This is a genomic window from Streptomyces sp. NPDC111516 (assembly GCF_055635345.1).
In genome coordinates this window covers 171,652-227,655 of the sequence record NZ_JBVKBV010000010.1, presented here as the reverse complement: position 1 = coordinate 227,655, position 56,004 = coordinate 171,652, and the positions used below count along the sequence as shown (strand labels likewise).

Annotated in this window: 46 protein-coding genes, 1 tRNA gene and 5 pseudogenes (1 of these 52 only partly in view); 25 read left to right on the top strand and 27 right to left on the bottom strand. The window is 70.1% G+C overall.

Annotation, left to right across the window (positions count from 1 at the left end; all coding sequences use genetic code 11):
- Positions 1-55: 55 nt before the first annotated feature.
- The 3 genes and pseudogenes from ACZ7L9_RS21105 to ACZ7L9_RS21095 all read right to left on the bottom strand — a co-directional run bounded on the left by ACZ7L9_RS21105 (position 56) and on the right by ACZ7L9_RS21095 (position 3,743).
- Positions 56-2,428, bottom strand: a complete 2,373-nt coding sequence (locus ACZ7L9_RS21105) for a hypothetical protein (RefSeq protein WP_471416886.1) — start codon at positions 2,426-2,428, stop codon at positions 56-58.
- 106 nt (positions 2,429-2,534) lie between these two features.
- Positions 2,535-2,660: pseudogene (locus ACZ7L9_RS21100) on the bottom strand (DUF6009 family protein); the annotation flags it as partial.
- A gap of 201 nt (positions 2,661-2,861) precedes the next feature.
- The gene (locus tag ACZ7L9_RS21095) at positions 2,862-3,743 is read right to left on the bottom strand and encodes a phosphatase PAP2 family protein (protein WP_471416884.1); all 882 of its coding nucleotides are present in this window, start codon (positions 3,741-3,743) and stop codon (positions 2,862-2,864) included.
- Positions 3,744-3,905: 162 nt separating this feature from the next.
- On the opposite strand from ACZ7L9_RS21095, the gene ACZ7L9_RS21090 reads away from it, so the two are divergent.
- The 4 genes from ACZ7L9_RS21090 (at position 3,906) to ACZ7L9_RS21075 (ending at position 7,619) form a co-directional block, all read left to right on the top strand.
- A complete protein-coding gene (locus ACZ7L9_RS21090; RefSeq protein ID WP_471416882.1) occupies positions 3,906-4,529 on the top strand; it encodes a TetR/AcrR family transcriptional regulator in 624 nt (207 codons plus the stop codon).
- A gap of 288 nt (positions 4,530-4,817) precedes the next feature.
- Complete coding sequence (locus ACZ7L9_RS21085; RefSeq protein WP_471416880.1) at positions 4,818-5,831, top strand: SPFH domain-containing protein; 1,014 nt, start codon at positions 4,818-4,820, stop codon at positions 5,829-5,831.
- Positions 5,828-6,730: a hypothetical protein gene (locus ACZ7L9_RS21080; protein WP_471416878.1), complete on the top strand. Its 903-nt coding sequence runs from the start codon at positions 5,828-5,830 to the stop codon at positions 6,728-6,730. The genes ACZ7L9_RS21085 and ACZ7L9_RS21080 overlap by 4 nt, the downstream gene beginning before the upstream one ends.
- A gap of 196 nt (positions 6,731-6,926) precedes the next feature.
- Positions 6,927-7,619, top strand: coding sequence for a formylglycine-generating enzyme family protein (locus ACZ7L9_RS21075; RefSeq protein WP_471416876.1), 693 nt, complete (start codon positions 6,927-6,929; stop codon positions 7,617-7,619).
- A gap of 227 nt (positions 7,620-7,846) precedes the next feature.
- Here the strand turns inward: ACZ7L9_RS21075 and ACZ7L9_RS21070 are convergent, their stop codons facing one another.
- Positions 7,847-9,076 (bottom strand): cytochrome P450 family protein, encoded by a 1,230-nt coding sequence (locus ACZ7L9_RS21070; protein WP_471416963.1) that lies wholly within the window; start codon positions 9,074-9,076, stop codon positions 7,847-7,849.
- A gap of 948 nt (positions 9,077-10,024) precedes the next feature.
- Between ACZ7L9_RS21070 and ACZ7L9_RS21065 the strand changes: the two genes are divergently transcribed.
- Both ACZ7L9_RS21065 and ACZ7L9_RS21060 read left to right on the top strand, forming a co-directional pair.
- The gene (locus ACZ7L9_RS21065; RefSeq protein ID WP_471416961.1) at positions 10,025-11,887 is read left to right on the top strand and encodes a CocE/NonD family hydrolase; all 1,863 of its coding nucleotides are present in this window, start codon (positions 10,025-10,027) and stop codon (positions 11,885-11,887) included.
- 122 nt (positions 11,888-12,009) lie between these two features.
- Positions 12,010-12,365, top strand: a pseudogene (locus tag ACZ7L9_RS21060) (tyrosine-type recombinase/integrase); the annotation flags it as partial.
- A gap of 98 nt (positions 12,366-12,463) precedes the next feature.
- Here the strand turns inward: ACZ7L9_RS21060 and ACZ7L9_RS21055 are convergent.
- Positions 12,464-12,537 (bottom strand) — tRNA-Pro (locus tag ACZ7L9_RS21055).
- Between the two features lie 50 nt (positions 12,538-12,587).
- Complete coding sequence (locus tag ACZ7L9_RS21050) at positions 12,588-15,221, bottom strand: ATP-binding protein (protein WP_471416874.1); 2,634 nt, start codon at positions 15,219-15,221, stop codon at positions 12,588-12,590.
- A gap of 108 nt (positions 15,222-15,329) precedes the next feature.
- On the opposite strand from ACZ7L9_RS21050, the gene ACZ7L9_RS21045 reads away from it, so the two are divergent.
- Entirely contained in the window at positions 15,330-15,857 is a 528-nt protein-coding gene (locus ACZ7L9_RS21045; RefSeq protein WP_471416872.1) for a DUF309 domain-containing protein, read from the top strand.
- A gap of 68 nt (positions 15,858-15,925) precedes the next feature.
- Positions 15,926-16,681 (top strand): precorrin-6A synthase (deacetylating), encoded by a 756-nt coding sequence (gene cobF / locus ACZ7L9_RS21040; RefSeq protein WP_471416870.1) that lies wholly within the window; start codon positions 15,926-15,928, stop codon positions 16,679-16,681.
- On the opposite strand, the gene ACZ7L9_RS21035 is transcribed toward cobF, so the two are convergent.
- Positions 16,650-17,444, bottom strand: a complete 795-nt coding sequence (locus tag ACZ7L9_RS21035; RefSeq protein ID WP_471416867.1) for a cobalt-precorrin-6A reductase — start codon at positions 17,442-17,444, stop codon at positions 16,650-16,652. The two genes, cobF and ACZ7L9_RS21035, sit on opposite strands and share 32 nt — an antisense overlap.
- Before the next feature lie 92 nt (positions 17,445-17,536).
- Here ACZ7L9_RS21035 and ACZ7L9_RS21030 point away from each other — a divergent pair, with 92 nt between their 5' ends.
- Entirely contained in the window at positions 17,537-17,971 is a 435-nt protein-coding gene (locus ACZ7L9_RS21030) for a hypothetical protein (protein WP_471416865.1), read from the top strand.
- Between the two features lie 7 nt (positions 17,972-17,978).
- Here ACZ7L9_RS21030 and ACZ7L9_RS21025 read toward each other — a convergent pair whose 3' ends face one another.
- Genes ACZ7L9_RS21025 through ACZ7L9_RS21015 form a run of 3 tightly spaced genes read right to left on the bottom strand, consistent with a single transcriptional unit; the run spans position 17,979 to position 22,127 of the window.
- Positions 17,979-19,232 (bottom strand): FAD-dependent oxidoreductase, encoded by a 1,254-nt coding sequence (locus ACZ7L9_RS21025; RefSeq protein ID WP_471416864.1) that lies wholly within the window; start codon positions 19,230-19,232, stop codon positions 17,979-17,981.
- Entirely contained in the window at positions 19,229-20,674 is a 1,446-nt protein-coding gene (locus ACZ7L9_RS21020; RefSeq protein ID WP_471416959.1) for an FAD-dependent oxidoreductase, read from the bottom strand. Before ACZ7L9_RS21020 ends, ACZ7L9_RS21025 begins: the two co-directional genes overlap by 4 nt.
- Positions 20,675-20,693: 19 nt before the next feature.
- On the bottom strand, positions 20,694-22,127 hold the full coding sequence (locus ACZ7L9_RS21015; RefSeq protein ID WP_471416862.1) for an FGGY family carbohydrate kinase: 1,434 nt from the start codon (positions 22,125-22,127) through the stop codon (positions 20,694-20,696).
- A 442-nt stretch (positions 22,128-22,569) separates the two neighbouring features.
- Between ACZ7L9_RS21015 and ACZ7L9_RS21010 the strand changes: the two genes are divergently transcribed.
- From ACZ7L9_RS21010 to ACZ7L9_RS20990, 5 genes and pseudogenes are all read left to right on the top strand, one after another.
- Positions 22,570-23,577, top strand: coding sequence for a hypothetical protein (locus tag ACZ7L9_RS21010; RefSeq protein ID WP_471416859.1), 1,008 nt, complete (start codon positions 22,570-22,572; stop codon positions 23,575-23,577).
- Between the two features lie 126 nt (positions 23,578-23,703).
- Entirely contained in the window at positions 23,704-25,233 is a 1,530-nt protein-coding gene (locus tag ACZ7L9_RS21005; RefSeq protein WP_471416858.1) for an amino acid permease, read from the top strand.
- Between the two features lie 290 nt (positions 25,234-25,523).
- Positions 25,524-25,729 (top strand): annotated as a pseudogene (locus ACZ7L9_RS21000) (sugar ABC transporter substrate-binding protein); the annotation flags it as partial.
- Positions 25,730-25,736: 7 nt separating this feature from the next.
- Positions 25,737-26,012 (top strand): annotated as a pseudogene (locus ACZ7L9_RS20995) (hydroxyacid dehydrogenase); the annotation flags it as partial.
- Entirely contained in the window at positions 26,009-27,913 is a 1,905-nt protein-coding gene (locus ACZ7L9_RS20990) for a DUF2264 domain-containing protein (protein ID WP_471416856.1), read from the top strand. The pseudogene ACZ7L9_RS20995 and the gene ACZ7L9_RS20990, both read left to right, overlap by 4 nt.
- A gap of 42 nt (positions 27,914-27,955) precedes the next feature.
- Here the strand turns inward: ACZ7L9_RS20990 and ACZ7L9_RS20985 are convergent, their stop codons facing one another.
- The 5 genes from ACZ7L9_RS20985 to ACZ7L9_RS20965 all read right to left on the bottom strand — a co-directional run bounded on the left by ACZ7L9_RS20985 (position 27,956) and on the right by ACZ7L9_RS20965 (position 33,099).
- Positions 27,956-28,588: a LutC/YkgG family protein gene (locus ACZ7L9_RS20985; RefSeq protein ID WP_471416854.1), complete on the bottom strand. Its 633-nt coding sequence runs from the start codon at positions 28,586-28,588 to the stop codon at positions 27,956-27,958.
- Positions 28,585-30,123 carry a lactate utilization protein B gene (locus ACZ7L9_RS20980; RefSeq protein WP_471416852.1) on the bottom strand — a complete coding sequence of 513 codons (1,539 nt, stop codon included), beginning with the start codon at positions 30,121-30,123 and terminating at the stop codon, positions 28,585-28,587. Before ACZ7L9_RS20980 ends, ACZ7L9_RS20985 begins: the two co-directional genes overlap by 4 nt.
- Positions 30,120-30,887, bottom strand: coding sequence for a (Fe-S)-binding protein (locus ACZ7L9_RS20975; RefSeq protein WP_471416850.1), 768 nt, complete (start codon positions 30,885-30,887; stop codon positions 30,120-30,122). Before ACZ7L9_RS20975 ends, ACZ7L9_RS20980 begins: the two co-directional genes overlap by 4 nt.
- Positions 30,888-31,034: 147 nt before the next feature.
- Positions 31,035-31,769 (bottom strand): FadR/GntR family transcriptional regulator, encoded by a 735-nt coding sequence (locus ACZ7L9_RS20970; protein WP_471416848.1) that lies wholly within the window; start codon positions 31,767-31,769, stop codon positions 31,035-31,037.
- A 121-nt stretch (positions 31,770-31,890) separates the two neighbouring features.
- Positions 31,891-33,099, bottom strand: coding sequence for an MFS transporter (locus tag ACZ7L9_RS20965; protein WP_471416846.1), 1,209 nt, complete (start codon positions 33,097-33,099; stop codon positions 31,891-31,893).
- A 73-nt stretch (positions 33,100-33,172) separates the two neighbouring features.
- Here ACZ7L9_RS20965 and ACZ7L9_RS20960 point away from each other — a divergent pair, with 73 nt between their 5' ends.
- Positions 33,173-33,970 carry an AraC family transcriptional regulator gene (locus tag ACZ7L9_RS20960; protein ID WP_471416844.1) on the top strand — a complete coding sequence of 266 codons (798 nt, stop codon included), beginning with the start codon at positions 33,173-33,175 and terminating at the stop codon, positions 33,968-33,970.
- A 123-nt stretch (positions 33,971-34,093) separates the two neighbouring features.
- Here the strand turns inward: ACZ7L9_RS20960 and ACZ7L9_RS20955 are convergent, their stop codons facing one another.
- Together ACZ7L9_RS20955 and ACZ7L9_RS20950 are read right to left on the bottom strand one after the other, a co-directional pair.
- Entirely contained in the window at positions 34,094-34,873 is a 780-nt protein-coding gene (locus tag ACZ7L9_RS20955; RefSeq protein WP_471416842.1) for a crotonase/enoyl-CoA hydratase family protein, read from the bottom strand.
- A complete protein-coding gene (locus ACZ7L9_RS20950) occupies positions 34,870-35,073 on the bottom strand; it encodes a hypothetical protein (RefSeq protein WP_471416840.1) in 204 nt (67 codons plus the stop codon). The genes ACZ7L9_RS20955 and ACZ7L9_RS20950 overlap by 4 nt, the downstream gene beginning before the upstream one ends.
- 56 nt (positions 35,074-35,129) lie before the next feature.
- Here ACZ7L9_RS20950 and ACZ7L9_RS20945 point away from each other — a divergent pair, with 56 nt between their 5' ends.
- Positions 35,130-36,002, top strand: coding sequence for a DUF2510 domain-containing protein (locus ACZ7L9_RS20945; RefSeq protein ID WP_471416956.1), 873 nt, complete (start codon positions 35,130-35,132; stop codon positions 36,000-36,002).
- Positions 36,003-36,125: 123 nt separating this feature from the next.
- Positions 36,126-36,452: a hypothetical protein gene (locus tag ACZ7L9_RS20940; protein WP_471416838.1), complete on the top strand. Its 327-nt coding sequence runs from the start codon at positions 36,126-36,128 to the stop codon at positions 36,450-36,452.
- Between the two features lie 245 nt (positions 36,453-36,697).
- On the opposite strand, the gene ACZ7L9_RS20935 is transcribed toward ACZ7L9_RS20940, so the two are convergent.
- The 4 genes from ACZ7L9_RS20935 to ACZ7L9_RS20920 all read right to left on the bottom strand — a co-directional run bounded on the left by ACZ7L9_RS20935 (position 36,698) and on the right by ACZ7L9_RS20920 (position 40,749).
- Positions 36,698-37,330 (bottom strand): methyltransferase domain-containing protein, encoded by a 633-nt coding sequence (locus ACZ7L9_RS20935; RefSeq protein ID WP_471416836.1) that lies wholly within the window; start codon positions 37,328-37,330, stop codon positions 36,698-36,700.
- Between the two features lie 134 nt (positions 37,331-37,464).
- Positions 37,465-38,649, bottom strand: coding sequence for an amidohydrolase (locus tag ACZ7L9_RS20930; RefSeq protein WP_471416834.1), 1,185 nt, complete (start codon positions 38,647-38,649; stop codon positions 37,465-37,467).
- A 15-nt stretch (positions 38,650-38,664) separates the two neighbouring features.
- Entirely contained in the window at positions 38,665-40,101 is a 1,437-nt protein-coding gene (locus ACZ7L9_RS20925) for an MFS transporter (protein WP_471416833.1), read from the bottom strand.
- A gap of 102 nt (positions 40,102-40,203) precedes the next feature.
- Positions 40,204-40,749 (bottom strand): TetR/AcrR family transcriptional regulator, encoded by a 546-nt coding sequence (locus ACZ7L9_RS20920; protein ID WP_471416831.1) that lies wholly within the window; start codon positions 40,747-40,749, stop codon positions 40,204-40,206.
- 714 nt (positions 40,750-41,463) lie between these two features.
- Here ACZ7L9_RS20920 and fusA point away from each other — a divergent pair.
- Positions 41,464-43,563, top strand: a complete 2,100-nt coding sequence (gene fusA / locus ACZ7L9_RS20915; protein WP_471416829.1) for an elongation factor G — start codon at positions 41,464-41,466, stop codon at positions 43,561-43,563.
- A gap of 169 nt (positions 43,564-43,732) precedes the next feature.
- Here the strand turns inward: fusA and ACZ7L9_RS20910 are convergent, their stop codons facing one another.
- Positions 43,733-45,187: a glyceraldehyde-3-phosphate dehydrogenase gene (locus tag ACZ7L9_RS20910; protein WP_471416827.1), complete on the bottom strand. Its 1,455-nt coding sequence runs from the start codon at positions 45,185-45,187 to the stop codon at positions 43,733-43,735.
- A 184-nt stretch (positions 45,188-45,371) separates the two neighbouring features.
- Positions 45,372-46,283 (bottom strand): SDR family oxidoreductase, encoded by a 912-nt coding sequence (locus tag ACZ7L9_RS20905; RefSeq protein ID WP_471416826.1) that lies wholly within the window; start codon positions 46,281-46,283, stop codon positions 45,372-45,374.
- Positions 46,284-46,462: 179 nt separating this feature from the next.
- On the opposite strand from ACZ7L9_RS20905, the gene ACZ7L9_RS20900 reads away from it, so the two are divergent.
- Genes ACZ7L9_RS20900 through ACZ7L9_RS20885 form a run of 4 tightly spaced genes read left to right on the top strand, consistent with a single transcriptional unit; the run spans position 46,463 to position 49,918 of the window.
- Positions 46,463-47,218: an enoyl-CoA hydratase family protein gene (locus tag ACZ7L9_RS20900; protein ID WP_471416823.1), complete on the top strand. Its 756-nt coding sequence runs from the start codon at positions 46,463-46,465 to the stop codon at positions 47,216-47,218.
- Positions 47,219-47,232: 14 nt separating this feature from the next.
- Positions 47,233-48,081 carry a CoA transferase subunit A gene (locus ACZ7L9_RS20895; RefSeq protein ID WP_471416954.1) on the top strand — a complete coding sequence of 283 codons (849 nt, stop codon included), beginning with the start codon at positions 47,233-47,235 and terminating at the stop codon, positions 48,079-48,081.
- Positions 48,078-48,851 (top strand): CoA-transferase subunit beta, encoded by a 774-nt coding sequence (locus ACZ7L9_RS20890; protein ID WP_471416821.1) that lies wholly within the window; start codon positions 48,078-48,080, stop codon positions 48,849-48,851. Before ACZ7L9_RS20895 ends, ACZ7L9_RS20890 begins: the two co-directional genes overlap by 4 nt.
- Positions 48,848-49,918 carry an NAD(P)H-dependent flavin oxidoreductase gene (locus tag ACZ7L9_RS20885; protein WP_471416819.1) on the top strand — a complete coding sequence of 357 codons (1,071 nt, stop codon included), beginning with the start codon at positions 48,848-48,850 and terminating at the stop codon, positions 49,916-49,918. Before ACZ7L9_RS20890 ends, ACZ7L9_RS20885 begins: the two co-directional genes overlap by 4 nt.
- 108 nt (positions 49,919-50,026) lie before the next feature.
- On the opposite strand, the gene ACZ7L9_RS20880 is transcribed toward ACZ7L9_RS20885, so the two are convergent.
- The 4 genes and pseudogenes from ACZ7L9_RS20880 to ACZ7L9_RS20865 form a co-directional block, all read right to left on the bottom strand.
- Positions 50,027-51,184: an acetyl-CoA C-acetyltransferase gene (locus tag ACZ7L9_RS20880; protein WP_471416817.1), complete on the bottom strand. Its 1,158-nt coding sequence runs from the start codon at positions 51,182-51,184 to the stop codon at positions 50,027-50,029.
- Positions 51,185-51,222: 38 nt separating this feature from the next.
- A pseudogene (locus ACZ7L9_RS20875) lies at positions 51,223-51,846 on the bottom strand (TetR/AcrR family transcriptional regulator); the annotation flags it as partial.
- A 14-nt stretch (positions 51,847-51,860) separates the two neighbouring features.
- A complete protein-coding gene (locus tag ACZ7L9_RS20870; protein WP_471416815.1) occupies positions 51,861-52,646 on the bottom strand; it encodes an SDR family oxidoreductase in 786 nt (261 codons plus the stop codon).
- Positions 52,643-53,809, bottom strand: a complete 1,167-nt coding sequence (locus ACZ7L9_RS20865; protein WP_471416812.1) for an acyl-CoA dehydrogenase family protein — start codon at positions 53,807-53,809, stop codon at positions 52,643-52,645. Before ACZ7L9_RS20865 ends, ACZ7L9_RS20870 begins: the two co-directional genes overlap by 4 nt.
- 48 nt (positions 53,810-53,857) lie before the next feature.
- On the opposite strand from ACZ7L9_RS20865, the gene ACZ7L9_RS20860 reads away from it, so the two are divergent.
- The 3 genes in view from ACZ7L9_RS20860 to ACZ7L9_RS20850 are tightly spaced (each overlapping or abutting the next) and all read left to right on the top strand, a layout consistent with a single transcriptional unit that may run on beyond the window.
- Positions 53,858-54,706 carry an enoyl-CoA hydratase gene (locus ACZ7L9_RS20860; RefSeq protein ID WP_471416810.1) on the top strand — a complete coding sequence of 283 codons (849 nt, stop codon included), beginning with the start codon at positions 53,858-53,860 and terminating at the stop codon, positions 54,704-54,706.
- On the top strand, positions 54,706-55,926 hold the full coding sequence (locus ACZ7L9_RS20855) for an acyl-CoA dehydrogenase family protein (protein ID WP_471416808.1): 1,221 nt from the start codon (positions 54,706-54,708) through the stop codon (positions 55,924-55,926). The genes ACZ7L9_RS20860 and ACZ7L9_RS20855 overlap by 1 nt, the downstream gene beginning before the upstream one ends.
- Positions 55,926-56,004: the start of an acyl-CoA dehydrogenase family protein gene (locus ACZ7L9_RS20850; protein WP_471416806.1), read on the top strand. The gene runs 917 nt beyond the window's last position; 79 of the gene's 996 nt are visible here — the first part of the coding sequence; the start codon lies at positions 55,926-55,928; the stop codon falls past the right edge of the window. The genes ACZ7L9_RS20855 and ACZ7L9_RS20850 overlap by 1 nt, the downstream gene beginning before the upstream one ends.

Here is a 56,004-nt window from a genome sequence, read left to right as displayed (position 1 = left end):
CACCACGCCGTGGACAGTTGGGACTGGTGGGCAAGGACACGTGCTCCACTCCGGATCAGGGTTGCCGTGTGACCTTGCCATCGCTTGTGACGCTCACAGTAACCTCTCCGTCGGCCGGAACTTCGACTCGTGGCCAGCCGAGGAACGCCGTATATCCAAGGGGGCGGGCCGCTTGGCGGGCCGTTTCCGCCAGCACCGACACCTGTGCCGCATAGGGCGTTTCGTTCGTCAGGCGGAGCACGGTGGTTCGGCCGTTCCCGTGGAGACGTTCAACCCCGACATGATCAAAGGTGAAGAGGACGTCTTCCCCAGGCCGGACGTAGATTCCGGGAAGTTCGAGTGCCATCAAGATTCCGCTGGTCTCGGTCCAGGAGTTTCTCGTCCTGATGAAATTTCCGATTGCCCCCTTGCCCTCGGCGTCGCTGGGTTGGATCCGTTCCATGCTCGAACCGATCAAGTTGTCGCTTGTAATGTGCCCCGGCATGTTGACGGCCTCGGCATGAGCATGCTGGATATCCCTGATGAGCTCTGCGTACTTTTTTTGCCCGGTTGCTCGATACAGCTTGAACAGGTGGTCGGCGGAGGAGGTGCAGACGCCTGGCGCAGCATGCTTGTTCTGACTACTTGCCCAAACGGCGCCGGCCATCCTTCCGCCCAGTCGCGCAATATCGCTGCCTGCCGGGAACTGCGGATCGTACGCAAGCGTCCAGGACGAGCACAGTGCGGCTTGAACCTTCGCGCGGTCCAGCCAGGCACTCTTGCCGGTGTACTGGTAAAGCGCCATGAATGTCTCCAGGAGACCAAACGCCGTTTCGGAATCTGCATCCTGTGAGATATCCCCGCATGCGCCGCTGGTGAATCCGCGGGACTTGACGTCGCGCTCGTAATAAAATTCGGCGCTTTCCTCGGCCACGGTCAACCAGTCTGGACGACGGAAGTACTCTGCCGCCAGGGCGAGGCCGGCCGGAGCGATGGCTCCTGCGGTCGAGTTGTAGACGGCAATCTCGCCCGTTTCGGGAACGATGTATTGACCGAATTCACCACACTCCCGCCAGGTACGGGTGAAGGCCGCGGCCAGATCGCTAGCGGCAAATTCCCAGTTCTCCTTGACGGTTTCGCCGTACCCTTGCGCCTTCAAGATCATCAAATGTTTGATAAGCCAGAAGAGGACGTCCCCGTTCTTACGCACCATGGCCTGTACTGCCGGAAAATCGGGGTGGGATTTCTCCGAGCTGATTTTGCCATCTGAGCTGATGTAGCCGAAGAAGTATCCACTTCGCCCTTGCATACGAGAACAGATGAAGTCGAGCTCCTCGGCGACCCTACTGCGTTCTGTCTCGTCATTCAGGGCCAACATGGGGTAGGTGTTGATCATGCCGCTGACCCAGCCCAGCTGGAAGTCCTTCGAGTTTTCCGGGAGGTAGTACTTGCCGGCCTTGGTTTCGGTGAAGTTTCCGCGGCAGATGTCGGTACCAAGCTCCGCCAACTTGCTCATTGGAAGCAGGTTGCGGGGCGCCGTGGTCCCCGTCAGCGACTTCCGTACGTTCATGAATTCTTGCAGGAGTGATGAAATTCCGTCAGCATCGAAAGTGAAAACCTGGAAGCGAATCGACACCGCGTCGCCAGCAGACCAGTTCGGCGCACGGTCCCCGCTCGGTCGAAAGTCGCCGAAACCGGCTGCCAGCCGGCGCATGACAGGTGCCGAAATGCTAAAGTTGCAGCTTTCCCTGCTCGCGCTCTCCTCGACGGAGAGTCCACTATTGCCCAGTCGTGTGCCTTGCTCGGTGAGGACGATCCACCCTTTCTTGAACCTGGGCGAGAAGAAGCTCATCGACGGAGCCGCAGTTCCGCAGGTTTCCAGCTCGATCCGTGAGGACTCCGAGGCATCCAAGGCGAGTCGCGGGTTATTCGATATCGCCAGCGATGACCGCGGGTTGTAGTACATGTCGGCCGGATAGTCCGGATTGTATCCATTTCCGATGACGCGGTAACGATTTCCATTGTAGACTATTCCGGGAATCATCACGTAGTTCGCGGTCTCCCAGTTCTTGAATGGGAAATCGATCGAGATTGCGGTTTGCCCCGCTTCTCCCTGCTCCAAAGTGCACGTCAAGGTGACGTCCCATCCCTGACGGCCGGGTATGCGCCGCGTTTCCCACGCCAGCTGCCACCGCTGCTGCCCGTCGATCAACGTGTCGCCGTCGAACTCCTGGGTCTGGCGCAGCGTGGCGCCCTCATACTTCCGAACCAAAACCTGTAGAGAGCCGTGGAGTTCTCGCATAGATTCGAACAATCCGGCAGTCTGGCCACCCGCGCCCTGGCCCTCCGGGGGGATCGGCTGAGCTCGCGAGGGCGTCGGCTCGAGAGCGATCTTCGTGCCGACTCCGGAGGCCGCCAGTACGGAAAGAATGTTCCTCCTGCTGAGCATTGCACACCCGCCCTCGCGTAGGTGTCCCCTGTGAAGGGGACTTGGCTCAAGGCCTGCACTGTGCCACTGTCGACGAGAAGCGCGCAAGGATTGATCCGAAACATTTTCGCCGGGCCGGACACCCCAGGGCTCGGTCCAGGCTCTGGCGGACGTAGTCGAGTTCGGTGATGTCCTCGAGCCAGACGAGTTCGTTCTCGTGCCGGATCTCGTCTTCGGTGATCAGCGAGCTCATGCTCTCTCCTCGTCGGCGAGCAGTCCGATGCCGGGGTAGTACTTCCGTGAGTTGGACAGGATCATCTCCTTGGGCGAGGAAAGTCCGACCAGCTCGCGGGCGCGTGCTGCGAATGCTCGGGAGGAGATGGCGGGTACATCGCGGCCGAGGCGTACGCGGCGGCGGAGACGAGGGACAGCGCGACGGCGATCAGGGTGGCGTTCACTGCCGGGTCCCGGACGAGTCGTACGAGGACGCGGGGTGGGCCGGCGGTGCGGCGTAGACGGTCGACGCGACGGGCCCGACGGGCCGGGGCACAGCCGCCGGCGCGGGCGCATTCCCCGAGGACGGCCACGGAAGGTGTGTGCGTACCGGTTCTGTGCGCCGGAGCGGCAACGCCGCGAACGCCAGGGCGAGGAGCGCGGAGACCACGATCGCGTCGAGCCAGTAGTGGTTGGCCGTGCCGACTATCACCAGCAGGGTGACGAGCGGATGCAGCAGCCACAGCCAGCGCCACCGGGTGCGGGTGGTGACGATCAGCCCTACGGCGACCATCACCGCCCAGCCGAAGTGCAGCGAGGGCATCGCGGCGAACTGGTTCGCCATCGAGTCGCTCGCCGGCGTCGCTCCGTACACTGTCGGCCCGTACACCTGGCCGGTGTCGACAAGCCCGGCGTCGTTCAGCAGCCGCGGCGGGGCGAGCGGGAACAGCAGGTGGAGGGCGAGCGCGGCACCGGTGAGCGCGGCGAGGATGCGGCGCGACCAGACGTAGTGGCGCGGGCGGCGCCAGTAGAGCCACGCGAGGAAGAGCAGCGTGGCCGGGAAGTGCACGGTCGCGTAGTAGGTGTTCGCGAGGTGGATCAGCGTCTCGTTGTGCAGCAGCAGGCTCTGTACCGCGCCCTCGCCCGGCAGGTGCACGGACCGTTCGAAGTCCCAGACATTTCCGGCGTTGCGGTAGGCCTCCTCGACGTGACCGGTCGCGGCCTGTCGGCCGAGCTTGTAGATCACGAAGAGTCCCACGACGAGAAGTAGCTCGCGGACGAGGGGCGGTCGGGCAGAACTGTCCGGCTCCCGATCTGCGGGCTCGCTACCGGCGTACCTCATCCGGTGCCCCTTTGCTGACGAAGCGGTGTTGCGGCAGCACGGTCCAGCCCATGCCATATCGATACGGCAGTGTACCGATACGCGAACGTATCGGTACACGTGCGTTTCGGTACACTGGCGTATCGATGGGCCTCGTCGCAGAGTCGCTGAGAGGGAAAGCACATGTCGCCGCAGGAAGCCGCGCAGGAACAGGCACATACACCCCGCCGCTCGAAGATCACGCCTGAGCGGGCGCAGGAGCTCTACGCGGCCGTGCTCGACATCCTGAGAGAGTGCGGCTACGAGGCGCTCACCATGGAGGGGGTCGCCTCGCGGACGCGCTGCGGCAAGTCCACGCTCTACCGGCAGTGGGGCTCGAAGCCCGAACTGGTCGTGGCGGCGCTGAACGGCACCCGGCGAGTACTGCTGCCGGACATCGACACCGGCACACTGGCGGGGGATCTGCGCGAGGCGGCCCAGGCCATCGGTACGGCCGCACGCCGCGACACCCCGCTGATGCACGCACTCAGCCATGCCGCGCTGCAGAGCCCCGAACTGCTGTGCGCACTGCGCGAGGCACTGATCGTGCCGGAGATCGCGGCGATCGAAGCAATGGTCCGGCGCGGCGCGGAGCGCGGCGAGATTCCGGCGGACACTCCTGCGGCGGAGTTCGTCTCCGTGCAACTGCTTGGCGTGATGCGCGCCAGGCCGCTGCTGGAGGGGAAGTACGCGGATGAGGCCTATCTCACCCGCTTCATGGAGAGCGCCGTCCTTCCCGCACTCGGACTGGACGCACCCGCGCCGTAGTCCCGAGAAACGTGGGTCGCCGTCCGAGCGGATGACGACGACCCGCTCGCGCCGCACCGTGGGGACGGGGGCGGCGTACCAGCCGGGCGGCCGGTGACTCCTTCGGGAGCCACCGGCCGTCCGTGTTTCGTTGCCGGAGTGGGCGGCCGCCGAGGTCAGCCATGACATGCGATGGCGCAACCGGAGCACCGACGGGGCGGCGACGCACAAGCGATCATTCTCGTCCCCTTGACGATATTGACCGACACCTCTTATCGTCCTCATGACGACAACAAGGGGGATCCTGGCATGGCCGACATCACCAGGCGCTTCGGCTGGCGCCATCTGCGCTCCGCACCCACCGCCCACATCCGCCACCACAAGCGCGGCAGACTCGCACACGACGGACCGGGGCTGAGCTTCTGGTACCGGTCACTGACTGCCGCGCTCTCCGAAGTACCGGTCAACGACCGTGAGTTGGCGATGGCCTTCCATGCCCGTACGTCCGACTTCCAGGACGTCACCGTGCAGGCCACCGTGACGTACCGGATCAGCGACCCGGCCGAGGCCGCCGCCCGCCTCGACTTCTCCGTGGACCCGGACACCGGGGTCTGGCGCGGCGCGCCACTGGAGCAGATCGCCACGCTGCTCACCGAGACCGCCCAGCAGCACACTCTGGACGTGCTGGCCCGCACGGCGCTGGCCGAGGCACTGGTCGACGGTGTCGCGACGGTACGTCACCGGGTCGCGACGGGGCTCGCCGCCGAACCCCGGCTTCCCGCCACCGGCATCGACGTGGTCGCGGTGCGGGTCGTCGCCATCCGCCCAGAGGCCGAGGTGGAGCGGGCCCTGCGCACCCCCGCCCGTGAGCAGATCCAGCAGGAGGCCGACCGGGCCACGTACGAACGCCGTGCCGTGGCCGTGGAGCGGGAACGGGCCATCGCCGAGAACGAGTTGGCCAGCCAGATCGAACTGGCGCGCCGCGAGGAGCAGTTGGTCGAGCAGCGCGGCACCAACACCCGCCGCGAGGCCGAGGAGAACGCGGCGGCCGACGGAGTGCGCGCCGAGGCCGAGGCGGCCCGCAAGGTGCGGCTGGCCCGGGCCGAAGCCGAAGCGGCACGCGAGGTCGGCGCCGCACGCGCCGAGTCCCAGGCGGCCTGGCTGCGGGTGCACGGCGACGTGGACGCCGCGACCCTGCATGCCCTGGCAGCGACCACACTCGCCGAGAACCTGCCGCGCATCGACAGTCTCATCGTCTCCCCCGACGTCCTCACGGGCCTGCTCAGCAAGCTCGGCAGGACCGCCCCGGATCCCCGGGCATGAGCCTCGCCCCGCGCGCGGTCCTGGTCCACCGCACCACGGAGTACGAGGAGTTGCTGGCCCGGCACGGCACCCACGGTCAGGCCGCGTTCTTCCTCTCCAGCCGCGGCCGGTCCATCGACGAGGTGGCCCGGCGGCACCAACACACCCGGCAGGCGCTCGCCGATGTCGCGGCAGCCGTACCGCTCCAGTGGCGGCAGTCCCGGGTGGAGCGCGCCGATCTCGACCGTTTCCTGTTCGCGCCCGAAGATGTGGTGGTCGTCGTCGGACAGGACGGGCTGGTCGCCAACGCCGCCAAGTATCTGTCCGGCCAGCCAGTCGTCGGCATCGATACCGACCCCGGACGCAATCCGGGCGTGCTCGTACGCCACCGGCCGTCCGACGCGGCCGCCCTGCTCCGGGCGGCCGCGTCCCCCGGCGGCGCGGCGGACGAACTCACCATGGTCGAGGCCGTCGCCGACGACACCCAGCGTCTCCTCGCCCTCAACGAGATCTATCTCGGCCCGCCCGGCCACCAGACCGCCCGCTACCGGCTCGGCCCCGACGCACCCGATGATGCCCCCGCCGAACCGCAGGCCTCGTCGGGCGTCCTGGTCGGCACGGGCACCGGCGCCACGGGCTGGCTCCGTTCACTGTGGCAGGAGCGCCACAGCACCCTTCGGCTCCCCGCCCCCACCGACCCGCGACTGCTCTGGTTCGTCCGCGAGGCCTGGCCATCACCCACGACCGGCACCTCGCTGGTCGCAGGCGAACTGCGGCCCGGACAAAGGCTGAAGCTCGCTGTCGAGTCCGACCGGTTGGTGGCCTTCGGCGATGGAATGGAGGCGGACGCACTGGAACTGACATGGGGCCAGACCGTACGGCTCGGCATCTCGGCGACCTCGCTGCGACTGACCGCCTGACGGCGGTCAGGGTGGGGTGGGGGCCGGTGCGGTCGCTGCTGATTCCGGCGTTGGTGAACATGGCAAGTCGCCGGTCCGCCCCATGGGCATAATCGTCACCTGTCCGAAAGTCCAGCGGCACGGACCGACCGACCTCCAGTGCTGCTGCCGGGGCAGCGGCGTCGGCCTGATGCGCTGGAGCACATGAGGAGCTTCGATGAGCCCTGATTCCATACTCCGAGACCCGAGTACCGAGGGCATGAGGGACATCCCTGCCGGGGAGATCGTCCTGCGGGACGAGGGCACGAGGACGAACTGGAAGGTAGCGGTCGGGACCTTCCGGCTGGCGCCGTATCCCGTGACCCGTGAGCTGTATCGCGCCGTACGGGGCGAGGCGCCCGTGGACTCGGCGGAGCCGCGGACGCCGATGACGGAGGTCTCCTGGAAGGACGCCGTTCAATTCTGCAATCTGCTCTCGCAGGCGACGGGACTCGAACCCTGCTACTCGGTCGGTGACGACGTCGACGGGCAGGACGTGGTCTGCGACTGGGCGGCCGACGGTTACCGCCTCCCGTCCGAGGCGGAGTGGGAGTACGCGTGCCGGGCCGGGACCTCCGGCGACCGCTACGGAGAGCTGGACGAGATCGCCTGGCACCGCGGGAACTCCGGCGGCGCGGTGCACGACGTCGCGACCAGGGCGCCGAACGCGTGGGGTCTCTACGACATGATCGGCAACGTGTGGGAGTGGTGCTGGGACGTCTACGATCCCGCGGTCTACGGCCCGTACCGCGTGTTCCGTGGTGGGGGCGGCTACGACCACCCACGAGGATGCCGGGCCTCGTGCCGCCGCAAGAGTCACCCGACCTTCCGCATCGACGACCTCGGATTCCGGCTCGCCCGATCGCGGTGAGGCGGACGGCGCCGGCGCACAACGCCGCAGGCGCCGACGGTGTGCGCCAGGTCCTGTCCTGTCGATCTTCGTGGATCAGCCCGGGGCGTCTGGTGCGGTGCATCGCAAGGCGGAGGATCGTCCTCGTACTGGACGTACTTGGTACTGGACGTACTTGGGCGACTCCGACAACGCGGCGAGGTGCCGTGCCAGTCGTTCCGGGCCCGCGAAGATCGGCAGGACAGGGCCTAACGGTCCTGGGCGCCTGCGGTGAAGGTGACCGGCAGGTGTTCGGGGCCGCGCAGCCCGCCCGGCCGCCACCGCAGTTCCTCGGGCGGCACGGCCAGAGTGAGACAGGGCAGCCGGCGCAGGGCGGCGCCGATGGCGATCTGGCCCTCCAGCCGGGCCAGCGGCGCGCCCAGGCAGTAGTGGATGCCGTGCCCGAAGGCCAGGTGGGCGTTGTCCTGCCGGGTGATGTCGAGGCGGTCGGGCTCGGGAAAGTGTTCCGGGTCGCGGTCGGCGATGGCCGAGGCCACCAGCACGGTCGCGCCGCGCGGGATGTCCACCCCGGCGATGGTGACGTCCTCGCGCGCGAACCGGGCGATGCCGGGGTTGACCGGTCCGTCGTAGCGCAGGAACTCTTCGATCGCGGCCGGCAGCAGCGCCGGATCGTCGCGCAGCATCCGCAGTTGGTGGGGGTGGGCGAGCAGCGCGGCAATGCCGCTGCCGATCAGGTTGACCGTGGTGATGTATCCGGCGACGAGCAGCAGGAAGGCCATGGCGATCAGCTCGTTCTCGTCCAGCCGCTGCTCCTCGTCCCGGGCGACGATCAGCGCGCCGAGCAGGTCGTCACCGGGGTGGGCCCGCTTGGTCTCCAGGAGTCCGGTCAGGTAGGCGCGCATGTGCCGCCACGCTCCGTCCACCCGGGCCCGGTCCGGCGGCTCGGCCCCCTGGAGGATCATGTCGTCGGTCCACCGCTGGAAGTCGTGCCGGTCGGTCACGGGCACCCCGAGCAGTTCGCTGATCACGGTGACCGGGAGCGGCAGCGCGAAGCTCTCGACGAGGTCGGCACGGCCGGCCGGCACGATCTCGTCGAGCAGTCGGTCGGCGATCTCCTGGACCCGGGGCCGCAGCTCCGCCACCCTGCGCGCGGTGAACGCCTTGGAGACCAGGCGGCGCAGGCGGGTGTGGTCGGGCGGGTCGGTACGCAGCATGTTGCGCAGCACGGACTCCTGGTCGGCGGCGGGCAGCCGCTCGACGAGACGGGGATCCGACGCATCGCGGACGTCGCTGCTCAGCTGCGGGTGGGACAGCGCCATGAGACCGTCTTCGTAGCGCGTGACCACCCAGGCTTCCAGCCCTCCCGCGATGACGGCGCGCCGTACCGGGCCGTCCTCGCGCAGTTGTCGGTAGAGCGGAAAGGGATCCGCCACGAAGGCCGGGTCGGCATAGGGCAGGAGGACGGGTTGCTGGCTCATCATGCCTCCCATGGGGCATCGCACCTCTTCGTACACATTTGAGCTGTTCAAGATGATATGCCCCAGCGTAGAGGGGTGGAGGCCCCATCGGCGGGACGACGGCCCGAGCCCCACTCAGCGGGTCGTGGGCAGCAGTCCGTCGGTCGGGATCGCCGTCGGACAGCACACCGGAGCAGCCGGCCCGCCCGCGCTCGGCGGTGCCGGGACGCTCGAGGGGTGCGCGCTCCGTCACCCCGACCGCCGACGGTAGCCACCAGGCGGAGGTGCGCACGGTGGACCGGGCTTGGTGTGATCCCACCTGGTCGACATCGAGGCGCAGATGCCCCGGACCGAGGCGTGCCTGCCGCGGCAGGGCTCCTGCAAGGTCACGGACCTGTCCACACCGCCGAAGGTGTATGAGCAGATCTTCGATGTGCTGTACACGGTGCCAGTGGCGAGCCGCCATCCCAGCCGCATACCGCACCCGGACACGCATCGCTCGCCGAGTTCCTGAACGCTCTCGCGGAGACCCTCACGCGAGGCACCGGCCCGTTGACTGCCACGGCTGCGCCTGGGTTCCTCCTTGGACACCAGCGCACTCGGAGAACGAGTCCCCAGCCCGGACAGCGGAGCACGCGCGGGTCGAGCACGGCGCTACACCCGCCGGCCGGGGATCGTAGCGGCCCGCGCCGGGCTCCGTCGCTAATACGCGCTCCCGTGAGCCGCCGTGATCAGCCCCGGTCGGAACATCTGCGGCCACACCAGCAACACGTCGCTCATACCACCCTGTTGACGCGTGCCAATGGTGATCATAGGCTGCCTCGCCGTCGGCTCCGGCGCGCACCCGGAATCCAGATTCCGTCCGTCTGCGCGCGGCCGCCCCTCGTCGGCCCGTCGACGGCGGGTCCGGGGTCGCTGTCCGACAGCACCACCTGCACCGCCCGGTACCGACAACTCCAGGAGGAGCAAGTGAGAAGACGTCGCGCGGCCGCCTGGGCCGCCTCAGCCGTCATCACCACCTTCGCGTTGACCGGCACGCTCGCCGGATCCGCCGCCGCAGCGCCCGGCGCGACATCCGGGTCCGCCACCGCAGCGCAGGCCCGGTCGGAGGTGGTGGCCACCGCGACCGACCCCGTCACGCACGAGGAGAACGACCGCGTCCCGAAGGGCTCGCTCTGGACGCAGCACTACTTCCCTTCCTCGGACGGCAGCGGGGTCGAGCTGCACGCCGACGTGCTGCGCCCGGCAGACCTGCCGGCGGATGCGAAGACGCCGGTGATCCTGTCGGTGGGCCCGTACTTCTCCCATGCGGGGGAGAGTGCTCCCGCGGGGTGGGACCGGGTCGGGCCATCGGCGCGCTTTCAGGATTTCATCGACGGCGCGCGGCTCATGGAGCGTGGATACACCTTCGTGATGGTGGATCTGCGCGGCTTCGGCGGCAGCACCGGGTGCCTGGACTTTCTCGGCCCGGGGGAACAGGCTGACGTCAAGGCGGCCGTCGAGTGGGCAGCAGGCCGGCCGTGGTCGACTGGCAAGGTCGGCATGTACGGCAAGTCGTACGACGCCAACACCGGGCTGGCGGCCAATACCCTCAAGCTCAAGCCTCTGCGGGCGGTCGTTTCCCAAGAACCGACATGGAACAGGTACAACTACCTGTACAGCAACGGGGTGCCGCGTTCCAACGTGACCAGCACCCCGCGGGGTTACTACTCGATCGCGACGATGGCGCCGCTGGCCGATGACAGCGACCACTACAAGGCGAACGCGGGGTACGAGAAGAACCACCCCGAGTGCGAGAGTGACAACCTCATCAACACCCAGAACCCCGACCCGAAGTCGCCGTTCTGGCGTGCCCGCGATTTCGCCTCCCGCGCTGCCGGATCCCAGACGCCGCTGTTCGTCACGTCGGGCTTCATCGAGGACAACACCAAGCCCGAGCAGATGCAGAAGTACCTGGCCAACCATCAAGGTCCGCAACGCGGTTGGATCGGCCAGTGGGAACACGTGCGCGGTAACGAGACCAATGCCAGGGGCCAGCTCAAGATGGGACGGGCGGGCTGGTTCGACGAGGTGATGCGGTTCTACGACCAGTACCTCCGGGGCATCGGACCGTCGGTGACCGACCCGGCGTTCTCCCTCGAGGACAGCCTCGGCCACTGGCGCGCCCAGCCGACCTGGCCGGTGACCAACGACTCGTACAAGGTGCGGCTGGCGCCCGGGCAGTACGTCGACGACGGCGGCAAGGCGCAGAAGGCCGCCCTGCCGATGACGGCGCCGGAGTCTCAGGGCTGGGACATCGAGTACGCGCCGGAGGTCGGCTCGCTGACGACTGACCAGACGAGTGCGATCAGCGTCGGCGCACCCGCCAACAGCTACTGGACCTGGTCCACGCCCGCCGCTGAGCGGGTTCGGATCACGGGCAGCCCGGAGATCACGCTGAAGACCCGGGGTCAGGGCAACGTCTGGGCACGGCTGTGGGACGTCGCTCCGGACGGCAAGGCGACGATGTTCGACGAGAACGTCGCACTGCTGGAAAGCAGCGGATCAACCTCCTTCGCCCTGAAGGCGACGGACTGGACCTTCGAGCAAGGGCACCAGCTTGGGGTCCAGATCGGAACCATCACCTCAAACGGCTGGCGGAGCGCTCCCTCGGGTGAGACGATCACGGTCTCCGACGCGCGGCTCGCCCTCGAGGTGCAGGACCCGCGGTTCGACTCGCCGACCCAGGGTGACCGCTCGCCGTACCTGGACACGTACGTGAAGGCGAACACCACCATGCTGACCGACGTCGGCACCCCCACCTTCCCGCTGAGCATCTCAAAGAACGGATGACCTAGCGGCTGCCCGGCACCCGCCCAGGCAGGTGCCGGGCAGCGTGGCGTAGCGCGTGGCGACAGTGATCAAGGTTCAGGCTGCGTCACGACCGATGCAAGGTCCGGTCACTGCGCAGCGGCCTGGTCGCCCAGCGCATCCTGTCCGCCGGCCCCGACGCCCGCCTGTTCACCGGCCCGCGCGGCGGACGCATCTCCACCGCGGTCCTGCGCGACGCGACGCACTGGGACGACGTGTCACCAATCTCGGCTACGAACACCTGCGCCGCCACGATCTCCGGCACACGGGACTGACCTGGTTCGCGGACGTCGGGGTCCGGTTTCACGTCCGTCGTAGGATCGTCGGCCACGGATCGCTGATGACCACCCAGCGCTACCTGCACCCGGACGTACACAGGATCACGGCCGCTGGCACAGCACTCTCCGCGCACCTACGAGCGTCACGCGCCCTGCCGAGCCCGATGGCCGTCACCCGCTGACGCCGGCCAAGGACACTTGCCCCAACTGGTCCCCAAGAATGGTCAAGGGCCGGTTTCGGATCTCTCCGAAACCGGCCCTGACCTGCGACTCTCACGAGTCGGGACGACAGGATTTGAACCTGCGACCCCTTGACCCCCAGTCAAGTGCGCTACCAAGCTGCGCCACGTCCCGATGCGATTCCTCCCGGTGTTCCCGGGTGACCGCGCAGGACAAACATTACCTCACTCCGCGGACCGGATCGACGCCCCTGCCTGGTGGGCGCGGTCTGCCAGGGATTCGGCGCCGCACGCCGCGGCCAGTTTGTGGGCCCTGGCGAGTTCGCGCAGGGAGCGGATCGCGATGCCGTAGTCGACGAGGGCCAGAGCGTGTTCGTACGCGGACGGGGACGCCTCCAGATGGCGGACCGACTCGGCGAGCAGATGCGTGGCGTCCTCGGGGCGGGCGAACAGGGCGACACAGTGCAGGGCCTCGCCGATCGCGGTGTCCGTACCGAAGCGTTCGGCATGTGCCCGGGCCGAGGCGGCGAGTTGGGCGGCGCGGCCCGGATCCTTCTCGGCCAGAGCGCGGGCGAGGTCGCCCGCCCAGGGAGCCCATACGCCGTTGAACCTGCCGCGGGGTTCGAGGGCTTGACCTGCCGCTTCGAGTTCGGCGACCGCTTCCTTCGTGCGGCCTTCGGCCAGCAGCAGCCGGCCGCGTACACACGGGGCGTCGGGCAGCACCATCGCGCTGGGGTAGGGCGAGCCGAAGTCGTAGTGGTCGGCGATCCGGCGGGCCTCGGTGACGCGGCCGCGGGCGACCAGGGTGTCGATGAGAAGGCAGGCCGCGTCCCAGTGGACGGGCAGTCCGCTGCCGACACGGTCGGCGAGGCGCAGTCCTTCGCGGAGAAAACCTTCCGCCTCGGCGAGCCGGCCGCGACGGCGGTGGACCAGTCCTAGGAGGGTGTGCGCGAACGCCAGGTGCGCACCGCTCCAGCCGGAGATCTCGAAGGCGCGGACGGCCTCGCCGAACAGTTCCTCGGCCCGGTCGAGCTGGTCGGTGAAGGCGTAGGTGATACCGACGAGGGTCGGGAGTTCGAAGCCCCACTCGGTATCGGTCCAGCCGAGCCCGCGTGCGGGATGTCCGTCGACCAGGGCGCGTTCGCAGAGGTCGACGACGAGCTGGGAGTTCTCGCCGCGCATCATGGCGTCGAAGGCGCGGATGGTGAGCAGGGCACGTTCGGCGTTGTCGCGGCCGGACAGATGGTCGGCGTTCCGGGCGAGCCGGTCGGAACGGGCGGGTCCGTCGTCCTCGGACGCCTGCATGCCTTCCCAGAGGAAGTGGGCGGCCTGGAGCCGCATCAGGCCGGGGCCCGGGGCCGTGCGCGCGGCCTCTGCGGCGAGGGCGCGCGCCGCTTCCTTCAGCTGGTTGTTGTGGGAATGCGCGGCCGCGAGCCGGTAGGTGGCGTCGACGCGCTGGTCGTCGGAGAGTCCGGGCACGTCGAGGGCGGCGCGCAGATGCTGGACGGTGGTGGCGGGCGAGCTGAGGAGGGTGGCGCAGCCCAGTTCGTACAGCAGGGTGGCCTTGACGCGTTCGCTCGGTGGTTCTTCCAGGGCGCGTTCGAGGCAGCGGCGGGCGGCCTCCGGGGCACCGACCGCGAGGTGTTGTCCGGCTGCTTCGCGGAGTTGCCCGACCAGTTCCTGGTCGTTGTCCGGGTGCACTTCGAGGAGGTGGCGGGAGGCCGCCGCGGGGCCGAGTCCCGCGCGGGTGATCGCCCATGCCGCCCGGCCGTGGAAGGCGGTGCGGGTGGCCGGCGGGATGGAGCGGTACACCGCGGTGGCGATCAGCGGGTGGACGAACTCCAGCGGGTCGAAACCGGTGACGATACGCGCTTCGCGCAGCCGCGCCGTGCAGTCGGCGGCCTCGGCAGCGCTCATTCCGGCGAGGGTGGCGGCGAGGTCCTGCGAGATGTCCGTGCCGAGGACGGCGGCCGCCCGGGCGAACCGGGTGGCATTGGTTCCGAGCCGTTCGAGCCGGGCGACGAGGCCGCTGCCGCGGGCGGATGCGCCGAGTTCGCGCAACAGCCCGGCCGACTCCTCCAGCGGCACCAGTTCGCGGTCCTGGACCTTGGCGACGAGCTCGACCGCCTCGTAGGGGTTGCCTCCTGTGACGGCCCACACCTCGCGGCAGAACGGGGCGTCGGCGTGTTCGCCGAGGGCCGCGCGGACCAGTTCCGCGGTGGCGTCCGGGGTGAGGGCGCGCAGCGCCACCCGGACCTGGGAGGGGTTGGCACCGCCCGATCCGCTCTCCTTCTGCCGCGCCGCCAGTTCTTCCGGCCGGTGGGCCTGGACGACCAGGACGGGCAGTTCGCCGAGGCGGGCGGTGAACGAGGCGAGCCAGGCGAGGGATTCACCGTCCGCCCAGTGCGCGTCGTCGATGACGAGCAGCAGCGGGCGGTGGCTCAGCCGGGACGCGAGCCGGGAGACGACGAAGTCGAGGCCGTCCCGGACACCTTGCGGATCCGGCTGGGGACCGCTCGGTTCGGCGAGTCCGAGTGCGGGCGCGGCGATCTCGTACCAGGGCCCGAACAAACTCCGCACCTCGTCGGGCGGGAACTGGTAGAGGGCGGGTTGGAGCAGTTGGCGTACGACGTGGAACGGCACGGATGTGACCGTTTCGCCGCCGCGTGCGGACCAGATCGAGCAGCGGTCGGCGGCCATCGTCCGGATCTCGGCGAGCAGCGCCGTTTTGCCAATGCCCGCCTCGCCGCTGAAGATCAGGAGCCCGCCTACTGCCTGGGCGCCGCACAGGGCTGCCACGGCGTGTGCGGCAGCGGCGAGTTCCGGTTCGCGCTCGTACAGCGGCCGGGACTGCTTCATCCCTACCCTCCCCAAAGTGGTGCGGACGCCTGTCGACACTAGTCGGGCGCGGGGGTCCACGGACAGTGGTTCGGGCAGTTCGCCGCAGGTGCGGGGCACAATCGAGGGGTGGACGAGACTCGCAGGGATCGCGACGCGGAGGGCCGGGCGCGCAACGCGCGTCCTCGTGACGGGCTGGGACGCCCGCTGCCGTACGGGACACCGGGAGTGGAGCGGCAGCCGGAGGGGGTGGTCCGTACCCCCGAGGAGACCCTGCGCGAGGCGCAACGGCTGCTGGACTCGGGGATGCCGTTCCACGCGCACGAGGTGTTCGAGGACGCGTGGAAGTCGGGGCCGGTGGCGGAACAGGAGTTGTGGCGCGGGCTTGCGCAGCTGGCCGTCGGGCTGACGCATGCGGCCCGGGGCAATGCGACGGGCGGGGCCCGGCTGCTGCGGCGGGGGGCGGCGGCGCTCACGGCGTTCGGTGCCACCCGGCCCCATGGGGTCGGGGTCGACGGGCTGATCGACTGGGCCGGGGAGCTGGCGGCGCGGGTGGAGGAGCCCCGAGGCGGAAGTGCGGCCGACGGACCGGCGCCCGGTGTCCGGCCCGTCGACGCGGCCGAGGAGGCGCCCCGTCTGCGCCCCGGGGACCGGTAGGGCCGATCCGCCGGACGGGGCTTGACCCCGGCGCCCGAGGCGGTGGGGCGTGGGGCAGACTCGGTGCGGTGAGAAAGATCTATGTCATCGGCATCGGCGCGGGCGACCCCGACCATCTGACCTTGCAGGCCGTCAAGGCGCTGAACAGGGCGGATGCGTTCTTCATTCTCGACAAGGGTGAGGAGAAGTCCGATCTGACCCGGCTGCGGCGGGACATCCTCGATGTGCATGTGGAGAACACCGCGTACCGGCTCGTCGAGGCGCGGGATCCGGAGCGGGACCGCAGGACGTCGGACTACTCACCCGCGGTGGACGACTGGCGCAGGCGCCGCGCGGATCTGTACGAGCGGTTCATCGCGGAGGATCTCGGCGAGGACGAGTGCGGGGCGTTCCTGGTGTGGGGCGATCCCGCGCTGTACGACTCGACGCTCGGCATCCTCGAAGAGATCCTCGACCGGGGTGCGGTCGCCTTCGACCATGAGGTGGTTCCCGGGATCAGCAGCGTCTCCGCGCTGCTGGCCAAGCACCGGACGGGGCTGAACCGGGTGGCGCGTCCGGTGCAGATCACGACAGGCCGGCGGCTGGCCGAGGGCTGGCCCGAGGAGGTCGACGACGTGGTGGTGATGCTCGACGCGCGGCAGGCGTTCACCCGCCATCTCGACCAGGACCTCTTCATCTACTGGGGTGCGTACGTGGGGACCGAGGACGAGATCCTGGTCTCCGGTCGCCTCGCCGAGGTGTCGGACCGGATCGAGGAGCTGCGGGCCGAGGCGCGCGCCCGCAAGGGCTGGATCATGGATACGTATCTGCTGCGTCGCGGCTGAATCGGCCGTCCCGGCCCAGTAGTTGGAGTGCGGACGGCACGTCGTGCACGACGGGCACACCGTCGGGCGGTGACGGGCGGCGGACCACGACCACGGGCAGACGGAGGCGCCTGGCCGCAGTGAGTTTCGCCGCGGTGGCCGGACCTCCGCTGTCCTTGGTGACGAGGACGTCGATGGCGTGTTCGCGCAGCAGCGCCGTCTCCCCTTCGACGGTGTACGGGCCGCGGTCGAGGAGGACGTCGGTGTGCCGGGGCAGCGGGGGCTCGGGGGGTTCCACGGATCGTACGAGGAAGTGGAGCCCGTCCGCTCCGGACGCGGTGGCGAAGGCGGCCAGACCCAGGCGCCCGGTGGTGAGGAAGATCCGGTGGCCCAGGGCAGGCAGTCGTACGGCGGCATGCGCGAGGTCGTCGGCCGGGTGCCAGCGGTCGCCGGGGCCGGCCGTCCAGCCCGGGCGGCGCAGCGCGAACAGCGGGGTGCCGGTGGCCTTCGCGGCCATGGCGGCGTTGGCGCTGATGGTGTCGGCGAACGGGTGGGTGGCGTCGATGACGGTGTCCACGCCGTGGGTGCGCAGCCACTCGGCGAGGCCCTCGGGTCCGCCGAAGCCGCCGACGCGTACGTAGCCGGCGGGCATCCGGGGCCGGGCGACCCGGCCGGCCAGCGAGGTGGTGACGCGCGTCGTCGCGTCGCCGCCGGGCCCGGTCAGCTTGGCGGCGAGCTGTCGGGCCTCGGTCGTTCCGCCGAGGATCAGGAGGTGGCCGGGCATGCACCGAACCTACGTCACCGTCTCCGTCACTTTCACCACCGGACGTACGGAGCGGTGAACAGGGCCGCCCGCAGCCATTACCATCCGGCGTCATGAGCACTTCTGACCAGGACCAGGCCGTGGACACCCCGATAGCCGCTGCCGAGACGGCTTCCGAGGCCGAGAGCGATACCGATGCCGCCGCGGAGACCATCTCCGGGGCCGCCTCCGAGACCGCGCCCGCGGCAGTTCCGGAGACCGTCCCGGAGGCCGTTCCCGAGGCCGACGACCGGCGGTTGACGCCGCGTCAGGCGAGACGGCTGCGCATCGTCCTCTCGTCGGTCGGCATGGCGGCGATGGCGGTCGTACTCGCGTTGCGCATCGCCAGCCGCTCGTCCGTGCTGGTGGTGGGGGTGTACGGGCTCGCACTGATCCTGTGCGGGATCGTGATCGAGCTCAGCAGGAACGGCCGTACCCGGCTGGGTAGTTGGCTGCTGGGGATCGGGCCGCTGGCGGCGATCGGTTCGGACTGGCTGCTGATTCCCTGACGTACGGTCAGCGCACCGCGATCCGCACGGTCGCACCGTGCGGATCGACCCGGTCGAGCCAGTCGGCGCGCAGCCGGAACGGACGGCCCGGTACGGCCGGCAGCAGCCGCTGCCGGTGGAGCACCCGGCCGTCCTGGCGGACGACGAGCAGCGGCGCGTGCAGTCTCCGGGTGGTACGCAGGCTGAAGCGGCCGTGGAGCGGGGCGTCCCCGCCGGGGCCGACGAGGTTCGGAGCGATCCATTGCAGCGGGGAGTCGACCGCGAGGGACGGCCGGCCCGTGGGCCAGGCTTCCGCCGCCAGGTGACGCAGTACGGGCGCGGCGACGGCCCTCCCCTCGGCGGCCGCGATGCCGGCGTTCTCCACTCCGTGCAGCAGATTGCCGACGGCGAAGACTCCGGTCCTGGTCGTGCGGTAAGAGGCGTCGTACGCGGGGCCGCGGGTGCCGGGGTCCATGGTGACCGCGCCGCGCCGGGCCAGTTCATGGTCGGGGATCCAGTCTCCGGTGAAGACGACGGTGTCGCAGCGCAGGGTGGTGGTCCGGCCGTCGTGATGCCGCAGTTCCACTCCGGTGAGCCGGTCGCGGCCGGTCAGGGCGGTGACGGTGGCATGGGTGAGGAGCGGTGCGCGGGCCCGCCACCGGGCCGGGGCGGTGAGGCGGGAGGGCGGCTGGTCGGTGACCATGGCGACGACGTCCAGGCCGGCGACGCGCAGGGTGTCGGCCGCGGCACGGCTGACGGGTTCATCGCCGATGACGACAGCGCGGGTGCCGATCCGCTGCCGGTGGAGATGGACGGCCTGCTGGAGTTCGCCGGTGGTATATACGCCGGGTGGGCGCGTGCCGGGTACGAGGCGGGCGCTGCGAGGGCGTTCGCGGGCGCCGGTGGCGAGGACGACGGCGCGGGCGGTGATCCGTTCGAGTCCGGTCGGGGCGGTGGTGTCGACGGTCAGCGGTCCGGCCCAGCCGGTCACGGTGACACCGGTACGCAGGATGGCTCCGGCCCGTTCGGTCGCGGCCACGCACTCCCGGGCGTACGCCGGCCCGGTCAGCCCTCCCCCGATGGAGCCGATCGGTCCTCCCCCGGTGGCGCGGTCGCCGAACCCGCCGTGGAAGCAGTGGCGCGGAACGCCGCCCGCGACCTGTTCGCGCTCCAGGACCTCGATCCGGCCCGCACCCGATGCCGCGAGTTCGGCCCCGGCGCCGAGACCCGCCGGACCGCCCCCGATGACCAGTACGTCGACGGTCCGCTCGCGCCGGGTCATGGCCGGGCCTCCTCGAACAGTGCGCGGACCGTGGCCCCGCAGTGGAACCCCTGGCAGCGCCCGTTCCCGGCCCTGGTCCTGCGCCGCAGGCCGTCCCGGGTGAGCGGCGGGATCGTGCCGGTGAGGGCGTCTCTGATCTCGCCCGCGGAGACCCGTTCGCAGTGGCAGACGAGCGTGCCGTAGGACGGGTCCTCGGCGATCAGTCCGGCATCCTGGTAGGGGCGGGGGAACGCCTCGCCGAGGTTGGGCATGGTGATGGGCGGCAGTTCGGACGGCGTACCGAGGTCGAGGCCCGAGCCGCTGAGCAGTTCGGTGACATGGGCGGCGATGGCCATGGAGGCGGTGAGTCCGGTGGAGCGGATGCCGCCGACGGCTATGTAGCGCCGGTCGGGGTGGTCCTGGATGCGGTAGTCCTCCTGGCCGGTGGCGGCGCGCAGTCCGGCGTAGATGGCGGTGACTTCCTCGTCGAGCAGTCCGGGCAGGATGCGGCGGCCCTTCTCGCGCAACAGGGCGATGCCGTGCGCGGTCGATCCGGTGGCGGTCTTGTCGTCGAGTTCCTCGGCGGTGGGGCCGAGCAGCACATTGCCGTAGACGGTCGGTGCGACCAGGACGCCCTTTCCGGCTGCGGTGGGCACGGGGAGCAGGATGTGGCTGACGAGATCCCGGGCGAGCTTGTCGAAGACGAGGAGCTGGCCGCGGCGCGGGGTGACGGTGAAGGCGTCGTGGCCGAGTTCCCGGTCGAGTTCGTCTGCGTACAGTCCGGCGGCGTTGATCAGATGACGGGTGCGCAGTGTTCCGCGGGTGGTGGTGAGGATGTGGATGTCGTCGCCGCTGTCGATCTGCCCCACTCGGCAGTTGAGGTGCAGATGGACTCCGGCCCGCACGGCCTGGGTGGCGTAGGCGAGCGGGGTCGTCCAGGGGCAGATGATGCTCTCGTCGGGGATTTCGAGCGCGCCGAGGGCGCCCGGCCCCAGATGGGGTTCGCGGGCACTCAGCTCGTCGGTGTCCAGAAGACGTGCCGCGTGGTAGTCGTTGCGTTCGGCCTTCGCCAACAGGGCGGGGAGCGCGGCCAGTTGTTCCTCGTCCCAGGCTACGAGGAGGGCACCGACGCGTTCGACGGCGATGCCGGTCTCGGCTGCGTACGCGCGGAGTCTGTGCTGCCCTTCGCGTACGAGGCGGGCTTCGAGCGAGCCGGGTACGGCATCGAAACCGGTGTGCAGGATGGCGGTGTTGGCCTTCGACGTGCCGTTGCCGATGTCGTCGGAGGCGTCGACGAGGGCGGTACGCAGCGGGTAGCGGGCCAGCTCGCGGGCGATGGCCGCGCCGACGACGCCCGCGCCGACGACGGTGACGTCGTAGACCGGCGCTCGGGGCAGGTCGGCCGCCGAATCCCCGGGCCGGCCGGCGGTGAGGTCTCCGGTCGTGGTGATCGTGCAGTTCATCGCGTGGCTCTCGGACGTGTCAGGCATGTTCCAGCAGGGTTTGTACGGCCGCACGGAATCCGGCGAGGCGTTCGGCCGCCTCGTCGGCTCCGATCCGGGGTTCGTACACGGCGGCGGGCTTCCACTCGGGTACGGCGTGCCGGATCGGGAGCCCTGGGTCGAGGCCGAGGCGGGCGACGGCTCCGATGCCGAGTGCGGTGGCATCGGGCAGCGCGGACACCTCGACGGGGCGTTGCAGCAGATCGGCCTGGGTCTGCATGAGCAGTGCGGAGCGGGTCAGGCCGCCGTCGACGCGGAGTGAGGTCAGCGGGGATCCCAGGTCGCTCGCGACCGCCTCGGTGAGCTCGACGACCTGTGCGGCGATGCCTTCGCACAGGGCGCGCACCACATGGCCGGCGGTGGTGTCGAGGCCGAGACCGGTCACCGAGCCGCGCAGATCGCCGCGCCACCAGGGAGCGGCGAGTCCGGCGAGCGCCGGTACGAACGTGACGCCGCCGGAGTCGGGGACAGCGGCGCCGACGGGGTCGAGGTCGGCCGCGCCGGAAATCACCCCCAGGCCGGTGAGCCAGTTGACGGCGGAGGCGGCGGTGTAGACCTGTCCGTCGAGGCAGTAGTTCGTACGTCCGCCGAGCCGCCAGGCGACACAGCTGACGAGTCCGCTGGAACCGCGGCGCGGGGCGGTCCCCGTCTGGGCGAGGAGGAACGCGCCCGTTCCGTACGTGCACTTGGCGTTGCCCGGGTCCAGGGCGTTCTGGGCAAGGAGGGCGGCCTGCTGGTCGACGAGGAGTCCGGTCAGCGGGAGTTCGCCGCCGAAAACGGTCGTCGTGCCGACGGCCGCGTCGGAGTCGACGACGACCGGGAGGCGTTCGTCGCCGAGGCCGAAAATGTCCAGAGCCGCGGCTGACCAGCCGACCTGGTCGAGGTCGAGCAGCTGGGTGCGTCCCGCGGTCGCCGCGTCCGTGACGAACGCACCGGTCAGCTGGTGGACGAGCCAGGAGTCGCTGGTGGTGACGGTGCCCTCGCGGGTCAGTTCCCGGCGGATCCAGGCCATCTTGGGCGCGGCGAAGTACGGATCGAGCGGAAGCCCGGTGAGTTGTGTCAACTCTTCTTCATGCGCGGAGAGTTCGGCGCAGATCGGGGCGGAGCGCCGGTCCTGCCAGACGATCGCGTCGGTGAGCGGTCGCCCGGTATCCGGGTCCCAGGCGAGCACCGTCTCGCCCTGATTGGCGAGGCCGACGGCGCACACCGGCTCGCGCGCTTCATGTAATGCCTGGCGTCCGGCGTCGACGACCGAGCCGAGCAGTTGGGCCGGGTCGACCTCGACTGCTCCCCCGGCGCCGTGCCGGGGCCGCACGGGCGCCGAACCGGAACCGATCACGCCACGCTCGGGGCAGACCACCAGAGCCTTGGTTCCCGATGTCCCCTGGTCCACGGCGAGTACCGGGCCTGTCATCGACACTCCAGCTCTGCGGAAGCTCTGCGGCTTGAACGGAATCGTGATCACTGATCTGTGCCGCCCAGAGTGGTGCAGACCACCGCGTACGTCAAGGGCCGTCCGGCGCACTTCCGGAACAGCCGGATGCTGATCAACGTCCTTATGGATGGGTCGACTTGAGTAAGATCCGCAAATCGGTCCGGCGTCAGGCGCAACTGGCCTTACACTCACCGCCGAGCAACAACCGGACGCTTTCGAGCAGTTCGTTTTTCAACAGCTGCCTCACCCCCCACGTCCTTGAGGATTGATGACACCGACACCCCACCCCGAACGCCGAGTTCCCGGCTCCCGGGCCTTCCACTTCCGCACGAGTTCCATGCCGCCGCCGGGTTGCGTGACGTGCTGAGGAGATCTTCCGACCGTCGCATGCCGGCCCGTCGCACGGGGGCAGGGCGCGTCCATGGCGAACAGTGATTTCCGGCCGGTCTACCACCCCGCCGGCCATGACAATGAATTGCGTGTCGCTTTACAGGATTTACGCACGGGACGCTGGGTTTCCATGCGGAATCTGCTGGAGAGTACGCCGGACTGGACGCTGTGGACCCAGCGCACGCAGGTGCTCGGGGCGGTGGCCGCCGGTTCGGACGCGGTGCAGGCCTGGCAGACCGAGGAACCCCGGAGCGTCGCGGCTGCCGTGATGCACGCGCGGGTCGTCGTGGAGCGGGCCGTGCGGGCCCACCGCGAGGGCCATCATCGCGCGCAGGAGCTGTGGCAGGAGGCCTGGGGGGCCTGCCGGGCGGCCGCGCACACCTCGCCCGCGGACCCGGTGCCCTGGGTGTGCCTGCTGGCCCTGTCCCAGTTGGACGAGCACCAGCAGTTGGCGGAGCACCGGCTGCATCCGCCGGGGCCGATGCTCTTTCCCGGCCCATGGGGTCTGCTGGCGGAGGCCGACAAGCGCGATCCGTACAACCGCGAGGCCTACCACCGGATGCTCCAGTTCGTGTACGCGCGCAAGGCGGGCAGCATGCTCGCCGAAGCGGTCAACTTCGTTCAGTGGGCGGCCTCTTCGGCGCCCGACGGCTCCGCACTGCATGTGTTGCCGCTGTATGTGCGGGTCGAGCGCTACCGCCGCGAGCACGGGCACGAGAAGGCCCTGGATCTCCACTGGGTCACCGAGGACGCCGAACGGGACGCGGCACGGGCGCTGGAACTCTGGTTCCGTCGCACGGCCCCGGTCTCCCGCTCCCTGCCCGACCTGAACCATCTGGCCCACGCCCTGTGGGGAGCGCTCCAATTCGCCGACGCCGCAGCGGTGTTCCGGGAACTCGGCCCCTATTTCACCTCGGTTCCCTGGGTGTACCGAACGCGTGATCCCAAGAGTCCGGGAGGCGCCGAGGAAGTGTTCCTGCGCGCCCGGAACCGCTGCCTCGCCGTGTCTCCGGCCCCCGGACGGGGGCCGGACGGCTGAGAGCCTGTCGGATGACCTCTGATCCGGGGCGCCGAGCCGTGGTGCGGTGATGCCGGGCGTCCTCGTTCCCCTTTCCAACCGATCCCTTTCCGTCCCTTCCCCATCCCGCTCATGGAGGTTCTTCCCATGTCCATATCCACCCCGACCACGTCGGGTGCGGAGGCCACCCCGCCGAAGGACGAGGAGACGCGGCTGCGTGAACTCGGCTACCAGCCGGTGCTCGCCCGCCGCATGGGCGGCTTCGGCAACTTCGCCATCAGCTTCTCCGTCATCTCCATCCTGTCCGGCTGCATGACGCTGTACGGCTTCGGAATGTCGACCGGTGGCCCGGCGGTGATGCTCTGGGGCTGGGCCGGTGTCGGCCTCTTCGTGCTCTGCGTCGGCATGGCACTCGCCGAGGTCACCAGCGCCTACCCGACCTCGGGGGCGCTGTACTACATGGCCGACCGGCTCGGCGGCCGCAAGTGGGGCTGGTACACAGGCTGGCTGAATCTGCTCGGTCTGCTCGGTGCCATCGCCGGTATCGACTACGGTGCGGCGCTGTTCACCGGTGCGCTGATGAATCTGCAGTGGGGATTCACCCCCACACCGGGCAAGACAATGATCATTTTCGTCTGCATTCTACTGCTTCATGCCGTGCTGAACCTGTTCGGCGTCCGCCTCGTCAGCGTGCTCAACTCCATCAGTGTGTGGTGGCATCTCACCGGTGTCGCGGTGATCGTCGCCGTGCTGGCCATCGTGCCCTCGCACCACCAGTCGCCGTCGTTCGTCTTCACCGAGTTCGTCAATGACACGGGCTGGCACAACCCGCTGTACGTGGCGGCGATCGGGCTGCTCCTCGCGCAGTACACCTTCTGCGGCTACGACGCCTCCGCCCACCTGTCGGAGGAGACGTCGAACGCCTCGGTGACGGCCGCCAAGGGCATCGTCCGCGCGATCTGGGTCTCCTGGATCGCCGGCTTCGTCCTGCTCGCCGGGCTGACCTTCGCGATCCAGGACTACGCGGGAACCCAGAAGAGCGCCACCGGGGTACCGCCGGCCCAAATCATGATCGACGCGCTGGGCACCTCCGGAGCCACCGCCCTGCTCCTGATCGTCATCGCGGCACAGTTGTTCTGCGGCAACGCCGAGGTCGCCGCCGCCAGCCGGATGGTGTTCGCGTTCAGCCGTGACAACGCGCTGCCGGGCTCGGCACTGTGGCACAAGGTGAGCGCACGCACCCAGACGCCCGTCAATGCGGTGTGGCTGTCGGTCGTCATCGCCGGAGTGCTGGCACTGCCGTCGCTGTACTCCGCCACCGCGTACGGTGCGGTGACCGCGATCAACGTCATCGGCATCACACCCGCGTACGCGATCCCGATCTTCCTGAAGCTGCGCTCCGGTGACCGGTTCGAGCGCGGGCCGTGGCACCTGGGCCGCTGGAGCAAGCCGATCGGCTGGATCGCCGTGGTGTGGGTCGCCATCGTGACCGTACTGTTCCTGCTTCCGCAGTCGTCCCCGGTGACGATCGACTCGATGAACTACGCGTCGATCGCGCTGGTCGCGGTGCTGGTTCTGGCCACCGTGTGGTGGTTCGTCGCGCGCCGTTCGTACAGCACGCCGTCGGCGTACGGAAACGCCCGCGAGCAGGCGGAGATCGAGGAGGGCATCGTCTGACCCGGCCCCGCCCACGCTTTGTTCTCAGCCCTTCCCGGTCGCGGCGAGCCGCCGTCGGGGAGGGCTGAGGCGTGCTCCACCGGCTGTCCGGGGCCGCGGGAGCGAGCGGTCCGGTGCGCCGGACGGAGCTGCTGCCCACGCTCGAGGTACGTGGATCCGCGCAGGTGGCGGCCTGTGTCACTGAATGATCGTTTGACCGTTTCAATCTTCTTCTGAGCGATCTATTGACCCGAACCGATCAGTCGATCAGGATTCCCCTTGACCCGATTCAGGAGCCGCGGGAGGCGCACATGCCCGGTCGACGGAGCCGTCGATCCGTGCTCGCCACGATCGCCGCCCTGCCTCTGACGGGCGTGCTCAGCGCCTGCGCCGGCAGCGGCAGATTCCCGCAGGCGGTCTGGGCGGTTACGCGAAGCTCAGCAACGCCGCACGGGCGGGCAACGCACCGGACGTCGCGACGATCGAATACCCCCAGGTGCCCGGCTTCGCGATCGACGACAAGTACCGACGCGGAGACGGCCGCGCTCGGCGTCCGGCCCGTAGGCCTCGGTGAACTGTTCGCGCGCGGCGACGCGGTGAGCGTCCACACCCCGCCGCTGCCGGCCGCACACCCGCTCCGGGAGTGTGACAACGCATTGATCAACCCACACCTCGCAGGCTCCCAGGGCAACGAGTGGCGGCGGCTGGTCGATCCGGCGGTCGGCGAGGCCGGCCGCTGGGCCGCGGGCGACGGATTCGCCCACCCCGTACGACGCGAAAGGCCGGCATTCCTCGCATGACCGCACCCAACCCTGTTTCCCCCCTCGAACTCCCCGCCGACGACCCGGTGTTGAGCCCGCACACCGGCTACACCCGTGCGCACTGGGAGGCCGCGGCCGACGGGCTGCTCAAGGCCGCCTGGAAGTGGGCCACTCCGGGCGGCGCTCTGCTGGATCTGCCGGGCCGGCCGTCCGCGTCCGGCGTGCGTTCCGACGGCCTGGAGGGGTACGCGCGCACGTTCCTCGCCGCCGCCTTCCGGGTGGCGGGCGCGGACGGCAAGGACCCGCACGGCTGGCTCGACCGGTACGCCGACGGCCTCACGGCCGGCACCCGTACGCCCGGCCGGGACGATGCCGAGTCGTGGCCGCTGATCCGCGACCACAGCGTCTTCGGCCAGCCGATGGTCGAGTCCGCGTCGGTCGCCATCGGACTGCGGCTCACCCGGCCGTGGCTCTGGGACCGCCTGGAATCCGATGTGCGGGACCGCGCCGAGGAGTGGCTGCGCGACGCGCTGCGGCACACCCCCTCCCCCAACAACTGGTACCTGTTCCCCTACTCCGTGGCCGCGTTCCTCGAATCCGTGGGCCGCGGCGACGCGGAGACGGCACGCGCGAAGGAGCGTGCCCTCGATCTGCTGGAGGGCTGGTACCGCGGAGACGGCTGGTACGCGGACGGTGACGGCCGCGCCTTCGACCACTACAACGGCTGGGCGCTGCACCTCTACCCCGTCCTGGACGCGCATCTGTCGGGCGACGCCGAGCTGTCCGCGCACTACGGCGGCCGGCTGCGCGAGCACCTGGAGGGCTTCTCGCTGCTGTTCGGCGGCGACGGTGCGCCGATCCACTTCGGCCGCTCGCTCACGTACCGCTTCGCGGCCGCCTCGTCGGTCGCGCTCGGCGCCGTCACCGGGCACACCCCGCTCACGCCGGGCGCCTCGCGTCGGGTGATGAACGGGTCGCTGCGGTACTTCCTGGACCGCGGGGCGACGGGTACGGACGGGCTGCTGAGCCTGGGCTGGCACGGCCCCCACGAGGCGACGCTGCAGAACTACTCGGCCCCGGCCTCGCCGTACTGGGCGTCCAAGGCCTTCGTCTCGCTGCTCGCCCCGGACAGCCATCCGCTGTGGACGGCGACCGAGGAGCCCGCGCCGAGCGAGGGTCCCGACCGGGTGCTCGCACTGCCCGCGCCCGGACTCCTCGTCCAGTCCACCCGGGCGGACGGGATCGTTCGGCTGCACAACCACGGCAGCGACCATGTGCGCCCGCACGAGGGCGAGTCGGGGGTGGCGGACGATCCGCTGTACAGCCGTCAGTCGTACTCCACCGTGACCGGCCCCACGTCGAGGGCGAACACGGCGGACAACCATCTCGCCGTGGTCGTCGCGGGGGTACGCAGCGGTCGCCGAGTCGTCCGCGCGCTGGGCGCGGGCAGCGGCGACGGGTGGGGGTGGGCCGCGTCCTGGCACCGCCCGGTGTTCACCTCGGGTGCGCCGATGGTGCCGGGGATGCGGTTGGAGAGCGTCACAGTGGTGCGTGGCCGTTACGAGCTGCGGGTGCACCGGGTGGTCGGCGCGCCGTCCGGGGCCCGGGTGGAGCAGACGGGCTGGGCGACCGGCCGCGACGACACGGCCGCCTCCGCGCTGCACGGTCTGCACGGCTGGGAGACGCGGGACGAGATACGGGCTCCGCAAGGCACGGCGTACACGCGCTGGGCGGTGGTGCCCCGGCTGTCCGCGGCCGCGGCGGGCACGGTGGTGCTGGTGGCACTCGCCTCGCTGACCGCGGAGCCCGACGCGGCGCCGCTCGACGCGGTGGTGAGCGGGGTTCAGGTGGACGGGGACTCGGTGGACGTCCGCTGGGCGCAGGACGCGGCGACGACACGCATCGGCTTCGCGCCGACGGTGACGGTCACGCACGGCTGAGCACCGGGGTCGCGCGGTCAGGAAGCCGCGCGACCCCGCCCCCTACACGTCCGTCCGGATCACCACCACCAGCGTGCGCGGACCGTGCACACCCTCCACCCGTTCCAGCTCGATGTCGGACGTGGCCGAGGGACCGCTGATCAGCGTCGTCGGCCGCTGGGGCACCAGCCGGGACACCGCCTCCGGTACTCCGACCTCGACGCTCGACAGGTCGACGACGCACACATGCAGATCGGGGACGAGGGACAGCGCCCGCCGCCCCTGGTCGGGCGAGCCGTCCAGGAAGATCGTGCCGGTTTCGGCACAGCTGACGGCCGAGGCGGTGACGACGCCGTCCAGGGCATCGAGCCGGGGCGCCGGGATGTCGTCGGAGTCCTGCTGGACCTCACCGTCGTACGCGCCGAGCCACGACGGGTCGAGCCCGGCGGGCACCCCGATCCGCCGGGCGTCGCGCTCCCGCAGCGCTTCGGCGACGGTCTGTGCCGTGCGGCCGGCGGTGCAGGTGTGGACGTGCGCCTTGTAGTCGACGAGCCGGTCGATGAAGAGGTCCAGGCGTTCGTCGTCGGGGAGGGTACGGCCGGTGCGGTAGGTGCGGCGGACGGTGGTGTCCGGGGCCGGGGCGAGGGCCAGGGCGTCCCTGATCCTGCCCAGCACCGTGTCGCGAGCGGTCGTCACTTCTCCTCCTCCTTCTGGTTCTTCTCGTACTCGTCGGCGGCGGCCCGCATCGTCGCGACGCCCTCGGCAGATGCCAGCCAGGAGCGGAAGGACTGCTTCGGCGGGGCGGCGGTGTCGCGGCTGTCGCTCCAGCCATTGAACGGCGGTGGCAGATGCGAGATCTTCCCGTCCCGCCCGGCGATGACGCGGCCGACAGCCGCCCCCTTCTGTGCGGCCGTGAACAGCTTCGGCCGCTTCATCACTCCGGCCGCCGCCTTCATGGCCAGCTTCTCCGCCGTCGTGCCGGCCTGCTCGGTGTGCTGGTGACGCAGCTCGACCAGAAGCGACGGAATGTCGATCTTGACCGGGCAGGCGTCGAAGCAGGCGCCGCAGAGGCTGGAGGCGTACGGCAGCGAGCTGTTGGGGTCGTTCTTGGCCGCGTGCATTCCGGCGAGCTGCGGGGTGAGGACGGCACCGATCGGTCCGGGGTACGTCGATCCGTAGGCATGGCCGCCGGCCCGTTCGTACACCGGGCAGACGTTGAGGCAGGCCGAGCAGCGGATGCAGTTGAGCGCCTCGCGCCCGATCCGGTCGGCGAGCGCGGCGGTGCGTCCGTTGTCGAGGAGGACCAGGTGGAAGTCCTGCGGTCCGTCGCCGGGTGTCACACCGGTCCACATCGAGGTGTACGGGTTCATCCGCTCGCCGGTGGAGGAGCGCGGCAGCAACTGCAGGAAGACTTCGAGGTCCTGATGGCGCGGCAGCACCTTCTCGATACCCATGACGGTGATCAGGGTGTCGGGCAGGGTCAGGCACATGCGGCCGTTGCCCTCGGACTCGACGACACAGAGGGTGCCGGTCTCGGCGATGCCGAAGTTGGCGCCCGAGACCGCCACCTTGGTCGTCATGAACTTCTCGCGCAGATAGGCGCGGGCCGCGGCGGCGAGATGCGCGGGGACGTTGTCGAGGCCCGGGTCGACGCCCGGGATCTCCTTGAGGAAGATCTGCCGGATCTCGTCGCGGTTGCGGTGGATCGCGGGCACCAGGATGTGCGACGGCTTGTCGTGCGCGAGCTGCACGATCAGTTCTGCAAGGTCCGTCTCGTACGGGGTGATGCCGACCGATTCGAGGTGCTCGTTGAGGCCGATCTCCTGGGTGGCCATCGACTTGACCTTGATGACGTCGCTGCTGCCCGTCGCCTTGACGAGCCGGGTGACGATCTCGTTGGCTTCGACTCCGTCGCGCGCCCAGTGGACGGTGCCGCCGCGCTCGGTGACCTTCTGCTCCAGTTGTTCCAGGAGTTCGGGGAGCCGGTTCATGGTGTCGGTCTTGATGGCCGAACCGGCGTCGCGCAGCTGCTCCCAGTCGGGCAGTTCACCGGTGACGTTCAGGCGTTTGGCGCGGATCGTGTGGGTGGCCCTGCCGAGGTTGCGGCGCAGTTGTTCGTTGCGGAGTTCGTCGTGGGCGGCGGCGGGGAAGGTCCGGTCGCCGCGCAGATTGCCGGTCCCGTACGGGGAACGGGGCGGGGTGGCGGGCATGCCGAGGAAGGTGCTGCTCATCGGACGGCCTCCGTCGGGACGTACGGCGAGGTGCGGGTGGAGGAGAGGATCTGCGCGAGGTGCAGGGTGCGGGTGCCCGAGGCGATGCGGGAGAGTCCGCCGCCGATGTGCATCAGACAGGACGAGTCGCCCGCGGTGCAGACATCGGCTCCGGTGGTGGCGATGTTGCGCATCTTGTCCTGGAGCATCGCCGTCGACGTCTCGGCGTTCTTGACGGCGAAGGTGCCGCCGAAGCCGCAGCAGGCGTCGGCCTCGGGGAGTTCGACGAGGTCGATGGAGTCGACGGCGCGGAGCAGCTTCAGCAGCTTCTCACCGACGCGGAGCATGCGCAGGGAGTGGCAGGTGGGGTGGTACGTCACGCGGTGCGGAAAGTACGCGCCGACATCGGTGACGTCCAGGACGTCGACGAGGAGCTCCGACAGCTCGTACGTCTTGGCCTTGACGGTGGCGACACCCGCGCGCAGCGCCGCGTCCCCGTACCGCTCGGCGACGATCTCGTGCTGATGCCGTACCGAGCCCGCGCACGATCCGGACGGCATGACGACGGCGTCGATCGACGCGTCACCGAACTGCTCGGCGAAGTTGCGCACCAGTGGCACGGGTTCGCGCTGATATCCGGTGTTGACGTGCATCTGACCGCAGCAGGTCTGCCCCGGCGGGAACACCACATCATGGCCCAGGCGGGCGAGCAGGACCGCGGTCGATTTCACCGCCTCGGGGAAGAGCGTGTCTCCCAGACAGGTGGCGAAGAGTCCGATGCGCATGGAGTCTCTCCGATCGTTAATCCATCTTTATGGTCCGACCATACTAGCCTCGGTCCGAAAGGTGACGGATGCCGCGCTGCCGGAGGATCGCAGCGGATGTTCATGCACCTGACAACTTTGCGCGCTGCGGCACGCCATCTGCTGCCCTTACGGCCGGTTGGGACTCTCGTCGACCAGCGTGCCGTGGAGGCTGCGGATGTGCCGCTCGACCAGGTCGGCGGCCTTCGCGCCCTTGCCCGTGCGTACCAGCCGCAGAAGTTCGGAGTGTTCCGCATTGAGCGTGGCGGCCGTGGCCGGCCAGTCCTCCGCTTCTTCCAGGGCCCGCAGGATCAGCGGGCGCACCGACTCGCGCACGGCGGAGGTGAGCGTGGAGGTCAGCTCATTGCCGGAGCTGCGCGCGATGTGCACATGGAATCGGGTGTCCAGGTCGTTGAACTCGGGCACCTGGACATCCGGCTCCGCCATCCTCGCGACAAGGGCATCGGCCTCGTCGAGATCCTGCGCCGAGGCATGCCGCGCGGCTGCCTCGAAGCTGGACCTCTCCAGCACGACGCGCGCTTCCAGGACGTCATGAAGGCTGTAGCTCCCCAGCGCGAAGTGCAGACGCAGCAGCCGCCCGAGGGCATCGTCCGGGTTGCGTACGATCCGCGCCCCGGCATCCGGCCCCCGCCCCGGCTGGGCGACCAGCACACCGATCGTCTCCAGCACCCTCAGCGCCTCGCGCAGCGCGGACCGGCTGACCCCGAGAACCGGCGCCAGCTCACGCTCCGGCGGCAGCCGGTCGCCGGCCCTGAGCTCTCCGGCGAACACCCGCTGCTCGATACTCTGGAGCACGAGTTCATGCGTGCGTGACTGCCGTACGGGTTGCCACTCGACGGGCATCCGTCACCCCCTGCCTCGGCCGGAATCATCCGGTTGCCGTCGTGTCTGCCGCCCGATCTCCAACTATGTCACACACCACGTATGGTCGGACCAAAAGCTCTTTCAAGCTTGCGAGCGGGACTTATCCTCTTCGCAGGCGGCCGGCCGGAAGCACGGCGACGATCAGCCCGACCACGGTGGCGATCGCCCCGGTGAGGGTCACCGCGGACCAGCCGCTGCCCGCCCAGGCCAGCGTTCCGGCCATCGACCCGGCGGCGATGCCGAGGAAGCGGAACGTGAAGTACAGCGTGTTGAGCCGGCTGTGGACGGCGGGGTCGAGCGTGAACAGGGCTGTCTGACTGGCGGCCTGACTCCCCCAGACCCCCACATCCAGCACGATCACCCCCGCGACGATCCACCCGAGTCCGCCACCTCCGGGCAGGAGCAGCAGCCATCCGACGGCGACCAGGCCGATCAGCGCGGCGAGGGCGCCCCGGTGGCCGAGACGGTCGGCCAGCCTCCCGGCATGGGGCGAGGCCAGGGCACTGGCGGCCGCCACGAGTCCGAAGAGCCCGATCCCGGTCGGCCCGAAGCCGTACTCCCGCTGCAGCAGGAAGGTCAGTGCGGTCCAGAACGCCCCGAACGCGATCCCGACCAGGGCGCCGGAGAGGGTGATCCTGCGGATCAGGGGGTGCGAGGTGAAGAGCCGCGGCAGTGAGACGAGCGTGGCCCGGTAGCCGGTAGCGGCGGCCGCCGGGACGTGCGGCAGCGCGCGTCTCAGTACCAGCGTCAGGAGCAGTGTCAGCGCGCAGGAGCAGCCGTACACGGCCCGCCACCCGAGCAGGTCGCCCATGGCTCCGGCGTAGGCACGGGAAGCGAGCACCCCGATCAGCAAGCCCGCCTGCACGGTGCCGACGGTCCGTCCCCGGCCTGCACCCGGAGCCCCGCGGTCCGCGAGTGCGACGGCGAGCGGAGTGACCAGTTGCGGAACCGGGGACAGCAGCCCGACAGCGAAGCCCGACACGATCAGGCACCGCACCGAGGGCGACAGCGCACAGGCGGCGAGCGCGAACGCCGAAGCGGTACCGAGACCGAGGATGAGCCGACGCCGGTCGTGGCTGTCACCGGCTGGCACGAGCAGCAGGATGCCTGCCGCATAACCCAGTTGTGTGGCGGTGGGTACGGCCCCGAGTGCGTCGGGTGCGACCTCGAACGAGGCGGCGGCGGCTCCCAGCAGCGGCTGGTTGAGATAGACGTTCGCGGCGGTGACGGCGCTGGTGGCCGCGAGCAGGACGGTCAGGCGCCGCCCGATGGCGCGTCCGGGGTCGGGGGCGAGGTCTGTTTCGATCACATGGCCCGACGCTAGGCCGACCCCGTACTGGCATACTTTCGTTGTTGCGCCCATACCTGTTGAGAGTGCGCCGATGTACGGCAAGAGTGAGCTTCGCGACGACTACCAGGACGTGCCCAGGCCCGTCGCGGCGATGGCGCGCGACCTCCCCGACGGTCATCACATCCCGCCGCACGAACACCGGCGGGCCCAGCTGATCTACGGCACGACCGGCGCCATCACCGTCGCCACCGGCCACGGGGAGTGGGTGGTTCCGGCCACCCGGGGCGTGTGGGTTCCGGCAGGTGTGACCCACGCGATGACCTGCTCGGGAGCGGTCGCCATGCGCACCCTGTACATCGAGGCACAGCCGGACTGGCACCTTCCAGCGGATCCGACCGTCGTCTCGGTCTCCCCGCTGCTGCGTGAGCTGATCGACGAGGCGACACGGCTGCCGGTGGAATACGAGCGCGAGGGCCGGGACGGCAAGGTCATGGAGCTGCTGCTGCTCCAGCTGGCACCGCGTCCCGTGCCGGCACTGCACCTGCCGACTCCGGCCGATCCGGAGCTGGCACGGCTCTGCGAGGCGATCCGTGAGCACCCCGGCCGCCCTTGGACGACTGAGGAAGCGGCGGCCCATACGCATATGAGCCGGCGCAGTCTTCAGCGCAGGTTCGCCGCCGCGACCGGTCTGAGCCCGGCGCGCTGGGTGCAGCAGGCCAGGCTCGTTCACGCGGTCACACTGCTCGCCAGGAACACACCGGTCACGACGGTCGCGCTCGGCCTCGGATACTCGACGCCGAGCGGCTTCACCGCGATGTTCCACCGCGCGCTGGGCACGACCCCCACCGCATATTTCGCTGACCGCGACGCGTCCGGTCCCAGCAAGTGACCGGGGGCGGGCCGCCCCGGCCCGTCCGCAGCCGCAGCGCCGCTCCGGACCCGCGCGCGAACTCCGCGTCGCTGAGCCCGCGGAGCTTCCCATCGGAGGTCGTTCACCGCGCGGGCCGCGTGCTCAGTCGGCGAAGGACCCGTGGCGGCCCGCACCGCCATCGAAGCGGTCGGCACCGGCCTGCGTCTCCCCCGCGGTCAGCGGCACCAGACCGTGCCGGTACTCCGAGGCCAGGGCGTCCCGCTCGCTCAGATCGTGCTGCTCGCGCACCGAGAGACGGTCGTGACGCAGGCACAGCTGCGGGAACGCGGCGATCTCCCGGGCGAGTCGCTCCGCCGCACGGCGGGCTTCGCCGGGCGGGACGATCCGGTTGGCGAGCCCCATGGCGTACGCCTCCGGGGCGAGAACGGGCCGCCCGGTGAGAATCATGTCCATGGCCCGGCTCTCGCCGATCAGGCGCGGCAGCCGTACGGTTCCGCCGTCCACCAGCGGCACCCCCCAGCGGCGGCAGAACACCCCGAACACAGTGTCCTCCTCGACCGCCCGCAGATCGCACCAGATGGCCAGCTCCAGGCCCCCGGCCACCGCATGCCCGGAGACCGCCGCGATGACGGGCTTGCTCAGGCGCATACGGGTCGGACCCATCGGCCCATCGCCCTCGGCCAGGACCTCGTTGCCGCGTTCCGTACCGATGCCCTTCAGATCCGCGCCGGAGCAGAACGTACCGCCCTCGCCCCACAGCACAGCGACGGCCGCATCGGAGTCGGACTCGAACTCCCGAAAGGCATCAGCCAGTTGACGGGCGGTCGGGCCGTCCACCGCGTTACGCACCTCCGGCCGGCTGAGCACCACCGTGAACACGCGGCCGTCACGCTCGATCCGTACCGCAGGTTTGTCGCTCATCGTTCGCCCTCCCACAGGGGATCGCGCAGGGCCCGGCGGAGGATCTTACCCACCGGGGAGTACGGAATGGTGCCCACGAAGTGCAGGATCTCAGGAACCTTGTAACCGGCCGGCCCGGCGCGTACATGGTCGCGCAGGGCGGCTTCGGTGACCTCCGCCCCGTGCGCAGGGTGACGAAGGCGGTGACCGATTGATCTCACCCCATGGATTCATCTGATTCTCACGCAACCGTTCTACGGTGGTCCGCGTGACCCAGATGAGCCCGCCCGGCTGGCATCCAGACCCCGGGTATACAGGAATCGGCCCCGTTCACGAACGCTGGTGGGACGGCAATCAGTGGACCGACCATCTCCGCGTGCCGCCCGCCGCGATCCGGCGCCGTCGGATGCGTACCGGCATCACCGCGGGTGTGGTGGCCCTCGCCGCCGTCGGGGGCGGCCTCTTTCTGCTGTCGGACCATTCCGGTGATGCGAAGAAGGACGCGGCCACTGCCCCGTCCACCGCGCCTTCCCACGCACCCGGCCGAGGGCCGGGCGCGCCCGGAGGCGGCGGCGAGAACCAGGCGCCCGAGCGGCAGCTGCCGCAGACCGAGGACGGCTACGCCACGGACCTGGCCAGCGGAATCAGCCTCCCGGTGCCCGACGGCTGGACGGGCAAATCGGGGATCGCGGGCGCCGGCGTGACCACGGGCGAGTACGCCTGTCCCGGCAACACGTCCGAACAGTGCGTGCGTGGCGGGGTGTTCTCCATGCCGGCGAAGGCCCTGAAGCTCGACACCACGACGGCGAAGGCCACTGCGACGAAGGACATCTCGGCCAACGCCACGCAGTCCTACGGCGAGAAGATCTACGGAGGCATCACCTCGCATCAGGAGCTCAAGTCCGAGCCGGTCACCGTGGCCGGCGAGCAGGGCTATCTGGTGCGCTGGAAGGTGGTGACGAAGAGCGGAGACGACGGGTACGTCCAGTCGCTGGCCTTTCCGTCCCCCCGCTCCCAGGCCACGCTGATCGTCGTCCGCTCCGGTTTCGACATCGATACCAAGGCGCCGAAGCTCTCCGTGATGGACGACATCACCAAGGGAATCAAGGCCGCATCGGGAACGGGCTCCGGTTCCGGCACCACCGCGTAGGAGCGCGGCGGACGTTCGCGTCGGCGGGGCGGGCACCGTACACCGGGTGTGAGTACAACAGGACGACCGGACTGAGTACGTCGTCCGATTCCTCACCGGGCCATCGCTGATCGAATGACCACCATGGCTCCTGACGCACCGCTCCGCCCCCGTATGCAGCACGTCACCACGGCCGGTACGGCCCTGGCCGTGACCTTGGCCCCACTGGTGGTCGGCGTGCTGCTGGCCAAGACCATGGCGACGGACCCGATGACACCGGTCAACGCGATGGTCACCAGGGGCGGGCAGACGGTGCCCCTCTCGCCCGCGCAGTGGCGCCGATGCGGCAGGCAGGCGCTTCGCAGTTGGAAGGCCCCGCTGAACGCCTGCAGGCACCCGGGCACTCTGGTGCGGCGGCGCCCCGCGGCACGTCGGCCGCGACGGCCCGGGGCGCTGCTGCGCGAACGCTGAGAGCCTGTCGGGTGACCTTCGATCGGAAAGCGGACGCGGTCTGGTGCGTGCGATTCCAAGGCGCCGGAAGGCCCTCGGATGGGGTCTCCCCTGCTCCTTGAGAGCTCGGGGAAGGGGCTACCAGGGCGTTTCGGCAACGCGGAAGGGGGTCCCCCTGGCCCTTAGAGGAGTGCGTGCCAGGGCGTGGCCGCCCGATCAGAGGTCACCCGACAGGTTTTGAGAGCGAACCGGGCCGGCCCGGTACGTCAGACCCGCTCGCAGTGCAGGAACAACTGGGGCTCGGCCACCGCTCCTTCGTATGCCGGGGTGAACAGGCCGCTCTGCTCCCACAGGATCGTGAATCCGGCCCCGGCGACAAGTTCGGTGAACGCGTCGGCGCCGAAGCTGGTCGCCTGCACCTTCTGCCCCATGAAGACGACATCGGCGTCCTCCACGTCCAGCGGAACCGTGGCGACGGCCAGGACGCCGCCGGGGAGCAGCAGTCGCGCCAGTCTCCGCAGGAGCCGGCACTGGTCGTCACGGGACATCTGCAGCAACGAGAAGTACGAGCACACCACGTCGAAACTCCGGTCCTCCAGGGGAAATTCACGGATATCGGCGCATACGAAGCTCGCACCGGGCACGTGCCGGGTCGCCAGATCGACCATGACGGGCGAGACATCGACGCCCAGCACCTGATGACCGGCGTCGACCAGGGTCTGCGCGGTCGGACGGCCCGTTCCGCAGCCCACGTCCAGGACGCGGCTGTGCGGTGGGACGTGCTCCAACAGCCGGTGCAGCGAAGCGTGGTGGGTGGCCGAGTCGGCGAACGCCCGCTCGTACTCGGCGCCCAGAGCGTCGAACACCCTCGCGGCCGGAAGGCCGTGCTCTTCGTCCATCGATCTGCATCCTTCCAATGTCCCGGCGGCTCCCCGGGATGGTTTCACCATTCGCAGCAGCCTTCAACGCCCCACCCGGGCCCGTCACATGGGGAATCGGGGTGCCCGTTGTGGAAGTGCAATGGGCGACATCCTCAGCGTCGCGCGACCGCCGTGGCCCGGTCACGGACCCCGACCAGGAGCCGGTGGCGCTGGACCGGGTCGGTGGCGAGTCCGACCGCCGTCCATGCCATGGCGATCGCACCGTCGAGTACGGCCCTGTCGGCGCCGGGTGTGGTGCCCGCGGCGGCGAACTCGATGGTGTGCTGACTCGCTCCGCCGGTGTCGTAGCCGATCATGGGATGGATGGCGGGCAGCAGGTGCGAGACATTGCCCATGTCCGTGGAGCCGCCGACCGAGGGCTCGCGACTCACCGTGCGCCCGAGGGCTTCGGCGGCCCGGGCGTAGATCGCGGACATGTCCACGTCCTGTCGCAGCTCCGCGAAGTCCTTGCCGCGCGGCTCGATCCGCAAACCGGCCCCGGTGGCCAGCGCCCCGGCTTCGAAGCACGCCCGCACCCGGGCCTGGAGCCCGCGAAGCCGCTCCAGGCTCGCGGCCCGCGCCTCGAAGCGGGCGACGGCCCGGTCGGGAATGACGTTGGGAGCAGTGCCTCCGTCGGTGATGATGCCGTGCACCATGCAGTCGCGCGGCAACTGCTGGCGGAGCAGGCCGATCGAGGTCTGTGCCACGGTCAGCGCGTCCAAGGCGTTCACGCCGTCCCAGGGCGCCGCGGCGGCGTGCGCCGCACGCCCGGTGTAGGCGATCTCCCAGCCACCGATGGCCAGGGAGGAGGAGCCGACCCGGTCCGACGCGTCCGCATGGACCATCATGGCCGCGGCCACGTCGTCGAACAGTCCTGCCTCGATCAGGTGGACCTTGCCGCCGGCGTCCTCCTCGGCCGGGGTGCCGACCAGTTTGACCGTGATGCCGAGTTGGTCGGCGACCGGGCCCAGTGCGATGGCCGCACCCAGTGCGGCGGCGCCGTTGACGTTGTGTCCGCAGGCGTGGCCCAGCCCGGGCAGCGCGTCGTACTCCGCGCAGAACGCAAGGACGAGTTCCCCGGACCCTCGGACCGCGGAGAAGGCCGTGGGCAGCCCTCCGACACCGGTCTCCACGGTGAACCCGGCCGATTCGGCGAGCGCGGCGATCGCCGCGGCGGAACGGTGTTCCTCGAACGCGAGCTCTGGCTCGGCATGCAGGCGGTGGCTCAGTTCAACGAGTCGGTCACGCCAGGACTCGGCGCAGTCGCGAACCGTTTCTCGCAGATCCGGGGTACTCATCGGCGGGGCTCTCTTTCAGGAAAGGGCGGCGGAGTGGGTAGCGGCAGCGGGGCCATGGGCCGGACGTGGGCCGGACCCGCGGAGGAACAGTGCGGCGGCTGCGGCGAGCAGGCCCGCCCCGCAGCAGAGCGCCCAGGCCGTGGTGTAGCCGCCGAGCGCCACGTGGCCGGTGGAGTCGGAGTACCCCGTCAGGGCGGCGCTGAGTGCGGCGGCGCCGACGGCCGCACCGAGGGAGAGCACAAGCTCGTTGATTCCGGCGGCGATGGCGGTGTCCTCCTGCGCGACCGCCTCCACGGACAGGGCACGGGTGGCGGCTTCGAAGACGCCGAGGCCGATCCCGTCGAGAACCGAGAGCAGCAGGACTTCGGGGAGTGTGTTGTGCAGGAACACCAGGCCGCCGAAGCCCACGGCGGTGGCGAGTCCGCCGACGACGAGAGTGCCTCGGTCCCCGATGCGGCGCAGCGCGGTCGGGGTGAGGGCCGAGGCGACGATGCCGCCCACGGTGAAGACCAGCAGGGCCCAGCCGATCTGGTTCGCGTTCAGGCCGAAGCCGTATCCGGTCTTCGCACGGTCGGCGCCGAAGAAGGTGGCGTTGGTGGCGATCGACCCGATCGTGGCGAAGGCGACGAAGAACGTCACGGCGCTGAGGGCCGTGAGCCGCAGATTACGGAAGGCCCGTACGTCCACCATGGGATGGGCGGACCGCAGCTCCGCGAAAGGCCAGAGAACCAGGGCGGCGAGGCCCAGCACGCCGGTGAGGAGGGTTGCCGGGGACGCCCAGCCCCAGGCGCCGCCCTGGGACAGGGCCAGTACGACACCGACCAGGCCGGCCGTGAGCAGCACGAACCCCGCCATATTGAACTTCTCGGCAGTCGGACGCGTGGTGGCGTCGGGCAACACCGCACAGGCGGCGAGGCCGAGAACACCGGCCGCGACACCGACCCACAGGCCCAGCCGCGGATCACTCGCTCCGACCGCCCCTGCCACGATTCCGCCGAAGCCGGTCGCCAGCAGCAGGGCGCTGACCAGCGTGCCGATGCCGTGGCGCGAGGCCTCGTCGCCGGCCCGGTTGCGCAGGATCCCGATCATGAGCGGCATGAAGCCGACCAAGGCGCCCTGCATGGCCGCACCGATCGTGAGGATCACGAAAGTCGGCCACAGAGCCATCAACAGCGATCCCAGGGTCACCATCGCGACCGAGGCCCGTAGGACGCGCCGGTATCCGTGACTGTCGCCGAGCCGGGATATGACGGGAGTGAGTACGGCCATGCTCACGTTCTGGATCACGAAGACCCAACTGAGCTGCGCCGTGGTGATGCCGCCGCGCTCTCCGATGCCCGGCAGGAGCGGGGAGAGGTACTGCTGTGTGAGGCCGCTGGTGACCTCGACCAGAGCCATCGTCATGACCAAGGTGCGCGCCGCGTCGACCGGCCTTGGTGCGGATTTTGGCATGGGTGTACCTCCGAAGCGTGTGGGAGGGCGGCTTGAACCGAAGCCGTGAAGAAAGAGGTGAAGGGGACGTGCGGTGAGCGCGAAGCCGCAGGGCGGTCCGGCTCAGTCGGTGGAGCGGGAGCGGATCCGGGGCACGTGCCCCTTCATGGCCAGGTCGACCAGTTCGTCGGCCTGGTTGGGGAGGAAGATGTCCGACCGGACCTCGGTACGGAAGAGCGCGACCCCGGACCAGGTGTCGAGCAGCAGATCGACATCGACGTCGGCCGGGATGTCACCGCGCGCGATTCCGCGTTGCACGGTGGCCCGGGCGTCCTGACGCCGTGGCAGCAGGACCTCACGGCGGAAGCGTTCCATCACGGACGGGTCGCCCATGTTGGCCCACAGCGCCGGCAACAGCGCGCCGTGCTCACCCCGCACGTCCCGCAGCACCATGTCGAAGAGCAGGCGCAGCTCGCGCCTGGTGTCCCCGAGGTCCGGCACCAGATCGACGAGGGCGTCCCGGATGAGCAGATCGCCGACCAGCACGGGCTTGTTGGGCCACCAGTGGTACACCGTCTTGCGCGTGACCCCCGCTCTGGCGGCGACCTTGTCGATGGTGAGTTCGAGGTAGCCGAGTTCGGCCAGCAACTCGGCGACGGCGTCCAGCACCCTGCGACGGACCTCCGGGTCCCGGGGTCGGCCGGGACGTGCAGGGGTCGGTTCCTCCGCAGGGGAGCGCTTGGACACGGTCGTACTCCGAGCTTGTGATGGTTCGAGCGCCTGGTCGGCTCGCCCTCGGACGGCTCAACCTACGGATCGTGGTACCACGCGTCAATGGCCAAAGGTAAACATTGCGTATCCGAATTCCGGCAACCGTGTGGACAGGTGGAGTGATACCAAGATGACATTCGGGTACAGCGTGTATAGATTCTGAGTCGTTGAGGGCAGCCGATACGGAGACCCTCCGGTCGACCGGCCGACGCACGGGGCCGTCGCCGGACACGGCGTCAGGCGGAAAATCCGGTGACTTGCCCGCACCGGGATCACTACACTCGCCACGAATCGCACGCCGCGACAACCTCGCAGCGCGCACCGTGACGAGTGAGGGGAGGCCGGCCGTGCGCTACCGCACCGCTGTTGTCGTCCCCCGGTCGCGGTACGAGGTGATCCTGGTGTCTTCCTGCGTCCGGTGCCTGCCGCGCGGCCGGTACCGGATCCCCCCGACGAACAACTGACCCTCGTTTCGAAGGTGTTGGGCCGCCAGGGCGGCCGTGCACCGATGCGGTGCGCCGCATCGGGGGTTCATGCCTGGCCTGACCGCAGGCCGGTTCGTCCGGGAATCGCGCCGCCCCGCATCCGGATCATTCTGAAAGGCCATGGGCCGTGCGTACCGAACTGCACCGTCAACTCAACAGTCGGCTGACCGGCGTTCGTAATCTGGGCATCCTCGCCCACGTCGATGCCGGCAAGACCACCGTCACCGAACGGATCCTCTACCTCACCGGCACCACCCACAAACGGGGCGAGGTCCATGACGGCACGACCGTCACGGACTTCGATCCCCAGGAACGGGACCGGGGCATCACCATCTTCGCCGCAGCGGTGAGTTGTGACTGGGCAGGTCACCGGATCAACCTGATCGACACCCCGGGCCACGTCGACTTCTCCGACGAGGTGGAGCGCTCGCTGCGGGTGCTCGACGGCGCGATAGCGGTGTTCGACGCCGTCGCGGGGGTCGAGCCGCAGAGCGAGTCGGTGTGGCGGCAGGCCGATCGGCACGGGGTGCCGCGGATCGCTTTCGTCAACAAGCTGGACCGTGCCGGGGCAGACCTCGACGCGGCGGTCGCGTCGATTCGCGAGAGGCTGCACACGGTCCCGCTGGTGGTGCAGCTGCCCATCGGAAGGGAGGACGGGTTCACCGGGGTGGTGGATCTGCTGCGCATGCGGTCGCTGGTCTGGACCGACGGCCGGGGCACGTACGCGGAGGGGGAGGTGCCGGACGACCTGCGAGAAGAGGCACTTCGGCGCCGTCGGCTGCTGGCGGAGACCGTGGCGGAACTCCACCCGGTGGCGCTGGAGGAGTTCTGTGCGCAGTCGACGGTCTCCGCACGGACGCTGGCCGCCGCGCTGCGCGACCTGACCCGTACCGGGGACGGCGTCGTGGTGGTGTGCGGGTCGGCCTACCGCAACCGCGGGATCGAGCCGTTGCTGGAGGCCGTTGTGGACTATCTGCCCTCGCCGCTGGATGTGCCGGCGGTACGCGGCACCCTGGACGGCGCGGAGCAGGAGCGGCCCGCCGACCCGGCCGCGCCGTTCGCCGCGCTGGTGTTCAAGGTGAACTCGACCGCGACGGGGCGGCTGACCTACCTGCGTGTGTACTCGGGAACGATCCGTAAGGGGGACACGGTGCTGGACGTGGGCGCGCGGCGCAACGAGCGGATCGGCCGGATCCTGCGGGTCCGGGCCGGACAGCACTCGGACGTGGACCGGGCGGTGGCCGGGGACATCGTCGCGGTGATCGGGATCAAGGCGGCACGTGCCGGGGCGACACTGTGCGCACCGGCGGCGCCCTTGGTTCTCGAACCGCCTTCCGTGGCCGATCCGGTCGTCTCCGTGGCGGTCGAGGCCCGCAGAAGCATCGACACCGACCGGTTGGTGTCGGCGCTGGCGCGGCTGGTCGAGGAGGACCCTTCGCTGACGGTCCGGACCGACCCCGAGACCGGTCAGACGGTGCTGTCGGGAATGGGGGAACTGCATCTGGAGGTCGCGGTGGAGAAGATCCGCCGTGCTCACGGGCTGGAGGTAGGCGTCGGCCGGCCGCAGGTGGCCTACCGGGAGACGGTGGTCCGCGGCGTGTCCGGACTGGTGTACCGACATGTGAAGCAGGACGGCGGCGCCGGTCAGTTCGCTCATGTCGTCGTCGACGTGGAGCCGCTGGAGGCCGCCGGTGGCCACGATGCCGGCGGCGGGGTGGACTTCGTGTTCCGGTCGGCCGTCGTCGGCGGCCGGGTGCCGCAGGAGTACGTGCGGGCGGTCGAGGCCGGCTGCCGGGATGCCCTGGCCGAGGGCCCACTCGGCGGTCACCCGGTGACCGGGCTGCGAGTCACGCTGACCGACGGGGCGACCCACTCCAAGGACTCCTCGGAGATGGCCTTCCGGACGGCCGGCCGGCTCGCGCTCCGTGAGGCGCTGCGCAACAGCGCGATGGTGCTGCTGGAGCCGGTGGTGGAGGTCACCGTCACCGTGCCCGACGACGCCGTGGGCGGGGTGCTCGGCGACCTGGCGGCACGGCGCGGCCGGATCTCGGGCTCGAGCGCGCGGGCCGGCACGTCGGTGATCACCGCGACCGTGCCGCTGGCGGAGCTCTTCGGCTATGCGACCCGGCTGCGCAGCCGGACGCAGGGCCGGGGAACCTTCACCACCCGGGCCACCGGTTACGCCCCGGCGCCGGACGCGGTGCCCCACGGGGCAACGGGCCGGTAGTCCCCGGGCGCGGCCCCGTCCGTTCGCGGGCGGGGCCGCGTCAAGCCGACGTCGAACAGCCCGCGCCGACGGGTGGCGGTGGGAGTGCAACCGGATACCGATCGGAATCGGTCGCCGCCCCACCGCCGCCCCGCCTGCCGGGACGCCGGACCGGAGGTTCCCTCCGAGATCAGACCAGCGGGACCGGGTAGGTCGGGTACTCCACGCCGGACACGTGCTGGACGACGCGGATGACCTGGCAGGAATAGCCGAACTCGTTGTCGTACCACAGGTAGAGGATCGCGTTGTCGCCCTCGACCTTGGTGGCGCCGGCATCGACGATCGAGGCGTGCCGCGAGCCGATGAAGTCGCTCGACACCGCGTCGGGGGCGGTGGTGAAGTCGATCTGGCGCTTGAGCGGCGAGGTCAGCGACACATTGCGGAGGTAGTCGAGGACCTCTTCGCGGGTGGCCTCGCGGCCGAGCCGCAGGCTGAGTATCGCGATCGAGACGTCCGGCACCGGGACGCGGATCGAGCTGCCGGTGATCGGCGCCTTGAGGTCGGGCAGCGCCTTGGCGACGGCGGAAGCGGCACCGGTCTCGGTGATGACCATGTTGAGCGGCGCCGAGCGGCCGCGCCGGTCGGCCTTGTGGTAGTTGTCCAGCAGGTTCTGGTCATTGGTGAACGAGTGGACGGTCTCCACGTGGCCGCGGAGCACGCCGTACTCGTCCGCCATTGCCTTCAGCGGCGGGACGATCGCGTTGGTGGTGCAGGAGGCGCAGGACAGGATCTGCTCGTCCGGCTTGATCGCGTCGTGGTTGACGCCGTGCACGATGTTGGGGACGTCGCCCTTGCCCGGAGCGGTCAGGACGACCTTGTCGATGCCGGGGCGCAGGTGCTGCGACAGGCCCTCGCGGTCGCGCCACTTGCCGGTGTTGTCGATGAGGATGGCGTCCTTGATGCCGTACGCCGTGTAGTCGACCTCCGACGGGTCGTTGGCGTAGATCACCTTGATCTCGTTGCCGTTGGCGACGATGGTGCTGTTCGCCTCGTCGACGGTGATCGTGCCCTGGAACTGGCCGTGGATCGAGTCGCGGCGCAGCAGCGAGGCACGCTTGACGAGATCCTCGGCGGCCCGGCCGCCGCCCCCGCGGACGACGATGGCGCGCAGCCGCAGCCCGTTGCCGGAGCCGGCCTTCTCGATGAGCAGTCGGGCGACGAGGCGGCCGATGCGGCCGAAGCCGTAGAGGACGACGTCGCGTCCCTTGGGGCACTCGATCTTGTTGGCACCCGTGGCGCCGGCGACGGCCTCGGCGGTGAACTCCTCGATCGAGAGACCGCGGTCGTCGGTCTTGAACGTCGCGGCGAGCATGCCGATGTCGATCTGGGAAGGACCGAGATCCAGCGTGGTGAGGGCCTGCAGGAAGGGCATGGTCTCGGTGACCGAGAGCTCCTCACCGGCGATCTGCCGGGCGAATCGGTGGGTCTTGAGGATGCTGACCACCGACTTGTTCACCAAGGAGCGGCTGTGCAGCAGGATCGTCACGTCCCGCTCCCGGTGCATCTTCCCGATGATCGGGATCATCGACTCCGCGATCTCCTCGCGGTTGTTCCAATTGGTGAACGAGTCGTCATTGACAGTCACAGATTTATCTTTCGAGCTAGGCGGCGCTCATATGCTAACCCGCCGCCTTTTTGATCAATCAAACGGTGCCGTCCGAGCGGGAAGCGGCATGGAGATGGTTTTCTTTGCGTTGGTTTGATCCGATATCGGGTCGGCAGGTGCCCGGACCGGACGCGTGCCACCGCGCGGCTGGGCGGACGGATTGTCAGCGCGCCCCGTACACCGGCTGTGGGGGCTCCGAGTCGGCGAGCAGCTCGAGCGCCGCCTCCCCCGCCTCCGCCGGCGTCCAGCGGGCCCGCTTGTCCGCGGTGGGTCCCGGCCGCCAGCCCTCCATGACGGTGATCCGGCCGGCCTCGACCTCGAAGACCCGGCCGCTCACCCCGGCGGAGGCGGCGGAGCCCAGCCAGACGACAAGGGGGGAGACGTTCTCCGGGGCCATCGCGTCGAATCCGCCACCCTCGGGGGCCGCCATGGTTTCGGCGAAGCTCTGCTCGGTCATCCGGGTCCTGGCGGCCGGGGCGATGGCGTTGACCTGGACTCCGTAGCGGCCCATCTCGGCGGCGGCGACCAGCGTCAGACCGATGATCCCCGCCTTGGCGGCGGAGTAGTTGCCCTGCCCGACGCTGCCAAGGAGGCCCGCCCCGGAGCTGGTGTTGACGACCCGCGCCTCGGGCGTACGGCCGGCCTTCACCTCGGCGCGCCAGTGCGCGGCGGCGTGCTTGAGCGGCAGGAAGTGGCCCTTGAGGTGGACGCGCATCACGGCGTCCCAGTCGTCGTCGTCCAGATTGACGAGCATGCGGTCGCGCAGGAATCCGGCGTTGTTGACAAGGGTGTCGAGGCGGCCGAAGGCATCGAGGGCGGTGGCGATCAGCGAGGCCGCACCCTCGGTGGTGGTGATGTCGCCGCCGTGTGCCACCGCCTCGCCGCCGAGTGCGCGGATCTCCTCGACGACCTGCTGGGCGGGCCCGGTGGCCCCTCCGGCGCCGTCGAGGCCCACTCCGAGGTCGTTGACGACGACCTTGGCACCCTCGGCGGCGTGGGCGAGGGCGTGCGCGCGCCCGAGCCCGCGGCCCGCACCGGTGATGACGGCGACCCGTCCCGTGCACAGTCCGGTCATGGGTATGTGTCCCTTCGGTGAGCGAATCGAGGCCTGCGGCGAGAACCCGCCGGCCGGTGACGGAAGCGGCGCATCCGGATGGATCGGCGATCGCTGCCCATGGACATCTCCCGCCGCACGCCGATCACTGCTAGCTTGCAACCTAACAAACGCTTGGTGGAAAGGTAGCTGATCTGCTCATGGGTGTCTCCACCTCCGCCCCGGAAGAGGGCATCGCCCTCGTCTCCGTGGACTACCCCCCGGTCAACGCCCTCCCCGTGCAGGGCTGGTACGACCTGGCCGCCGCGGTACGCGCCGCCGGGGCCGATCCGAAGGTGCGATGCGTGGTGCTCACCGCCACAGGCCGCGGCTTCAACGCCGGCGTCGACATCAAGGAGATGCAGCGCACAGCCGGCCACGACGCCCTCATCGGCGCCAACCGCGGCTGCTACGAGGCGTTCGCCGCGGTCTACGACTGCGAGGTCCCGGTGGTCGCCGCCGTGCACGGCTTCTGCCTGGGCGGCGGCATCGGCCTGGTCGGCAACGCCGACGCCGTCGTCGCCAGCGACGACGCGACCTTCGGCCTGCCGGAGCTGGACCGCGGCGCGCTCGGCGCGGCCACGCACCTGGCCCGGCTGGTCCCCCAGCACCTGATGCGGGCCCTGTACTACACCTCGCGGACCGCCACCGCGCAGGAGCTGCACCAGCACGGCTCCGTGTGGCGGGTCGTACCCCGCGAGCAACTGCCGGACGCGGCGCTGGAGCTGGCCCGCGAGATCGCCGCCAAGGACGGCACCCTGATCCGCCTCGCCAAGGCCGCGATCAACGGCATCGACCCGGTCGACGTACGCCGCAGCTACCGCTTCGAGCAGGGCTTCACCTTCGAGGCCAACCTCAGCGGCGTGGCCGACCGCGTCCGCGACACCTTCGGCACGGAACAGGAGCAGCAGTCGTGAGCAGGGACAAGACCATGACCGCCGACGAGGTCGTCGGCCGGCTGGAGAGCGGCATGACGATCGGCATCGGCGGCTGGGGCTCCCGGCGCAAACCGATGGCGCTGGTCCGCGCGCTGCTGCGCTCGGACGTCACCGACCTGACCGTCGTTTCCTACGGCGGTCCGGACGTCGGGCTGCTCGCCGCCGCCGGACGGATCCGCAAGCTGGTCGCGGCCTTCGCCACACTCGACTCCATCCCCCTCGAACCGCACTTCGGTGCGGCCCGGCAACGGGGCGCGCTCGAGATGGTGGAACTGGACGAGGCCATGTTCATGTGGGGACTGACAGCCGCTGCGCAGCGGTTGCCCTTCATGCCGGTGCGGGCGGGGCTCGCCTCGGACGTGATGCGCGTCAACCCGCGGCTGCGGACGATCACTTCACCGTACGAGGACGGCGAGGAGCTCGTCGCGACCCCGGCGCTGCGGCTGGACGCGGCGCTCGTCCACCTCAACCGCGCCGATGCGCTCGGCAACGCCCAATACCTCGGCCCCGACCCGTACTTCGACGACCTGTTCTGCGAGGCCGCCGACACCGCGTACGTCTCCTGCGAGCGGATCGTGGACACCGCGGAGCTGCTCAAGGAGAACGGACCGCAGACGCTGCTGGTCAAGCGCGCGTTCGTGAACGGTGTCGTCGAGACCCCGAACGGAGCGCACTTCACGTCGTGCGTGCCCGACCACGACCGCGACGAGACGTTCCAGCGGGCCTACGTCCAGGCTGCCCGCGACCCCGAGGCGTGGCAGGCGTTCACCGAGCGGTTCCTGTCCGGGGACGAGGCCGCGTACCAAGCCGCGGTGGCGGCGTTCCACGAGGAGGAAAAATGAGCGGCAGCACAGGGACGGCGACGGCGACGCGGGCCGAATACTGCGTGGTGGCCTGCGCCGAGGCATGGCGGGGCGCGGGCGAGGTCCTGGCCGGCCCGATGGGCACCGTCCCCACGATCGGGGCCCGGCTGGCGAAGCTCACCTTCTCCCCCGATCTGCTGCTGACCGACGGCGAGGCACTGCTCATGGGTGATGTGCCGGCGGTCGGTACGAAGTCCCAGGTGGTGGAGGGGTGGTTGCCGTTCCGTCAGCATCTGTCCATGACCGCCACGGGACGGCGGCACGTGATGATGGGCGCCACCCAGATCGACCGCCACGGCAACCAGAACATCTCCTGCATCGGCGACTGGGCCGCCCCCGAGCGGCAGCTGCTGGGGGTACGCGGAGCCCCTCTCAACACCCTGAACAACCCGACGAGTTACTGGATCCCCAGGCATTCGGCGCGGGTGTTCGTCGAGCGGGTCGACATGGTCTGTGGCGTCGGCTACGACCGCGCCGCCGCGGCCGGCCCCGCCGCGGCCCGGTACCACCGCATCCCGGACGTCATCAGCAACCTCGGCGTCTTCGACTTCGAGACCCCGGACCGCACGATGCGGCTGCGCTCCCTGCACCCCGGCGTCACGGCCGAGCAGGTCGCCGAGGCCACCGGCTTCGCGCTCACGATCCCCGACGAGGTGCCGTACACCCGCGAGCCCACCGCCGAGGAGCTGCGGCTGATCCGAGAGGTCATCGACCCGAAGGGCCTGCGCGAGCGCGAGGTCCCCGCATGAGCGGCGTCACGATCACCACCCCCCTCACCGAGCTGGTCGGCGTGCGCCACCCCGTCGTGCAGACCGGCATGGGGTGGGTCGCGGGTCCCCGCCTGGTCACGGCGGCCGCCGAAGCCGGCGCGCTCGGGATCCTCGCCTCCGCCACGATGACCGTCGAACAGCTCCGCTCGGCCGTCCATGAGGTCACGTCCCGTACAGACGCGCCGTTCGGCGTCAATCTGCGGGCGGACGCGGGGGACGCGGCCGAGCGCGTACGGATCATCATCGACGAGGGCGTCAAGGTCGCCTCGTTCGCGCTGGCGCCCTCCCGTGAGCTGATCGCGCGGCTGAAGGACGCCGGGGTGGTGGTCATCCCGTCCGTCGGCGCCAGACGGCATGCGGAGAAGGTCGCCGCGTGGGGCGCCGACGCGGTGGTGGTGCAGGGCGGCGAGGCGGGCGGGCACACCGGGAACGTCGCGACCACCGTCCTGCTCCCGCAGGTCGTCGACGCGGTGGACATTCCGGTCGTCGCGGCGGGCGGCTTCCATGACGGTCGCGGTCTGGTCGCCGCGCTGTCCTATGGTGCGGCCGGGATCGCCATGGGCACCCGATTCCTGCTCACCTCCGACAGCACCGTCCCCCCGGCGGTCAAGGCGAAGTACCTGGCCGCAGCGGTGACGGACGTGACCGTCACCACCGCCGTGGACGGCCTCCCGCACCGGATGCTGCGCACCGAACTGGTGGACGTCCTGGAGCGCTCGGGCCGGTCCGCCTCGCTGCTGCGGGCGGTCCGGCACGCCGCGGCGTTCAAGAAGGAATCGGGCCTGGGATGGGCGCGGATGATCCGCGACGGCCTGGCGATGAAGCACGGCAAGGAACTGACCTGGAGCCAGGTCCTGCTGGCCGCCAACACTCCGATGCTGCTCAAGGCCGCGATGGTCGAAGGACGCACCGATCTCGGGGTGATGGCCTCCGGCCAGGTCGCGGGGTTGATCGACGATCTGCCGTCGTGCGCCGAACTCGTCGACCGCGTCATGGCCGAGGCGGACGCCACACTCCGCGGCCTGCCCCTTCCCCTGGCGCGCTGAGGGACGAGCACGGCGGAGCGCGAGCGCCGGACAGCTGGGCGATGCCGGCCGGGTGCGGCGTCCCGGACCGGAAGCCGCACCCTGCAGGGATGGCGATGTGACGATACGTCAGAGACGTTCGATGATGGTGACGTTGGCCTGGCCGCCGCCCTCGCACATGGTCTGCAGGCCGTACCGGCCGCCGGTGCGGTCGAGTTCGTGCAGCAGTGTGGTCATCAGCTTGGTGCCGGTGGCGCCCAGGGGGTGCCCGAGGGCTATGGCGCCGCCGTTGACATTGACTTTCTCGGGGTCGGCTCCGGTCTCCTTCAGCCAGGCCAGGACGACCGAGGCGAACGCCTCGTTGATCTCGACCAGGTCGATGTCGTCGAGGGAGAGTCCGGTCTTCTTCAGCGCGTACGCCGTCGCCGGGATCGGCGCGGACAGCATCCGGATCGGGTCCTCGCCGCGCACCGAGAGGTGGTGGATACGGGCCCGTGGGGTCAGGCCGTGCTCGCGGACGGCCCGTTCGGAGGCGATGAGCATCGCGGCGGCGCCGTCCGAGACCTGCGAGGAGACGGCGGCGGTCAGTCGGCCGCCCTCGACCAGCGGCTTCAGGCCTGCCATCTTCTCCAGCGAGGTGTCCCGGCGCGGGCCCTCGTCGCACGTCACGTCGCCGTAGGCGACGATCTCCCGGTCGAAGCGGCCCTCGTCGATGGCCCGGATCGCCCGCCGGTGCGAGCGCAGCGCGAACTCCTCCATCTGCTCCCGGGTGATGCCCCACTTCTCGGCGATCAACTCGGCGCCGTGGAACTGGTTGACCGGCTGGTCTCCGTAGCGCGCCCGCCAGCCCGCGGAGCCGGCGTACGGCCCGTCGGTGAGCCCGAGCGGTTCGGCCGCCTGGCGGCCGGCGAAGGCGATCGGAATCTGCGACATGTTCTGTGTACCGCCGGCTACGACCAGGTCCTGGGTGCCGGAGAGCACCGCCTGTGCCGCGAAGTGCACGGCCTGCTGGGAGGAACCGCACTGGCGGTCCACGGTGACGCCCGGCACTTCCTCCGGCAGCCCGGCGGCCAGCCAGCAGGTGCGGGCGATGTCCCCGGCCTGCGGGCCGACGGTGTCCAGGCAGCCGAAGACGACGTCCTCGACGGCCGCCGGGTCGACGCCCGTGCGCTCGACGAGCGCGGTGAGCACGTGTGCACCCAGGTCGGCCGGGTGCGCGGCGGCGAGCCCACCGTTCCGCCTGCCTACCGGGGTGCGGACTGATTCGACGATATAGGCCTCGGCCATGACGGCTCCTTTGCTGTTTCCACAGTGACATGTCGGTCCCGCAGGGCGATGCCCTCCAGCACCATGGACAGGTACTGGCGGGCGATCTCCTCGGGGCTGTGCTGTCCCCCCGGCCGGTACCACGAAGCGGCGACCCAGACGGTGTCGCGCACAAAGCGGTAGGTGAGCCGGGTATCCAGATCAGCACGGAAGATCTCGGCGGCGACACCGCGTTCAAGGGTCCCCAGCCACGCCGTCTCGAATTTCACCTGCGAGTCCGCGAGATAGCGGAACCGGGGCTGGGAGGCGAGGTGCCTGGACTCCTTCTGATAGATGGCGACCGCGGCACGGTGCCGGTCGATCTCCCGGAAGGATTCGGTGACGAGGGCCTCGATCGTCTCCCGCGGGCCGAGTCCGGCGGCGAGTACGGCGTCGTACCCGGCCCACAGCTCGTCCAGGAAGGTGGAGAGGATCTCGTCGAGCATCGACTCCTTGGAGTCGAAGTGGTAATAGAGGCTTCCCGCAAGCATTCCGGCGGCGTCGGCGATCTCGCGGACGGTGGTGGCGTTGTAGCCCTGCGCGGCGAACACCTCCGCGGCGGTGGCCAGGAGTTCGCTGTGCCTCTCGGGGGACGGGCTCATCGTGGTCTTCCCGCCTTGGCCCGGCGCACTGCTCTTCGGCATCCGGTCATCGCTCGTCACGCCCGCTGGCTGCTGACCGCGACCGTCTCGCCGGTCATGTACGAGGAGTAGCCGCTGGCCAGGAAGACGATCACGTTGGCGACCTCCCAGGGCTCTGCGTAGCGGCCGAACGCCTCGCGCTCGGTGAGCTCGGCCAGCAGTTCGGGGGTGGTCACCTTCACCAGGTGCGGGTGCATCGCGAGGCTCGGCGCGACGGCGTTGACGCGCACGCCGTACTCGGCGGCCTCGACGGCCGCGCAGCGGGTGAGCGCCATCACGCCGGCCTTGGCGGCGGCGTAGTGCGCCTGGCCGCGCTGGGCGCGCCAGCCGATCACCGAGGCGTTGTTGACGACGACGCCCCCGCACTCCCGCTCCTTCATCCGGCGCAGCGCGGCGCGAGTGCAACGGAAGGTGCCGTTCAGGGTGACGTCGAGAACCGCGGACCACTGCTCGTCGGTCATCTCGACCAGGTCGGCGGTGCCGCCGAGTCCGGCGTTGTTGACGACGATGTCGAGGTGGCCGTGCTGCTCCTGAGCGAGGTCGAAGAGGGCCGCGACCTGCTGTTCGTCGGTGACGTCGCAGGGCAGTGCGGCAACCCGGTCGGCTCCGAACTCCCCGGCGAGCGCTTCGGCGCTCTCCTTCAGCCTGCGCGCGTGGGCGTCGCCGATGACGATCCGGGCGCCCTCCTCGAGGAATCTGCGGGCGGTGGCCCCGCCGATGCCCGCACCGGCGGCGGCGGTGATCACGGCGGTGCGCCCGTCGAGCAGGGCGTGGCCGGGCACATAGGGCAGCGGTGTCGTCATGGGCGGGCCTCCTTGGGCAGGCCGAGGACGCGCTCGGCGATGATGTTGCGCTGGATCTCGTTGGAGCCGGCGTAAATGGTGTCGGAGCGGGAAAAGAGGAACAGCCGCTGCCAGTCGGTGAGGTCGTACGGCTGCCCGGCGGCCAGCATGCCGTCGGCGCCGCAGACCTCCATGGCGAGCTCGCCCAGTTCCCGGTGCCAGGTCGCCCAGAAGATCTTGCCGATGGAGGCCTCGGGGCCCGGGACGCCCGCCGCGACCTGGTCGAGCATCCGCAGGGCGTTGCAGCGGATGGTCTCCAGGCCGACCCAGGCGCGGGCGAGCCGGTCCCGGATCAGCGGGTCGTCTGCCGCGCCGTTGCGTCGGGCCAGTTCGATGAGGGACTCCAGTTCGCGGCGGAAGCCGACCTGCTGGCCGAGGGTGGAGACCCCGCGCTCGAAGCCGAGGGTGGCCATGGCCACCTTCCAGCCCTCTCCGGGGGCGCCGACGACGTGTCCGGCGCGGGTGCGCGCACCGTCGAAGAACACCTCGTTGAATTCCGAGGTGCCGGTCAGCTGGTTGATCGGCCGGATCTCGACGCCGGGCTGATCCAGGGGCACCAGGAGGTAGGACAGGCCCTGGTGGCGGCTCGATCCGGCATCGGTGCGGGCGACGACGAAGCACCAGTCGGACTCGTGGGCCAGTGAGGTCCAGATCTTCTGCCCGGTGACGACCCACTCCTCGCCGTCCCGCTCGGCGCGGGTCCGTACGTTCGCCAGGTCGGAGCCGGCGTCCGGCTCGCTGTATCCCTGGCACCACAGCTCCCGGGCCTCGACGATCGGCGGCAGGAATCGCTCCTGCTGCTGCGCTGTGCCGAAGGCGATGAGGGTGGGGCCGAGCAGCTGTTCCCCGATGTGGCCCACCCGGGCGGGGGCGTCGGCCAGGGCGTACTCCTCGTGGAAGGCGACCTGCTGCTCCAGGGTCGCGCCCCGGCCGCCGTACTCCTGCGGCCACCCCACGCAGGTCCAGCCGGCGGCCGCCATGTGCCGTTCCCAGGCGAGCCGTTCGGCGAATGCCTCGTGCTCCCGGCCCGGGCCGCCGCGGCCGCGCAGACCAGCGAACTCTCCGGCGAGGTGGGCGGCCAGCCAGTTGCGGAACTCGGTGCGGAACTCCTCGACGCTGCTCATGACCGTACGGTAGTCTACCAAACACTTGTTAGGGAAGGAGGGGGCCCGATGACCGCCGCCCACGACGAACCGGTGCGCTACGAGAGGCGAGGCCCGGTCGCGACCGTCACCATGAACCGGCCCGGCTACCGCAACGCACAGAACTCCGCGATGACCTACGCCCTGGACCGGGCCTTCTACCGCGCCGCCGACGACGACGAGGTCAAGGTCGTCGTCCTGGCCGGAGCGGGGAAGCACTTCTCCGCGGGCCACGACATCGGCACCCCGGAACGGGACGCCCACCTGCCGTTCGACCGCAAGGCCGGATTGTGGTGGGACCACTCGGACAAGGCCGGGGCGGAGAGCCGCTTCGCCCGCGAGTCCGAGGTCTACCTGGGCATGTGCCGCCGATGGCGCGAACTACCCAAGCCCGTCATCGCCTCGGTGCAGGGTGCGTGCGTCGCGGGCGGACTGATGCTCGCCTGGGTCTGCGACCTGATCATCGCCTCCGACGACGCCTTCTTCGCCGACCCGGTGGTCCGCATGGGCATCCCGGGCGTCGAGTACTTCGCGCACCCCTGGGTGATGCCGCCGCGCATCGCCAAGGAGTTCCTCTACACCGGCAACCGGATGAGCGCGCAGCGGGCGTACGAGGTCGGCATGGTCAACCGCGTCGTTCCGCGCGCCGAACTGACCGAAAGGGTCACGGAGTTGGCGATGCGGATCGCCGAGATGCCGCGGATGGGGCTCGCTCTGACCAAACGCGCGGTCAACCAGGCCGAGGACCTGCAGGGTCTGCACACAGGCATGGACTCGGTCTTCGGGCTGCACCACCTCGCGCACGCGCACAACGCCGAGACCGCCCCCGACGCGCTGGGCGGCATGGACATCCGCGCGATGAAGAAGGCGGGATCCTGATGGACCTCGACTTCACCGAGCAGGAGGACGCTTTCCGCGCCGAGGCCAGGGCCTGGCTCGCCGCGCACGTCCCCGGCACCCCGCTGCCCTCCCTGGAGACCGCCGAAGGCTTCACCGCCCACCGGCAGTGGGAACGCACCCTCTTCACGGACCGCTGGTCGGTGGTCTCCTGGCCCGAGGAGTACGGCGGACGCGGCAGTTCGATCCTTCGATGGCTGGTCTTCGAGGAGGAGTACTACGCGGCCGGCGCTCCCGGCCGGGTCAGCCAGAACGGCATCAACCTGCTCGCCCCCACCCTCTTCGAGCACGGTACGCAGGAGCAACGCACCCGCATCCTGCCCCTCATGGCGAGCGGTGAGGCCATCTGGGCCCAGGCCTGGTCCGAGCCGGAGTCGGGCTCCGACCTCGCCTCCCTGAGCTCGACGGCCGTGCGCGCCGACGGCGGCTGGCTGCTCAACGGCCAGAAGACCTGGTCCTCGCGGGCCACCTTCGCCGACCGGGCCTTCGGCCTCTTCCGCAGCGACCCGGACGCCGGCAGGCCGCACCACGGCCTGACGTATCTGATGTTCCCGCTGGACGCCGACGGCGTGACCGTACGGCCCATCGGCCGGCTCGACGGCAAGCCCGCCTTCGCCGAGCTCTTCCTGGACGACGTGTTCGTGCCCGACGAGGACGTCATCGGCGAACCCGGGCAGGGCTGGCGGGTGGCGATGAGCACCGCGGGCAACGAGCGCGGCCTGACCCTGCGCAGCCCCGGCCGCTTCACCGCGGCCGCCGACCGCCTGACGGCACTGTGGCGGGAGCGGGCCGACCCGGCCGACACGGCTCTGCGCGACCGGGTCGCCGATGCGGTGATCGGCGCCCGCGCCTACCAGCTGTTCGCCTATGCGGGCGCCTCGCGCCTTGCCGCAGAGGGGGTCGGGCCCGCAGAGCCCTCGAGCAAGGGTGGTGGTGGGCGACGGGCGGGAGCGATCGGCGCCGAGTCCAGCCTCAACAAGATCTTCTGGTCCGAGCTCGACATCGCCCTGCACGAGACCGCCCTGGACCTCCTCGGTCCGTACGGTGAGCTGGCCGACGGCGCCGAGGATGCGCCCGGACACGGCAGTTGGGCCGATGGCTACACCTTCTCCCTCGCCGGGCCGATCTACGCCGGCACCAACGAGATCCAGCGCGACATCATCGCCGAGCGGCTGCTCGGCCTGCCGAAGGGACGCCGGTGATGCGGTTCCTCCTGGACGACGAACAGCGGGAGTTCGCCCGCACCCTGGACGGCATGCTCGGCTCGTACGACACCACGG

Excerpts from the sequence above, each read along its gene's own strand:
- ACZ7L9_RS21025 (WP_471416864.1), bottom strand. The coding sequence starts at position 19,232 with ATGACCCGGCGCGAGCGGACCGTCGACGTACTGGTCATCGGGGGCGGT.
- ACZ7L9_RS21085 (WP_471416880.1), top strand. The coding sequence starts at position 4,818 with ATGGCCGACATCACCAGGCGCTTCGGCTGGCGCCATCTGCGCTCCGCA.
- ACZ7L9_RS20970 (WP_471416848.1), bottom strand. The coding sequence starts at position 31,769 with ATGCCCGTCGAGTGGCAACCCGTACGGCAGTCACGCACGCATGAACTC.
- ACZ7L9_RS20990 (WP_471416856.1), top strand. The coding sequence starts at position 26,009 with ATGACCGCACCCAACCCTGTTTCCCCCCTCGAACTCCCCGCCGACGAC.
- ACZ7L9_RS21010 (WP_471416859.1), top strand. The coding sequence starts at position 22,570 with ATGGCGAACAGTGATTTCCGGCCGGTCTACCACCCCGCCGGCCATGAC.
- ACZ7L9_RS20945 (WP_471416956.1), top strand. The coding sequence starts at position 35,130 with ATGAGCCCGCCCGGCTGGCATCCAGACCCCGGGTATACAGGAATCGGC.
- ACZ7L9_RS21005 (WP_471416858.1), top strand. The coding sequence starts at position 23,704 with ATGTCCATATCCACCCCGACCACGTCGGGTGCGGAGGCCACCCCGCCG.
- ACZ7L9_RS21035 (WP_471416867.1), bottom strand. The coding sequence starts at position 17,444 with ATGCCCGGCCACCTCCTGATCCTCGGCGGAACGACCGAGGCCCGACAG.
- ACZ7L9_RS21075 (WP_471416876.1), top strand. The coding sequence starts at position 6,927 with ATGAGCCCTGATTCCATACTCCGAGACCCGAGTACCGAGGGCATGAGG.
- ACZ7L9_RS20975 (WP_471416850.1), bottom strand. The coding sequence starts at position 30,887 with ATGCGCATCGGACTCTTCGCCACCTGTCTGGGAGACACGCTCTTCCCC.
- ACZ7L9_RS20895 (WP_471416954.1), top strand. The coding sequence starts at position 47,233 with ATGACCGCCGACGAGGTCGTCGGCCGGCTGGAGAGCGGCATGACGATC.
- ACZ7L9_RS21020 (WP_471416959.1), bottom strand. The coding sequence starts at position 20,674 with ATGAACTGCACGATCACCACGACCGGAGACCTCACCGCCGGCCGGCCC.
- ACZ7L9_RS21090 (WP_471416882.1), top strand. The coding sequence starts at position 3,906 with ATGTCGCCGCAGGAAGCCGCGCAGGAACAGGCACATACACCCCGCCGC.
- ACZ7L9_RS21080 (WP_471416878.1), top strand. The coding sequence starts at position 5,828 with ATGAGCCTCGCCCCGCGCGCGGTCCTGGTCCACCGCACCACGGAGTAC.
- ACZ7L9_RS20870 (WP_471416815.1), bottom strand. The coding sequence starts at position 52,646 with ATGACGACACCGCTGCCCTATGTGCCCGGCCACGCCCTGCTCGACGGG.
- ACZ7L9_RS21095 (WP_471416884.1), bottom strand. The coding sequence starts at position 3,743 with ATGAGGTACGCCGGTAGCGAGCCCGCAGATCGGGAGCCGGACAGTTCT.
- ACZ7L9_RS20885 (WP_471416819.1), top strand. The coding sequence starts at position 48,848 with ATGAGCGGCGTCACGATCACCACCCCCCTCACCGAGCTGGTCGGCGTG.
- ACZ7L9_RS20930 (WP_471416834.1), bottom strand. The coding sequence starts at position 38,649 with ATGAGTACCCCGGATCTGCGAGAAACGGTTCGCGACTGCGCCGAGTCC.
- ACZ7L9_RS21050 (WP_471416874.1), bottom strand. The coding sequence starts at position 15,221 with ATGAAGCAGTCCCGGCCGCTGTACGAGCGCGAACCGGAACTCGCCGCT.
- ACZ7L9_RS21015 (WP_471416862.1), bottom strand. The coding sequence starts at position 22,127 with ATGACAGGCCCGGTACTCGCCGTGGACCAGGGGACATCGGGAACCAAG.
- ACZ7L9_RS20980 (WP_471416852.1), bottom strand. The coding sequence starts at position 30,123 with ATGAGCAGCACCTTCCTCGGCATGCCCGCCACCCCGCCCCGTTCCCCG.
- ACZ7L9_RS21105 (WP_471416886.1), bottom strand. The coding sequence starts at position 2,428 with ATGCTCAGCAGGAGGAACATTCTTTCCGTACTGGCGGCCTCCGGAGTC.
- ACZ7L9_RS20855 (WP_471416808.1), top strand. The coding sequence starts at position 54,706 with ATGGACCTCGACTTCACCGAGCAGGAGGACGCTTTCCGCGCCGAGGCC.
- ACZ7L9_RS21030 (WP_471416865.1), top strand. The coding sequence starts at position 17,537 with ATGAGCACTTCTGACCAGGACCAGGCCGTGGACACCCCGATAGCCGCT.
- ACZ7L9_RS20890 (WP_471416821.1), top strand. The coding sequence starts at position 48,078 with ATGAGCGGCAGCACAGGGACGGCGACGGCGACGCGGGCCGAATACTGC.
- ACZ7L9_RS20880 (WP_471416817.1), bottom strand. The coding sequence starts at position 51,184 with ATGGCCGAGGCCTATATCGTCGAATCAGTCCGCACCCCGGTAGGCAGG.
- ACZ7L9_RS20900 (WP_471416823.1), top strand. The coding sequence starts at position 46,463 with ATGGGTGTCTCCACCTCCGCCCCGGAAGAGGGCATCGCCCTCGTCTCC.
- ACZ7L9_RS20925 (WP_471416833.1), bottom strand. The coding sequence starts at position 40,101 with ATGCCAAAATCCGCACCAAGGCCGGTCGACGCGGCGCGCACCTTGGTC.
- ACZ7L9_RS20865 (WP_471416812.1), bottom strand. The coding sequence starts at position 53,809 with ATGAGCAGCGTCGAGGAGTTCCGCACCGAGTTCCGCAACTGGCTGGCC.
- ACZ7L9_RS21070 (WP_471416963.1), bottom strand. The coding sequence starts at position 9,076 with ATGAGCCAGCAACCCGTCCTCCTGCCCTATGCCGACCCGGCCTTCGTG.
- ACZ7L9_RS20935 (WP_471416836.1), bottom strand. The coding sequence starts at position 37,330 with ATGGACGAAGAGCACGGCCTTCCGGCCGCGAGGGTGTTCGACGCTCTG.
- ACZ7L9_RS20955 (WP_471416842.1), bottom strand. The coding sequence starts at position 34,873 with ATGAGCGACAAACCTGCGGTACGGATCGAGCGTGACGGCCGCGTGTTC.
- ACZ7L9_RS20860 (WP_471416810.1), top strand. The coding sequence starts at position 53,858 with ATGACCGCCGCCCACGACGAACCGGTGCGCTACGAGAGGCGAGGCCCG.
- ACZ7L9_RS20905 (WP_471416826.1), bottom strand. The coding sequence starts at position 46,283 with ATGACCGGACTGTGCACGGGACGGGTCGCCGTCATCACCGGTGCGGGC.
- ACZ7L9_RS20960 (WP_471416844.1), top strand. The coding sequence starts at position 33,173 with ATGTACGGCAAGAGTGAGCTTCGCGACGACTACCAGGACGTGCCCAGG.
- ACZ7L9_RS20940 (WP_471416838.1), top strand. The coding sequence starts at position 36,126 with ATGGCTCCTGACGCACCGCTCCGCCCCCGTATGCAGCACGTCACCACG.